We start from the raw sequence: 42,023 nt of genomic DNA on the forward strand, positions 1-42,023 counted from the left end.
CCCACCCTCCCACTCCCCTACTCTCCATGAGCGCATCTCCTCCTCCCGCTAAAAACCAGATGAAAACGGTCTTCTGGTTTGGCATTGCTGCCCTCTTCCTTAGCAACCGCAAAGCCTTACTCCATGCTGCTCCCATGACTTCGATCGGAGCCATCATGATCGGCATTGCCTGTATGTTTCCCATGTATCTTTGGTGTGCAGGTCGGGTGAAGGGGATGCCCATTTTTCCGTTTTTCACCCTGACGTATTTATGGACGTTCTGTCTACCGCTATTGAGTGAAAACCCTAACGTATTAAAATATCCTCCCACAGCCCATCTCTACGCCAGTTTCACAACAGTTACTTTTCTGTTGTCTGGAACGCTAATTTGGTGGCAATTTGTTAGATCTCCCAAACCCGTCCAAAGTGCATTTCTAGCATTGAAAACTAAGCCTGCTGAGAATTTCTTTTTTTGGACATTGGGGGCTGCATTATTATTTAACATGTACTTTCTCGCTCGATGGTTTTCAGTGCCAGAAAGTCTTTTTACGCTGGTGCGGGGAATCGTTATCGGGTTAAGTACCCTGGGGATTTTTGTATTAGCCTACCGATGTGGAGGGGGATATCTTTCTAAATTTAAATCACGGCTACTTTTCTTTTTACTGGCTGGCATCATTCTAACCAGTGCTGCAACACTTATTTTAAAAACGGCATTAACTCTATTTTTGATGTCGGTTATTGCCTATGTGATTGGAGGCCGGAAATTACCTGTTCTGCCCTTGGTGATTGGGTTGATTTGTTTATTGCCATTGCACTATGGAAAACACCCCATGCGCCATAAATACTGGGAAGGGCCACCCAAATTAGTGCAACCGTGGGAATATCCTGCTTGGTTCCAGGAATGGGCCAGTTACTCTCAACAAACTTTATCCGAAAAGCCCCAGCGCTGGGATCCTCCTAAGGAGAAAAAGGAATCCTTCGTGGAACGATCGAGCGTCATTCACATGCTAATGATGGCGCAGGATAAAATTCCGCGACTTTATCCAACTATGAATGGTGCAACCTATGGCATTATTCCGCAGCTAATGCTACCGCGATTCCTGAATCCCAATAAAATCAGAAGTCACGAGGGTACGCACATGCTAAACGTCCATGTTAAGCGGCAAACCTATCAACAAACGTTTAAAACTGTGATTGCCTGGGGATTGTTACCAGAAGCCTATGCGAACTTTGGCTTTATTGGGGCGTTTATTGTGGGTGGAAGCTTAGGAGCCTTCTATGGGTTCGTCACCATGCAAGGGGTGGAAGCTCCGACATTCTCGTTCCGGACACTGTTTTGCATCTTGGTGATTAGTTTTGCGTTGGCGTCTACGGAGTGGACGGCGGGGGTGTATGCCGCGACGCTCCAGCAGTCTTCGATGCCATTGATTGGGATGCGGTTAGTGTTTATGCGCCGCTTCCGAAAGATGCGTCAGAAAAAAGTTGTGCCTGCTCCAGTGGGCTTAAGTCAGCAGGATATGGCTTGGTTACGATCCGATCCAGAATTGCTGCAACAACTGATCGATGAATTGGAACAGCGATCGACTCCCCCAATCCCCCAACAACTGAAACCGCAGACTTAATTGATTGACGATCTCGACAGATTTGATTCCCTAAATCCCCCTACCCTGCGGGAAGCAGAGCTACAAAAGGGGGACTTTGAAAGAATTTGTCTAAATTCCCCCCTTATTAAGGGGGGCTAGGGGGGATCAAGTCTATCGCATCGAAGAACAAATTCACTATCAAGGATTTCAGCAATCCTTTTACAACAAAATTACAGACCACTCAGCGTTACTCCTATGAAAAAACTAGCGATCGTGCTTTCCCATCCCATTCAGTACTATGCCCCTTGGTTTCGCCATCTCCACGCCGATCCGGAAATCCAACTGAAAGTATTTTATCTGTGGAATTTTGGTGTTTCGGAAGTCATCGATCGAGGCTTTGGGCAAAAGATTCAATGGGATATTCCGCTATTGGAAGGCTATGATCACGAATTTGTTGCCAATACCAGTTCCAATCCCGGCACCCACCACATTTGGGGTTTACAAAATCCGACCCTAATTCCCCAAATTCGCGCCTATGAACCCGATACGGTGCTGTTGATGAATTATAACTATGCCAGTTTGTATCACTTCCTGTGGCATTGGCAAGATTGCCCTATTTTATTCCGAGGCGATTCCCACCGGATCATGCCAGAACGGGGAATTAAAGCTTGGTTGCGGCAACAGTGGATCACCCAGGTCTACCAACACTTCGATCGAGTTCTCTACGTTGGAAAAGCCAACTATCACTATTTCCGAACCCATGGCGTTGCGGCAGAAAAACTTTGCTTCTCTCCCCACACTATCGAAAACGATCGCTTCATGGCCCAATCCGATCGCGCCCACGACCAAGCCAAACAGTGGAAGCAGGAACTTGGCATTCCGGCACACCATAAAGTGATTCTCTTTGCGGGTAAATTTATTCCGAAAAAACGTCCGATCGATTTAGTCAATGCCTTTGTGCAAGCGAATCTACCGGATACTTCGTTATTACTAGTCGGAGCGGGTGCGTTGGAATCGGATTTACGCAGCCTTGCCGTCCAGCATTCACAAATTTATTTCGCTCCGTTCCAAAATCAAAGCTTCATGCCCCGCACCTACGCGATCGCTGATGTCTTTGTCCTCCCCAGCTACGGTAGTTCCGAAACCTGGGGCCTAGCGGTGAATGAGGCGATGTGTTTAGGAAAGCCGATTCTTGTCAGTGATCACGTCGGCTGTGCAGAGGATTTGGTGCGCCCTGGCCACAACGGCTTAATTTTTCCCGCTGGAAATGTCGATGCACTCGCGAGTTGTCTTCAGCAAATGTTAGCCAGTCCCGCCACCCTAGCCATTTACGGAGAAGCCAGCCGCCAACTGATTCAAAACTACAGCTATGTCCAAGCCACCCAAGGGCTGAAACAAGCCATGGGGATTGTGGGGTAAATTCCCCAGAAAGCTACCCACCGTCGCCATAATCGAGTATCATCGGCACTGATTTAAAATCGCCAGTGGGTACCGTGGCACAGGTCATTCTCGACAACATCTATAAAACTTATCCCAAGGGTCGGGGCGCAGGGGAACCCGGTAGTCAGCCCGTCTCCGTTCTACGATCGATTAACCTCACCATTCGCGATGGGGAATTTATGGTGTTGGTGGGGCCATCGGGCTGCGGTAAGAGTACCTTGCTGCGCTTGATTGCAGGGTTAGAAGAGATCACCGGGGGCAACATTTACGTGGGCGATCGCCTCGTGAATCAACTGCCCCCTAAGGAACGGGACATTGCCATGGTGTTCCAGAGCTACGCGCTCTATCCCCACATGACCGTTTACGACAACTTGGCCTTTGGGCTGCGGCGATCGACGGCCCCTGCGGACACCCCCACCGCCTCTCGGTTGCCCCAATGGTTGGAAACCCTAGCCGTGGAAACCAGCCGCAAACTGCCGAAGGGCCTGCGTTACGTTCCCGATCGGGAACAACAGATCGATCGGCGGGTGCGGGACGTGGCAGCGTCGCTACAAATCGAAGGCTTGCTGAATCGGCTACCCAAGCAGCTTTCTGGTGGCCAAAAGCAGCGGGTTGCCCTGGGGCGGGCCATGGCTCGCGATCCCCAGGTGTTTCTGATGGATGAACCCCTGTCGAACTTGGATGCCAAACTGCGGGCCGAAACCCGATCGCAAATTGTCAAGCTGCAACGGCAACTGGGCACCACGACGATCTACGTCACCCACGACCAAACCGAAGCCATGACCATGGGCGATCGCATCGCAGTCTTAAACGCAGGGCAGATCCAGCAAATCGCCACTCCGCTGGAACTCTACAATCGCCCCGTCAATCGCTTTGTCGCGGAATTCATTGGATCACCGCCGATGAATTTCATTCCCGTCCAGGTCAAAGCGCCGCTGTTAATCATCCACCCCGACTTTCGCATTACGCTACCAGAATCCTGGGCTAACGTCCTCAGTCGCTACGACGGCCAAACCCTAACCTTAGGGATTCGTCCGGAGCACCTGAGCTACAGCGTGCCTGCGCCTAAAAATTTACCTGTCACCGTGGAACTGGTGGAAGCCCTGGGCAGCGAGACCTATATCACCGCTAACCTAGCGGGGCAACCCTTGGGATCGGGGGCTAGCCACAGTCGCGGAGAGGTTGGTAAGACCGCGATCGCTGCTCGCATTGAGGCGGATAAACCCGTGGGGATCGGCGAGAAAATCTGGCTGGCGATTAATCCCGACAAAATTCATTTATTCAATCCAGAAACCGGATTGGCGATCGATCCCTAACTTCCCGGCTAGGAAATTGCCATTGGTGTTTCCATGGGCTCAATGCAGCTCCATGGGCTCAATGTATCCCCAAAATGGGCGAGTTCTCCCCACGCCCAGAGGCGGGAAGTTTATCTCTGCTTTAACAAACATGAAAATTTTCTAAGGGGGATGGGAAATTCCACAGTCAGTCGCTAATTTAGAGAGATGAGGTCATCTCCACCGCCCCCCCTGCAATCTTCCCCCCGCAGCGTTGTGATCAAAACCCGGACGCTGCGTCCGTTTATCTGGCTAGGGTTGCTTCTCCTCGCTGGACTGTCTCGGCCTGTATTACTATCCCAAGCCGTGCCGATGGTGCAGCTTTCATCCCAGACCACCCAGCCCCAAGCCCTCGCCCGTGCCCGATCGCAACAACGCCAACAGCAGGAACGCCAAGTCCGTCCTGATAATTACGACCTAGCCCGTTACCCAGTGGACGATCGCAACGCCAAACACTGGAAAAACCTGCTGTGGACGACGGCGATCGTTGAACCGAAGCAGCCCTTTGTGGCCCAGGCGATGGACAGGATTCTAGCCATGACTCGTCAGGCTAAACTCTCCACGGCTCAAATGCGAACGATCGACATGGCCTTGCAGGTGGGTACGCAGTTGTATGCGACCGATCCCCTCGCCTACAGCAGTCTCGCGAACCAATTTCGGCTAACGATCGAACAAAGCAAAGATCCCCAATGGGTTGCCATGGCGATCGCTGCTCTGGTCAATGGTGATCGAACGGTCAAAACCAATCTATCCATCCAAGAAATTCAACAACTCAGCCAACGGATTCAGCAACGCTTTCCCAATTGGCAAACTCAACCTTACCTCTACACAACTCTGCAAGACATTACAACACGATTGAATCCACCCGCAGCCCCACCCCTCAAAGATTTGCTCCAGTGGCAAGCGCAACCGGGGGAAATGCAAGCCTACGTGTTGTGCAATAGCGATCGCCATGCCCTTTGTCGCATGATTCTCAAAAACGATCGGGGCCAGTGGGTGCAGGAAAAAGGCCAACTGTGGTCGGTGCCCTTGCTGCTGCGATCGGTACATGGCTTAAATTGGAATTTTGTACGAGGCAACACCCCCCAGGGTTTGTACCGTATCGATGGCACCACGCCCCAACCCGATGATTTGTTTTTCCGGGCCTACGGTCAGTTTTCCCTTGTCAATATCTTTGTGCCGTTTGAAGCTGGAACCACGGCCATGGCCGGATTCAGCGGTTCTCCCACAGACTACCGAGGACTGCTGCCCACGAGTTGGCGCGACCACTGGGGCTTGCAGCAGAGCTATTGGGCCGGAAAGTTAGGTCGATCGCTATTTCGTATCCACGGCACAGGCGACTCTCCTGATTTCTTCAGTGGCAAGCAGCGGAACCCGGCCAGCGGTGACTGGAACCCCACAATCGGCTGTCTGTCCGCCTTGGAACTCTACAGCGAAACAGGAAAACTGCTGCAAGCTGACATGCCCAAAATTCTAGAAAAGTTCCAAGCGGCCTCCAGTGACACGCTGCAAGGCTATTTGGTCGTGGTGGAGGTTCCCAAAACAACGGGCCAAGCGATCGCCCTTGAAGACATCATGGCAGGAATCAATTAAACACCAACCCTCCTCCCACCCTGACACCCTCCAACCCTCTAAACCCTACACAGAGCTATTTTCCTCAATGGTTTCCTCCATCTCCTCGTCAGCTTGAATGCGATGGACGCGGACATAATCCAAACGTGGCCCCTCCGTAGACATCACCGTCAGTTCACAGTTGCCGTACTGAAGTGTTTCACCCTCCATGGGAATGCGCTGCCATTGATAGAGCAGAAATCCGCCGAGTGTGCGATATTCATCCGCTACGGGCAAATTGAGACTTAACACATCGTTGACTTCGTCCAAATCCAGTTGGGCTTGCACAATAAAGGTATGACTGTCGATGCGCTGGATGGAAAGCACCGTGTCCATCTCAATTTCCGGGGTTTCACCGATCAGTTGCGCTACCACGTTCTGAATCGTCACCAAACCCGCCGTACTGCCAAATTCATCGACCACAATCACCAAGTGATGGCGCGATCGCTGCATCAGGGACAATAGCTCATCCAACGGTGTGTATTCTGGCACATATCGAGCGGGTCTGATCCAGGGCTGAATGGAACTGTCGAGGGTGAGGGTTCCCTGGACTAACGGTTCCGCCAATTCCTTGAGGTGAATCACGCCGCAAACATCATCCACCGAGTCCCCAATCACGGGATAGCGGGAATGGTGCGATCGGGCCACTTCATCCAACAAATCCCGTACCGTTGCTTCGACGGGAATGCTAATCAGACTGGTGCGCCGGATCATAATTTCCCCCGCGCTCACTTCCCCAAATTCAAAGGCATTGGCCAGCAACTCCCGTTCATCGGCTTCCAAGCCCATGGATTCACTGGGTGTTGCAATCATGAGCTGCAATTCTTCGGAGGTGATTTGGTTATAGCCTTCCTGGCCGGTATAGCGAATGCCGATTAAGCGTAATAGGAGCTTGGTGGATTGGTTCAATACCCAAATGAAGGGATTAAACACCTGGGCGATCGCTAAACTGAGGGGAGCCAGAAACCGCGAAATTTCCTCGGAGTACAGCAGTGCCAGGGATTTTGGACACAGTTCTCCTAAGACAATTTGCAGGTAGGCAATCAGGAGAAAAGCGAGGGGAATCGAGAACGATCGGGTGGCGACATCCAGCCAAGCGTCGGGCAAGGGTAATTGGGCTAAGCCCTGCCGTACTAAGCCCGCCATTGTACTTTCGCCGATCCAGCCGAGGGCCAAACTGGATAGAGTAATGCCCATCTGGGTGGTGGACAGGAGGCGATCGATGCTGCGCTGGAGTTCCTGAACGGTTCTAGCTTGGACATCACCGGCATCGACGAGTTGACTAATGCGCGATCGACGTACAGAGACAATGGAAAACTCCGCTGTCACAAAAAACGCATTGATGATGATTAAAAGCGCGATCGATAAAAGTTTCCAGGGGACGGTGACGGGATCCAATACAACGTCAGAGACGAGGATCTCCGATTGCGCATCAACCATGACCCATTGGGAGGTTGCAGGTTGGGCGATCGCGAACAATGCCAGGGTGACCATAGATTGATTCAGGGAAATGAATACCCCTTGCCCCCTATTTGACAGGAATACCTGCAACTTCTAACTGTACCTGCTGGGCAGGGTAGTCAGAGAGTTGCAGAGAAACCGTTTCCGCATTGTCCAACAGGCTGCTAGAAATTTTAAGGGTTCCAGTATACCGCTCACTTTTAGGAGCCAGTTCCGCAGGGAGTCCTGCTGTTTCTCCATTTAAAATGCGGCCTTGGTTATCCGTGATGGTTAAAAAACTGTAGAGAAATTTGACCGGTTGATTAGCATTGTTTTGAATGGCAACATCGAGTACGACGGTATCTTCCTGCCGCCGCATTCCTGTGACTTCCATTTTGACACCCTTGCTTTGACCTCCGTAAGGAAACTTTGCGGTATTACTCGGCTTCTCTGGCTCTTCTTGCTGCGGATTGGCCTGGTTATTTCCCGTGGCTGCGCTGCCTTTTCCGTTGTCCGTCCGTTCCTTGACTTCTTTGATAATGTCTTCCTCCTGAAGCAAAGACATCCCCTCTAAGGCTCCATTGGGGGCAGGACGGCTGTTGTTTTTGCTATTGGGTCGGCTATCAGGCTGGGTGATGCCCTTGAGTGCTTCATACCCCAACGAAAAGCCCCAGTTGGCACTAGCAAAGCCTGCGCCAATCATCAGAAACAACAGGACGAAGGTAAAGGTTGCGGTGGAGTTCAGTTTCATAGGGGTTCGCTCGCGGGTCAATCACGACTAGATTGTCATAACTGTATTGTCACGACTAGATTGTCACGACTAGATCGTCACGACTGCATTGTAGGAGCAGATAGTCAGTTATAGCTGATTTTTCAAGCTAAAATAGAACCGAATTTAGCCAAATTTTTGAGTCAATTATTTGAGTCAATTATTTGTCTGCTATTTTGGGAAGTCTGCGTTAGGATAGTTTCCACTATGTTACGTTTCCACAACGTGACGGCCTGTGGTTGGAGTGAACCTTGGTTCTTCCAAGTATTCTTCCCGAATAGGTTCATTTCCAGGGTTGGCCGAGCGGTATAGGCAGCGAACTCATAATTCGCCTTAGGCGGGTTCAACTCCTGCACCCTGGACTACTGACTGCTCAATCAAGATGCCTCGATCGCCGAGTTTCTAAGGTCTGCTTGCCGACTCTTGAGGATGAATTCCGCGATCGCGAGATCAACGGGCGTGGTTACCTTCAAGTTGGTTTCTTCTCCCACCACAATTTTGACTGGCAGATTGCACCGTTCAAACAAAGCGGCATCATCGGTGACTTCCCACCCCTGGGCAACGCCTTCATCGTGACACTTACGCAACAACGGCACGGAGAAGCCTTGGGGGGTTTGGGCAGCCCACAGGTTGGCGCGATCGGGTGTGTCCTGGATCAGCAATTCACTATCGACAACTTTGATTGTGTCTTTGACGGAAATGGCCGCAATCAGACCATCACAGGTTTGTAACGCGACAGCACAGCGATCGAACAACTCCGGTGTGGCTAAGCAGCGGGCACCGTCATGGATGAGGACGGCGGCGGCAGCGGCGGGTAGCGCTTGGAGGCCGTTGAAGACGGATTCCTGACGGGTCGATCCCCCTTGGATCAGATGGACGGGTTTGGTGAGGTTGAGATCGGTGAGGATCCTGGTGAAATCGTCGAAGTCGATCGGTTGGCCGATGATGCCGATCCATTCGATCGTCTGGGCGGCGGCGGCGGCTTGTAATGTCCAGGCTAGGATCGGTTGGCCGAGTAATGGGAGAAGTAGCTTGTTGCGATCGCTACCCATCCGTTTACCTGATCCAGCGGCTGGAATTAATAAATGCACGGTCACTCCTCACCTATGGGCCCAATGAATATTTTTGTCTCCCAATCCTAGCGAAGAACGGTACCGATATCTCCAGCGTTTTTTCTATCCCCTCTTTTCGTCGAACAAAGAGCAGTCGTATCGCTGTAGCCCAGTCAATTAGGACCAATCTTATTGTGACTTTATTGCTGACCAACCATAGCTTAGGGATTTGCAAAGAAATAATATCCCTTCTTCATTCCCCTACCCTCCTACCCTTTTACTCTCCTACCCCTACCCAATTGGGATTTTATTGATGCGCTGTTCCCTTACATTGGCCTGACTAGGGTTACGCTTATGAGCCTGATTACTGGGAGGACGAATATTCGCAACAACGGGTATCGTCAAGCCAAATCGATCCAAATCGATATCATCAAGCTCAATAGAGATTGTTTCACCGAATCAAAGACCGTTAAATGTGATCAGAATTTCCAAAAATTACCAGGCATCATTGAATACCTGCATCAGCATTCGGGAAAATCATGAATATTCAGTAGAGTGACTTCATCCCACTCTGCAAGAAATGTGTCAAGAAACATAGAAAGGGCTAGAGGCCATCAACTCCTTGCAAGCTAGTCAGTATCCTGCCTCTAGTCTTCAAATCCACTATCGTGTATACAATCCCAAACACGATCGAATTAGCTGCGTAACTCAACTTGAAATTTCTCTACCAATTCATCGCGCACTTTTTGTTGAACCGGATCAACATCCGCATCCGTTAAGGTGCGATCAGCAGTGCGATATACCATCCGAAACGCTAAACTCCGTTTTCCTGCCGGTACTCGATCGCCCTTATATTCGTCAAACAATTCCACCGACTCCAGCAGATTACCCCCCGCTTTCCGGATCGCCCGCTCTAGATCAGAGACAGATACCTTATTGGCCACGTAAAACGCGAGATCCCGATCGCTGGCAGGATAGGTCGAAAAGGGTTGGAACACCGGAACCATCGCTTCTTCAGATTCCAGATTCTTATAAATCAGATCCAAATCCCACTCAAACACATATAACCCATCCGCCAACCCCCGCTCCTGACACAATTGCGGATGCAGTTGCCCAAAGGTACCCAACCGTTCTCCCCGAATCCATAACGAGGCCGTCCGCCCTGGGTGGAGCCGCTCATCGCGACTATCGGGCTGGTACTCTACTGACAGCTTCAGTTGGTCAAACACCGCATCCAACAGTCCCTTCGCCTCAAACCAAGTCATCGGAGCTTCCTTGCCTCCTCGCATCCAACGGCCCCGCGAAGTATCACCGCCGAGAATTCCCCCTAAAACTTCCGCTTCGCCCAGTCCGTCTTCATCTTGGAAGAAAATATGTCCAATATCAAAACCATTCAAGGCACCGTTGCCCCGCTCTAGGTTGTACTGGCAGGCTTCAATCAAGCCATCCATCAAATTCGTCCGCAGAGCAGAATATTCCACAAATAGCGGATTACTGAGCACCACTTGCCGATCGCTCCCCGGTTTGCCTAAGGAATAATGCATCAACTCCGTTAAGCCAATTCCCCGCAGCGCCGATCTCAATTTCCGCAGCACCACTTGCTCTAGCGAGAGAAAACCCACTTCTCCCTTATCTGGCAATGTATCGGCAAAATTGTTGAAGCCATACATCCGGGCAATTTCTTCAATCAGATCAATTTCCCGTTCCAGATCCCGATAACGGTAGGGCGGCACCGTCACTGTCCAAACACCGTCCCCTGTGGCTGTCAGTTGGCAGTTCAACGCCACCAATGCTTTTTCTACTTCCGCTGCTTCCAACTCACTCAGGTCGTCACCCCGAACCACGAGGCCCAACACTTGCTTGACCCGATCGAGGCGCAGCTCAATCGATCGAGTCAAAGTGGCCGGACGGTGATCCGCCGTGGCTTGGGCCGTCACAGTGCCCCCCGCCAACTCGGTAATTAACTGCACCGCCCGCCGTTGGGCCAGTTCCAACTCTGCTAAGTTGACCCCCCGTTCATACCGGGCCGATGCCTCCGATCTCAACCCTTGACTACGGGCCGATCGTCGCGTCACCGCTGAATCAAACAGAGCTGCTTCCAGTAACAAATTCGTCGTACCGTCAAAGACTTCCGTTGCTTCACCGCCCATGACTCCAGCTAAGGCAACAGGGCGATCGTTCACCGTAATAAACTGAGTTTGTTCCGTGGCGGTGCGTTCCTGGCTATCCAACGTCACCAAGGTTTCCCCCGCTGTACCAAACCGAACTCCAAGCTTGAGAGCGTCGCTCCCGGCCACCTGCTTCAGCCGATCGAGATCAAAGGCATGCAAGGGCTGCCCCCACTCCAGCATGATGTAGTTCGTCACATCGACCACATTACTAATGGGTCGAACCCCGGCTGCCTGTAAGCGTCGCTGCAACCATAGGGGAGATGGGCCAATCTTAACGCCTTCAATCACTGTGCCAATATAAGCAGGACAAGCTTGCGGATCAGCAATTTCGATCGTTAAGTCTGGCCCTGCCGTCGCCGTCACATCTCCAGCTTGCGGCATGGTCAGTCGATTTACTGTCAGCGCAGCCACTTCCCGCGCAATTCCGATCATACTCAAGGCATCAGCTCGATTCGCTGTGGAGGTCAGATCCAAAACCACCTCATCTAATCCCAAGAGAGGCCGAACATCCATCCCTGGCTGGATGTCTCCCACGATCGATTCATCGAAAATATGGATCCCCTCTGAATCTTTCGTCAGGCCCAATTCTGTCAGGGAACAAATCATGCCATTCGACGGTTCACCCCGAAGCTTGGCGGGTTTAATTTTTATACCAGCATCTCCCACCTGGGGCAAAAATGTGCCAACCGTTGCAACCGGGACAAAAATATTTGCACGGACGTTAGCCGCCCCACAGACGATCTGATTGATTTCTCCTGTACCAATATCCACTTGGCAAACGCTCAGTTTGTCGGCATTCGGGTGTTGCTGGCGATCGACCACACGACCGACCACCACCCCATCCGCCCAAGTGCGACGATCCTCGATATCCTCTACTTCAAAGCCTGCCATGGTCAGCAGGTCTGCTAACTCTTCTGCAGATTGAGAAAAATCAACCAGGTCTCGCAACCAGTTCAGGGAAATACGCATCAGAAATTGACTTTGATCATTAGGCCGTGCCCATTGTACCGTTCCCATGGCTCAGGTGGGTGCCCCCCCAGTCCTAGAATTCATGGCAAGGGTATTATCTAATTTCAGATGATGAGACCGCCCGCGATGAATATCTAACTTTTAGACCCAAGATCTTCCAAAGATCTTCCAATCACATCGCTTTAGTTATTCTGTGCTAATGATCAATGCGCTAGCCATGAAGACTGAAATCTTTCGCAATGTTCCAGAGTCCGTCCAGAAAACAGTCATCTCTGATATCAGTTATCTCAGTAATCAGGGTGTTTTCTAAATAACTCCGATAGTTTCCCATGTTACTTCTGGCGAACTCGGTGAATAATAGAGTTTGAAGAGAGCGAACTATACGGAGAATTCTTTAAGTACCTAGTATTTAGTGAGAAGATACCGATGCTCGCAATGGTTGAAAATCGTTTACACCTGTTAGAAGTTCCTGCCAAGTAATTCCCATCTAGTGGGAAATTAGCGCTAAAGCAAACTGAGGTTTATACGGACTTGATGATTGAAGGACGTAACTTTAGCAACTCTTTACCAGGGATTTCTAGTGATCGCGCCTCTTTTTTCAACGATTCACGTTGATAATTGAGATACCTCTTTCCTTAACTTCTCGATCGTTTGTTTAGCGATACGCGGGTGACGCTGCATGAGCTACTGCTTGAATCCAGGCTGTCCTAATCCCGATAACTTAATCGATGCAGAATTTTGCCAAGCTTGCGGATCCAAGCTTCTACTGCGCGATCGCTATCGTGTTCTCAATGCCCTTGGGCAGGGAGGATTTGGAGCAACCTACTTGGCCCGAGATGAAGTGCTGCCTGGGCAACCTAACTGTGTCATTAAGCAGCTTCGTCCCAATGCCAGTGCTCCCCATATTATGCAAATGGCTCGCGAGCTCTTTGAGCGGGAAGCCCAGACCCTGGGTCGTATTGGTAACCATCCTCAAGTTCCTCGCCTCTTGGATTACTTTGAAGCGAATCAGGAATTTTACTTAGTTCAGGAATATGTTAGCGGATCCACGTTGCAACAGGAAGTAAAACGGAATGGGCCGTTTACTGAAGCAGGGGTCAAGCAATTTCTCAGTGAAATTCTCCCGGTTTTAGAGTATATCCACAGTCATCAGGTCATTCACCGTGACATCAAACCCGCCAATTTGATTCGTCGTTCCCATGATCTTAAGCTGGTACTAATTGACTTTGGAGCGGTAAAGAACCATGAGCAGACCATGGTTAATAATGCTTCAGAAAATACAGCCTTCACATCCTACGCGATCGGAACTCCTGGCTTTGCGCCTCCAGAACAGATGGCAATGCGACCAGTATTTGCCAGTGATATCTATGCCTTAGGCGTCACCTGTGTCTACCTATTAACTGGTAGATCGCCTAAGGATTTATCCTACGATCCGGCTACCGGAGAGTTACTTTGGCGGCAACAGGTTCAGATCTCTGAGCACTTTGCCAAGGTTCTCCAGAAAATGCTGGAAATTTCGGTGCGCCATCGCTACCAAAATGCCAATGAAATTTTCCGCGCCTTAGATCTGGAACCCTATTTGGATAGTTTGGCCCACAGTATGAATCAGGTGCCAGCAAAGGGTAATAAACCTGGCACGCCTGCTAGATCGGGGGATTTAACCGGCTCAGGCAATGACAAAAGTGCACCCATGTCCCCTGCGGCACGGGCTGCCCTAGCGATTCGCGCTCGTCAGCAGCAGCTTAATCGGTCTGACTCAACCAGCTTACAATCCGGTGCAACCCGCCAGCGGGTCATGGCGGCTCGGGCCACATCAGCATCGCTTAAAACCTCGGATTCCAAAGGGCAAACAACGAACTTTACTGGGAGTCGTGGAAAGAAACCACCCAAGTTAGCTGCTGAAGATCTGCAAAGTTACTACGGTAAAGGACGTCGCGACTTTGCATCCCATGATTTATCTCTGTTGCAATTGCCTCGGGTAGATCTTTCTGGGGCAACCTTCAATCAAGCGACTTTGAAACAGGTGAATCTTCAAGGGGCAACATTGGTCAATACGGATTTTGGTCGAGCTAACCTACACCGTGCCATTCTGAAGGATGCTAATTTGACCAAAGCCTACTTGAGTAATGCAGATTTAGAGGAAGCGGATTTGCGGGGAGCGGATTTACGAGGCGCATATTTGCTGAATGCCAATCTGCGAGGGGCCAACCTGTGTGGGGCCAATTTGACAGGGGCCAAAATGTCTCCAGAGCAATTTGCTATGGCAAAAACGAATTGGATGACGGTGAAGCCCAATGGGAGACGCGGAGGAGGTTGGTAGGCAGAGGAGGTTGGTATACAGAGGAGGTTGGTAGAGCAGGGTCGGGACACTCACTCGCTCCCAAACGATCGCTCCCAAAGAATGTCCCAGCCACTAGGGTAGCCATTCCAGATTGACGCCAATGCGATGTTCACGCATCGATCTGCCTCGCCAGCGTTCAAACTCTGCGGCCAAACGCAGTTGGGGGGTGACCGCATAGCCAACCGTCACCTGCCCGATACTGACTTCGTCCACTGTCCCTGGATTGACCCAGATTTGTTGCAAAATGACATCCGATCCGCCCCCACGGGATGGAATCAGTAAAAGGCGACCACCGATCGCCCAGCCATCCGTGCGATCGACGGTCGTGCGCAGAGTTCGATATCCTACAACGGGAGCCAAGTTGAGGTAACTCCCCAAGGGACGTAGGTAAAAGTGGAGGTCACCGCCAGCAAGTTCAGATTTTCCATTGCCGCTGGCACTATATTGGCCGCTGACTGTTATGGGACTGCGGCCAATCCGCCAATCTTCAATTCCGATCGTCCAGCCTGCTCCAGCCTTAGTAAAGTTGGTATACCCCACCCGTAGCCGAGTGCGAAAACTGGGTTCCTCCCGGATGCTTTGTAAAACGTTGGGACGATCGTTTAACCATTTCCGCAAAGTGGGGCTCTGCTGGAGTAACTTCGGATCCAAATCTAATGTTGTTGCCGAAGGGGCTGGCTGGCTTACCTCGATCGTTAAGTTAGGCTGGGTGGTTAAGTTAGGCTGGGTGGTTGGGGTAGGCTGGCTTACCACTCCTGGAATCATCATCAGCCATCCCATGCTGGTCAATCCAACCGTTCCAGCAGGTCGAACTAAAGGCCCCATTAAACAGTGCCTACCCATTCTTTGCCCAGTTTTGCCCATATCTTTCGTGACGTTGACCCGACTTTACTGTTTACTTGCTTCATCTGTGGCATCTTTTTGTCCGTTGGATCTTTTGATCATGAGCGTAAAAAAACACTCAAAAGTCCATAAAAAAGGCTCTGGTTAACAGAGCCTTTTTTGTTCTACAGAAATCAATGCAAGTTAACTAGCAATCTTAGCGAACGACGCCTTGGGCTGCTTGCATATCGATCGGCTTAATCAAGTAGAGCGCTACCAAGTTCGTGACATTGCTCACATAATGGGGCAACTTCTTCAAGAACTTAATCGGTGCAGGGGCGTTGGAAGCATTAATTTCTGCCAGCTTCTCATTGTTCTGGATGCAGGTTTCCAACCGGGGATAGAAGGAAGGATGATCCACGTCCAGAATGACAGGGAAGACCTTACCGGCTGACTGATTTGTTTTAGTGATGACTTCCCGTTCGAATTCCCGAGTATTGAAGCCCAATGCCTCATAGAAGCCCGTGCGCTGGATGTCATTCAAGTACATCGTTGCGAACACGGACAGCAGGAAGAATCGGCACCATAGCCGCGCCCGCAGACCATTTAAGGTGTAGGGCAACGCTCGCATCACAGCGTCAAAGAAGTCACCGTGACGATTTTCGTCTTGGCACCAGTTTTCAAAGAAGTTGAAGATGGGGTAGAGCTGGTTCTCAGGGTGCTTCTCGAGGTGGCGATAAATCGTGATGTAGCGCCAGTAACCAATCTTCTCTGAAAGGTAGGTGGCGTAAAAGATAAATTTGGGCTTGAAGTAGGTGTACTTGCGGCTCTTGGTCAAGAAGCCCAAATCCAACGACAGGTTGAAGTCAGACATGGCTTTGTTTAAGAAACCAGCGTGACGCGCCTCATCCCGAGACATCAACGCAAACCCTTCTGCCAACAGTGGATTGCGGTTTTTAAGTTTACGGGAGAGCTCCTTGTAAAGCAAAAAGCCTGAAAATTCTGCGGTGCAGGAGCGCTCCAAAAACTCAATAAATAAATTGCGGGTTTCGCCACTAATGTGATCCCAAGACTTATCGAATACGTCACTCCGCACGAAGTGGTGGCGATTGTAGTCGGCGCGAAATTCTTCCATCAATGCCCGCAACTCTTCTTCGTTGACGGACATGTCCATCTGCGCCATCTCTTCAAAGTCTGTTGTATAGAAGCGAGGCGTTAGGATGGTTTCCTTCGCAGGTACTTTAATACCGGGACGAATTTCTTCAAATTCGGGTTTCTTAAGGGAATCTACCATGGGTGCGATCGCTCGTCGTGTGGTTCGTTCTAAAACGCTTCGGCTGTCTAGAAGATGGCAGGATGCGCTGGCACCCAGCAAATAGGCCGATGCTGGATAGCGCCAATTTCGCTACGGACTCTAGTGTATCAAGGCACCTGGTCTAGTCCAGCGGGAAAGCCGGGAAGTTGATGTTTTGTTACAATCTAGCCATCTTTCTACATCAACTTCGACTTAATTCAATGCCAGCCACTTTTGGCCGTTGAGTCGTTGCAGCGTGCCTAATACCAGCAGATCCAAAGTCACTTTTTTCTCGTCAATCCGGAAGGATTCCAGAGTGCTGGCATCGCGTCCGGTGGCGGTGGCGGAGAAGCCCCGTTGACCTTGAATATCTTCGTCGTAGAAATAAATGTTGAACTGGCGCAATTGTTGATTGGCTTGCCATTGGCCGACGACTTGCCAGCACTCCGGAAAGTCTGTATATCCTACCACCGGAATTTTTTGCTTAACAAACTGCAGGGCGACCCCTGCAATTTTGAGCTTTTCAAAGCCCTTTTGCAATGCGGGTAGATAGTCCTGCTGAATAAAGTCGGCAAAGGGTTTAGATTCTAGCGCCGGCGGTTTTTCTTTTTTGGGCTTGGCAGCAGCGGAGTCGGCAGCGGCGGCCTTGGGGGTTGCTTCAGGTTGCTTGTTGGCGTCCGTCATGGGTAGAAATTCTCATGCGATTTCCTCTGAAAAAACATCATAGACGATGGTCAAGGGATCACGTCGTCCGCTAAGGTCGATCGAAGCTTAAGATTACCCAGGATTTTTCAATGGCTGAGTTCGCAAGTCATCAATCCTTTCCGCTGCATGTCACTCGATCGGGCCAAGGCTGGCCGATACTTTGTCTCCATGGGCACCCAGGAACGGGGCGCAGTATGGGCGTTTTTACCCAGCACTTGAGTCAACGTTTTTGTACGATCGCCCCGGACTTGCGGGGCTATGGTCGTAGTCGAACCCGCCGCCGCTTCCAGATGGAAGATCACTTGGCCGACTTAATCGGTGTGTTGGATCAATACCAGTGCGATCGAACGGTGATCCTGGGCTGGTCCCTGGGCGGCATTTTGGCCATGGAATTAGCGCTGCGATATCCAGAACGGGTGAGTGGATTAATTTTGGTGGCAACAGCAGCACGGCCTTGGAGCGATCATCCCAAAGTGGGGCTGCTAGACAATGTGTTGACGGGGGTTGCAGGGCTGATTAATTGGGCGAAGCCGGGATGGGATTGGAATATTACCACCTTTGGCCAGCGATCACTATTCCGCTATTTAGTCCAGCGCCACCAGTCCACGACCTACCAGTATCTCGCCCGCGAAGCGGTCTACGCTTACTTAACAACTTCTCAGCCTGCTACCCACGCTTTGTATCAAGCCATGGGGCGTGGTTATAACCGGGTACCGGAACTCTCGAAAATTCAATGTCCTGTGCTGATGCTCATGGGAGAACAGGATCGCCATATCGCTGCTGCATCTAGCCGAGAAACTGCTAAAGCTCTGCCGAATTGTGAATGGGAATGCTATGACCAAGCAGCGCACCTATTACCGTGGGAGACTCCGGAAGTTCTACTCAATCGAATCGATCGTTGGCTAGCAGATTATCCGGAAGTAACGCGCCTCACGTAGCTTGCGGGGGCAATAAGGGGGGAGATCAGAATCTGTGCCATTCAAACTCGTGAAATCAACGGAGACGTGGCGCTAACACGCCTCCCAAAATCCATGAAACCAGGGACTAACTGGCCGTGTAAGCACTAGACCAATTTCCCACAGTCGGACTGGGTTCATCAGAGATTGTTAAATTTGTAGGTTTACACCGCTTAATTTCAACTCCGACGACTTGAGCCCCCTCTTTCTCTAGGTCCTCAATGTATCCAGGTTGGTCTGCTTTCGCTTCCGACTCAGTCAGAAAAGGACCAAAGTAATAGGTGCAACGAGGGCTGTCAGTGGTAATTTCTACCCACCAAGCCATTCCTAAAAAATCCATTGAGCTAACTAACAACTCTTTCATATTGCTCTGCCAGAAATGATGTCCGAATTTAAATGTGAAACATGGCGCGAGGAAGTCATTAAATCCATTTATAACTTCCTCACATTGAATCTTTCAACGTAATTTCGACACAATTTTGCAGCAATTTGATCGAAAAGAATGGGGATCAGTCGGGGATCACAAATTTATTAATCAACGGAGTGAGGAAACCTTGCGAGTCGTCAGATTAATGGTACTGCTCCAACGCTGTCGATAAATTTCATACAACGCCATTCCCGTTGCCACTGAGGCGTTTAAGCTAGGTGTTGTTCCTGCTAAAGGAATAGAAACTAGGACATCACAACCCTTTTGTGTTGTTAAGCTTAGACCATCTCCTTCCGCCCCAACAATTAGTACCGTTGATTTTGCAAAATCAACAGTGTGAATCGGTTGGCTGGCCTCGCTGGAGGTGCCGTAAATCCAGAACCCCGCTTCCTTCAACTGTTCCAAGGCTCGCACTAAATTCACCACCCGCGCGATCGGGAGTTTTTCCAGAGCGCCTGCTGCCACTTTTCGCACGGTGGACGTCACTCCAACAGCACGTCGTTGGGGAATCACAAGTCCTTGTGCCCCAATGGCTTCAGCCGTTCGAATAATTGCACCTAAGTTATGCGGATCTGTAATACCATCTGCGACAATAATCACAGGCTGAGTCGATTTTTCTTTAGCTTGATCAATGAGATCTCCCAACTCTAGATATTCGTGGGGAGAGACTTGAGCCGCAATCCCTTGGTGGGTAGCTCCCTGGGTGATTTGGCTTAAGCGCTTGGGTTCGACTTCATCAATAACAGCACCACGGGATTTGGCCTCGTTCAACAAACTGTGAAAACGGGGGTCATAACGCAATCGGGAGATCACCCAAATGCGATTGAGGGTGTGTTCATTCTCTAGCGCCGCAGTGACTGCATGTCGCCCATAGATCAGATCAGAATTTTCTGATTCAGAAGACGCCATGATCTCCGCTGTATTCACAGAATCATCGGTAAATCGACTAGGGGTGAAATCCCGATCGCCGTGCGGTGATCGGTCTGCAAATCTATGGTCATTTCGGTGATTCCGGCCTATGGAGGGCCGCTCTCGCCGTTCATCGCGGCCATTGCGATCGATGAACTTGCGATCTCCCCGATCCTCGCGCCGATCTTGATGCGAAAACTTTCGATCACTCTGGCCATTGCGATCGATGAACTTGCGATCTCCCCGATCCTCACGATTATCCCGATCACCGCGCTTAGGGAACTCAACCCGACCATTGCGGTCAACAAACTTCCGCTCAGGACGATCGCTGCGTTGGGCATCGCGATTTGAAAACTTGCGGTCATCACGGCCATTACGGTCATCACGGCCATTGCGGTCAACAAACTTCCGCTCAGGACGATCGCTGCGTTGGGCATCGCGATTTGGAAACTTGCGATCCGCAGAATTAGATGTGCCGCTTGCCTTATCGCGGTACTTACCCCCACTGCCACCACTGCTGCGTCGATCGCCATACTTCGGAGTCCCTTTGCTCTCCGATCTTCCTTCGCCCGATGGGTTAGAGCGATGTCCAGAATGATTCCGTTTGAATGCCATAATCCAAAATCCTGCCAATAAAGCTAAGAGAAAACAAGAAAAAATACAGTCGATCTCGGAGCATCCCCCAACCCGACGAGATCACTGAATACCGCAGGCTGAGAAATCCCCAAGCCTGTTCCAGTCCTTGCGAAAACGCTAGACTGAGACAAATTGTCATGGTTGAATTTCACCGTCAGCCCCATCAGAAAATTGTCTGATCCCATTTGGCTAGTGATTAGGGGCGGACGCAGTGGTTAGTCAACCCGCTCTGTGGGGAGCGGAAAGACTTTCTTCACTGGAATGATTGAGGTGAGACAGTAAGACTTCTAGGCGCTCGGGTTGCACGAGGTATAAGTAGCCAATCAATGCTTCAAATCCAGTTGCCTGCTGATAGATTTGAGCATCCACTCGTTTGTGGCGGGACGAAGCGGCGTTACGGCCTCGGCGAACCCAATCCCACTCGACATCGGTTAAGTGGGGCGCTAACTGCTGAAGATAGTTCGCTTGCGCTTCAGCACGGACTTGAGCAACAACACGGTGGTGATAGGTTTCAATGCGCTGGGGAGGGAGCAGCAGCGCTTGACGGATGTAGAGTTCGTAGACCGCATCTCCAAGGTAGGCCAAGGCAGAGGGCGATAGGGATTGAACTTTGCGCAGGGGCAAAGGACGGGGTTGCAACAAAAATGAACTGCTCAATGAACTGCTCAATGAAGGAGCGGCCTCAGTAGAACTCACCACAGGAACGTAAAAATCACAGAAACATTGCCGAAATCAAATTGGAATAAAAGGGCTATCCAGAGATCTTCTGGATAGCATTATCCTATATCCCTCCAGGGCTCAGGCAGACTTGACATTCGCGATCGCTTCATCCACAGAAGCTTGCAAGGCTAAAAACTTTTCTAGCCGAACCAGCTTAACGGTCTGAGTCACGCGAGGGTTGGTCACAATCTGTAGGGTTCCGGCATCCGATTGCGCTTTTTTAGCAATCTGAACCAGTGCCCCTAAACCAGAGCTATCAATCATGTCGATCTTAGATAAATCCAAGACAACATTTTTGGGGCCTTCATCAAGACACTTATTGAGCACTTTACGGAAAGTGGCCTCAGAAAAAGCATCCAGAAGACCTGTGAGGCGAAACAATTGGTAGTTATCCTTGACTTCGCGAGTGCCTCTCAAGCTAACGGTCAAGGTCAGTTGCTCAGGTATAGCGGGCCTCCTCGCTCCATAGTCCAACAATCCGACGAACCAGTATACACTCTTTCTGACTGAGTCCGCTATTCATTTATTGATGAACAGCATGTTTACTAAAGCTAAGCACGCTGATGGGCTTGCATGGCTTGGACAAATTGCTCAAACAGGTAATCAGCATCGTGGGGGCCTGGGCTAGCTTCGGGATGGTACTGTACGGAGAACATGGGCAGGGTCTTGTGCTTCAGGCCGGCAACGGTACGATCGTTCAAGTTTAAATGTGTCACTTCCACAGTAGCACCGGGTAGGCTCTCAGGATCGATCGCAAAACCGTGGTTTTGGCTAGTGATTTCCACCCGTTGGCTCAATCCTGCCGGATGGTTTAAGCCACGATGGCCAAACTTAAGTTTAAACGTCTCTGCCCCCATGGACAGCCCCAAAATTTGGTGACCCATGCAAATACCGAAGATGGGTTTATTGGCTGTTAAGAGTGCCTGGGTCGTGGCAATGCCTTCGGTAACGGCAGCGGGATCTCCAGGGCCGTTGGACAGGAAAATACCATCGGGATTGTGGCTAAGAATTTCCTCTGCTGGAGTATTAGCGGGTACAACGATGACCCGACAACCATAGCTTGCCAACCGCTTGAGAATATTGCGCTTAATGCCAAAGTCGATCGCGACAACGGTGAATGCTTTGTCTGAAGAGGCCGTGGGGCTAAATTCCCAATCTGCCTCAGTGGCTTCTGTCCATTCGTAGGGGCGATCGGTCGTTACTTCTTTCACGAGGTTCAATCCCGCCATGCTGGGGGCCGCTTGAACTTGCTGGAGTAAAACTGCGGGATCCAAAATTTCCGTCGAGATACCGCCATTCATCGCTCCCGCCGATCGCAGACGACGGGTCAGGGAGCGGGTATCAATGCCGTAAATGCCAATCAAATGGTGTTGGGCAAGATAATCTTGCAATGACTGGGTCGATCGCCAGTTGCTAGGCCGTTCACAAATATTGCGGGCAATCACACCGCGAACGTGGGGCTGCTGGGATTCTTCATCTTGGGGATTGACGCCCGTGTTGCCCAACTCAGGGTAGGTAAAGGTGACAATTTGGCCGCGATAACTGGGATCGGTGAGTACTTCTTGATAGCCCGTCATGCCCGTGTTAAACACCACTTCTCCGATCGTGGTTCCCGTTGCGCCGAAGGAGAAGCCGTGGTAGCTCGTACCATCCGCCAAGACCAGCAAGGCGGGTTGAACTGAAGAGAGGGTCATAGACTCAGCCTGTGCAAATGCCTGTGAAAATAAATCCAGCGTATTATCTCACCTTTATCGAAACCACAACGGGTCAGAATGATGGATTCCTGAAAAATTTCGTTTTCTGGAGGGGCCAAGGTCCTAGGTGGGAAATATCCTGGATACAGACCTTATTTGCGATCCCGTTACCATGGCTAATTTGCGGAGGACTATCCTGAGGACTCTTACAAGGACTCTCCCATTGCATTCTGATGCTAGGAGAGTTGATCCTACAACCAGCCTAATGCGATGGGGATTTGCAGCCACGATCGGTCTGCTCTGCGCCTCTTGCCAAGCACCGACGTTCACGCCGCAGGCCAGTCGCCCTAGTCCGACAGCAAGCGTCACCCCAACGGTCCCCGCCAAGCCAAGCCCTCAGCCGCCTACGGCCTACGGTAGTAAAGCGCTCAGACAGTCCTCAGCGAAGCCGACCGTTAAATTAGTGAGCAGTCCAGTGTTCCAAATGGCGCTGGATAAGGCAGAAAGTGCTGACAGCATTTCCCAATCAGCCCAATCACCCGAGGATTGGAATTTAGTGATCGATCGCTGGAAGTCGGCCATTCAACTGCTGAAACAAACGCCCAAGGGCGATCCAAACTACAAAGAAGTCGATCGGCGTTTAGCGATTTTTCAGGCGGGGTTATCTCGGGCAGAACAAAAACTAGCGCGATCGCAGGGACGAAATACCAGTGAACGCTATGTTGCGGTGGATCCTAGAATTTCTGACGATGGAGAGCCAGTCAGTCTTGCGCCAGCGGGCAATCGTGTTTATCGGGTAGCCATTAAGTATTACCAAGGCGGCATCCCGGTTGTGGATGTGTTGTTCAACGGCAAATATCGTTTTGAAATGATGGTAGATACCGGAGCCAGCGGCACGATGATTACCCAGGATATGGCCCAGTCCCTCGGCGTAGAATCCATCGGCTCCGTACCTGCGATGACCCCTGCCGGAACAACCCAATTCAGCGTGGGCTATCTCAAATCCATGGCCGTGGGGGGGGGCACGATTTATGATTTCCCCGTGGCGATCGGCCCGGTGGCGCTCCTCGGTCACGACTTCTTTGGTGATTGCGACATCAGCATTAAACGCAATCAAAACTTGGTGGAATTTTCTCGCTGCTCCAATTAGGAGAGGTGGGTAGACGGGTGGGAGGGTAGGAGGGTAGACGGGTGGGATGTCCTGGGTTGAATCTTGTGGGCATTCACTGATGTGATTACGGCTTGAGTTACCAAATCGATCTCAGATTGACCCCTAGGCCCGGAAGCTCAGGATCGCCACTGATCGTTTCAGGATGATCTAAAACTTCTACTGCTTGATTTAAACGATAGATATAGACCTGTTGGGCTTGCCGATCGATCAGCCAGCCCAACTGCGCTCCATTATCGAGGTATTCCTGCATCTTGGCTTGCAGCGTCTCTAAACGATCGCTGGTCGATTTCAGCTCAATCACAAAATCGGGACAGAGCGGCGCAAAGGATTGTTGTTCCTCCGGTCTCAAAGCCTCCCAGCGATCGCGGCGAATCCAAGATACGTCGGGCGATCGGGTCGCACCATTGGGTAAGGTAAAGCCTGCACTAGAGTCGAATCCTAGCCCGGTTCCGTCCTGTTCCGCCCAAATTCCCACCTGAACCGCCAAGTTAAAATTCCGGTTGCCTGTATCGGAAAACGTAGGCGACATGATTAGGACTTCTCCTTGGGCAGTGCGTTCGACTCGTAGGTCAGGGTTGCTACGGCAAAACTCATAGAATTGCTGCTGCGTCATCTCCATCAAGGGAGAAAGCTGCACCACGATCGGGCTGCCATGGGGGTGAATCAGCAACTGGGTCATGTTAGCCTCGCTGGATGGCTGATTTCTCCAGTGTAGACTTCTCCGTTGAGGTGGAGCAATTGGTCTGCCTTAAGCCTTCAGAAATGCTACCAATTGCTCTAACTTGTCCCAAGCTGTGCCACTGTCAATCACCGACTGGGCAAGGGTCACACCTTCCGTGATCGAAGATACTTTTTCGCCGACTTGCAGGGCTAATGCCGCATTTAAGGCCACCGCATCCCGTTGAGCCTGGGTTCCCTTACCCTGGAGGATATTGCGCAGAATTTCCGCATTCTCCGGCACATCACCGCCCTTCAATTGCGCGATCGGTGCAGGGGTAACCCCCACTGCCACAGGATCCAAGGTTTGTGTCTGAATCTCACCATTAGCCAGCACTGCCATGTCACTCAGATCGCCTAACCCCGCTTCGTCTAATTTTTCGCGGCCATAAACGACGATCGCCCGCTGTTTGCCCAATTGCTGAAGGGCCTGGGCGATCGGTTGCACCAATTCCGGCTTATACACCCCAATCACCTGCCCTGTCGGATTGAGCGGATTGACCAACGGCCCCAACAGATTAAACACCGTGCGAATTTTTAATTGTTTGCGCAATTCCGATACCGCTTTCATCGCCGGATGCCAACCGGGCGCGAACAAAAACGTCACACCCACTTCTGGCACTGCTGCATGAATTTTTTCCGGTGGCGCGGCCAAGTTGATTCCCAACGCTTCCAACACATCCGCCGACCCGACCCGACTGGAGGCCGATCGATTGCCATGTTTCGCCACGGCAACCCCCGCTGCGGCAGCCACAAACGCGACTGCAGTGGAAATATTGAAGGTGGATGCCCCATCACCTCCCGTACCGCAGGTGTCAATTAGCGGCGTCGGCATGGTTGCGCCCGTACTTACGATCGCCTGACTTTGCAAAATCCCGGCCATTCCCGCCAGTTCATCCCCAGAAACACCCTTGGCTTGCAACGCTGCTAGGATCGCACCCGATAAGCCCTCAGGAATTCCACCACTTAACCAACCTTGCATCAAATCGGCGGATTGGTTGGGGCTTAAGGATTGTCCTTCAAGTAACTGTTGTAACAAGTCTGGCCACTGGGAACTGGATGGGGTCGCCAGAGGGGAAATCGGCTGGGTCATAGAACAGGCTCAATTTACGACTGTGAAAGCTTAAAAAAATCTGTAAAAGAGATCGTCGATTGTACGAGGATATCCGTTGCAAATCTTACCCCAATCTTTCAGGATAGACAGTTTTGGTTCTGGGTCATGCCCACCAGAGGAATCTAAAAGGTTTGTGCTAGTCTGATCTCCAGCTAGACATTGTTATCCAAGTTACACTTAATGATCCTGTCTACGGTTTGAGTTGGCCATGAATCTGGTTTGTCATCCCTCCTGGGGATTTACTTCCTTTTCCATCATCGAAATTAGCAATTTATTCCCAGAAACTGCTCACTCCATCCTTCAAACCAGCGCTTGACAGAAATTATGGATGATTCACATCAGTGGATCATTCACAAACTGAGCGGGACTGAGTTTGGGGGAGCAAATAGTTTAAGGGTGCAAAGTTCAATCCGATTCCAGATCCCTTAACTCCACGATCGTTGTTAAACTGCCAGCAGCTTAGAAAGGTTCAACCCATTGGATACTGGCTAGACTTGCAGTCCAACGGTTCAGTTCAACGTTTCAGTCCGAACGCAGCCAGTCTTCTTTCCAGTGCCAATGTTTCCAGTGCCAATGTTCCCTGTTCTGTTATTCATTTCAGTTGTCTGCATATGCAATGCCCCTCATCGACTTTGAGACCAGGGTTGAGTCACTCACGCCTGAAACTTGTTATTCAACCAAGTGATCCTTCGGTTGAGCAATGCATTACTCTCCTCGGATTTCGGCCCATTCCTTCAGTGCCCATGTTGTGGCAACGGGAGATTGCATCTGGGCAGATGGCGACTTCTCTACAGCAACTTAGTCACTTGGTTTCGGAGGCTGGACAACAAGCATCACGAGGCGTTATTACTGCAATATCACCGGAGTCTCCCCAGTTTTTTTCAGAATTTTTAAAGGCCCAATCCTTAAGTGATTTAACCCGATTAGTGCGCCATAGCTGGTTTGTTTCATTGCTTTCGCAGCAGCGATTATTTTTTCACTACCAACCAATTTTTCGGCTTCGTTCAGGGCAGATTGTTGCCTATGAATGCCTAGCGAGGGGAACGACGGATGATGGCCAGGAACTCAGTGGGCAACAACTCATTGATGCAGCGAAAGCGACTCAACTCACCCATGAATTTGATCACTTGGCGCGGGAAGTATGTTTGCAATCGCTGGCGTTGTTGCTTCAGGCATCTGCCCATTTGCAACAGCAACAGTTTTTTATCAATGTGGTACCCAATGCGATCGCGGAAAACCCAGCCATCCTAGAACAGCATCTCCAGCAGGTAATGGATTTAGGGATTCAGCCACAGCAAATTGTGTTTGAGCTGACGGAAATTGAGGCAGTACGAGCCAAAAGCCATGTTGCCCAAGCAATTCAGCGGATTCGAGACTGGGGCTGTCAGTTGGCGATCGATGATCTGGGGAGTGACGTGGCGTTGAACCACTACTGTTTAGAATTTCGTCCCGATATTCTCAAGCTCGATCGGGCAATGGTGGACGGTTGCAGTCGTCATCCAGTGAAGCAAGTGCTGCTCAAAAGCATGGTACAAGCCGCCCATGATATGGGGATTCAAATTTTAGCGGAGGGCATTGAACATCGAGAGGATTTGCATTTTTGCCAGGAAATTGATGTGGACTTGGCGCAGGGCTTTGCCCTAGCTCGGCCTAAAATTCTCTTGCCCCAAGAGCCATCTCGGGCGGCGGAAACCCGTTTGGCAGACTGGGCTGGTCATTGTCCCTTAGACCCCTTAGAACCGCTTAGATTCCGTGCGATAGACATAGAACTGACCGAGTGCCCCGATCGTTTCTAAGTCGTAGCCGGTTGGAATAGGCAATGCTGAGAGCACCGGAGACATGGAAGCTGGAACGACCGATCGCAACGATAGTTGGGTTTTGTAATAGCTAAATAGCCAGTAATTCTGGCGCTGGGTGTTGCCCCGGATAAAGGCTTTGACCTGTTCTTGATTTTCTTCCACCAAGCGGGGACATTGCTTGGCCAAACCCAGGGGCACTTGGGGGCATAGCTCCGATTTCATTTGATCGATCGCAAAGGCTTCAAAGGCATTCGGTTCAGGATTGGTCGCTGCCATTAAGCCACCAATTCCCAGTCCCAGTAGCACAGTGATGCCTATAATCCATTGCCCAGATTTCATGCCAAGGATGTGGTGAATACTACTATTAACAACGCTCTCTAGGTTAGCCGTTAATGGCTGTCTCGACCGAATCTAACGGGTCAGATCTCGAATTGGTTGGCCAGCCGGATTCTCTAGAAAAATAATTGACTGAAAAAATCCACAGAAAATTTCGTCAACCTATTCCAATTTTCGAAAAAAGTCGCTATATTTGTATACGCGCATGGCGAGCGTAGCCAAGTGGTTAAGGCAGCGGATTGTGGTTCCGCCACTCGGGGGTTCGAGTCCCCTCGTTCGCCCTTTAAGGTGATAACAGTTAAATCAACCAGACACCGGGTTAATCAGTGACCGGTTTAGACTGATTGTCTCACCCATTGTCTGGTTACAGATTTATATCGTAAATCGGCGAAATTCTTCAGATTTAAAAATTTTCTCGACACTTGCAAAATAGCTTGGCCACAATGGAGCTAGTTTTTCGCAAGCCGGGAATTCATGTTGTTGATCACCCGTTCTTTAACTAAGCAATTCGATCGCAAACTTGCGCTCGACCAAGTCAACTTAGAATTGCGGCAAGGGGATGTCTATGGCCTCATTGGCCCCAATGGTGCAGGCAAAACAACTCTATTGCGGTTGTTAGCGCTAGTGGATGAGCCGACCACGGGGGAAATCTTTCTCGATGGGGTGCCGCTTCGCTATGGTGAGCATCTGCCGGAACTGAAGCGTCGCTTGGGATTTCTGCCCGATGACTTTCCACTATACGAAGATTTAACCGTTTGGTTTTACCTAGATTACGTGGGCCGTTTGCAATACCTCACGGAACCCGATCGGGCCCAAAGGATCCAAGAAGTTCTCACCCTAGTGGAATTAGAAAGCAAGCAGCAGAGTGTGATTGGCACCCTTTCACGAGGGATGCGGCAGCGGCTGAGTCTAGCGCAGGCTATTTTGCATAAACCGTCCCTCTTATTGCTGGACGAGCCGGTTTCAGGATTGGATCCCCTAGCGCGATCGCAGTTCCGCCGCATTATCAAACAACTGCAAGCCTCGGGGATGACGATTTTAATTTCCTCCCACATCCTGAGCGATTTGGAGGACTTCTGTACCACGATCGGCATTATGGAACAGGGCCGACTGGTGGAAAGTTCAGTCCTGTCCGATCTATACGACCGACTGAGCAGCCAGCACTTACTGATTTCCGTGGTGGACGACTTGGAGAAGTTGCAACGGTTTCTCGTCGATCGCCCTGAAGTCACTGGAGTTGTAATGGCTAACGATCGCACACTGAAATTGACCTTTGCAGGTAATGAACGCGATCGGGCAGCGCTGTTACGGGCCATTTTGAACGCGGATATTTCGGTAACAGAGTTCTACACCACCCAGGAAAATTTAGAGTCAATTTTTCTCAAGATGGATTATCAACGGACTTCCTAGATTGCCGTTCATTCGATGGATATGGGGTATCGCCTGATTTCAGTGTCTCCATTTCCATCACACAAGGCTTATTCAAAAATTCTGAGTTTTCAAAAAACTTAAATTGCAGATTGACATGATTTATCCTGCTTGGCTCAATCAAATTGGCGATCGCAATCCCCAGTTACTCCGGGAATGGCGGGGGCGTCTTCAGGTACGCAGTTTCCTGGTCACCCTGGGGCTCGTGGTGTTGGCCGAAGTTCTTTTTGCAGCCTCTTACATTAACCGTCTACCTGGCCCCGATCGTGCCTACAGTTCGTTTTGTTTGAACGGTGACTATAGCCCTAATTGTTTGATTGATTGGAGCAAATGGTGGTTGAGTATGTTTCGCGATCTCAACTGGCTCATGCCCTTTGCCATTTTTCTACCGGGGATCTATGGCCTGATTACGGACATTAACCAAGAACAACAACGGGGCACCTTGAACTTTCTGCGCCTCAGTCCGCGATCGAGTCAGAATATTCTCCTCGGCAAACTGCTGGGCGTGCCATCGTTACTCTACATTGCCCTCCTCGTTGCCTTTCCCCTTCATGCCTACGTTGCCCTGCATGTGCCCAACGGCTTGGGCTTTTTAATTAGCTACTATGCGGTGTTTGGGTTGACGGGAGCCGTGTTATTTACCGCCGCCCTCTTCATCGGCTTTAGCGGACGGGGCGGACAAAATACACCAATGGCTTGGGTGTCGGGCAATGCCTTGGCAGGGTTGGCCCTAGCTGGAGCCTTTGTCATTCCCAGCCTTTGGACTTGGAACAGTGTTACAGTCTGGAACTTTTTTCCGCAGTTCCTCACCACTTGGAACGATGGGCCAGCCAGTCGCATCGATTGGTTTACGATTCCAATTAACCGTAATCCCTTCCTAGCCACCCTGTTTACCCTCAGCAATTTAGCCATTGTGACTTTTCTGATCTGGCGAATTTTGCAACGGAGTTTTCGCAATCCCAAAACGACGTTGATTAGTAAACGTCAAAGTTATGGCATCGTCGGCTATGCCGCAGTGTTGATGGTGGGATTTGCCATGCAATCGGACTATGTGACGGGCAAGCTCTCCCAGGATTATTGGCTAGGAATCATGGGACTGTTGATTAGTACAATGACCTTTGGCTTTTTGCCATTACTGCTGAGTCTTTCAATCCCACGTCAGATGGCATTGGACTGGCTGCAAGTTCGCAAGGCGATCTCCCTACAGCACCGCGAGCAAACTGGACGATGGCCATCTCCCTGGCGAAAAGCAGCCATTTCAGATTTAATCTGGGGCGATAAAAGCCCTGGGATCACCGCGATCGCGATTAACCTGCTCTTGGTTAGCATTGCCTTCTTTTTGCCGCTGTCCTTTGTGGAGACGTTCGATCGCTTTCGGGCGTTTGTCGGGCTGGGGCTCGGTGTCGCGCTGGTATTGATCTACGGCTTGATTGTGCAGTGGATGCTATTACTACAAACGCCAAAGCGAACTATTTGGGCAGTGGGGAGTCTTTCGTTTGCTGTGCTCTTTCCTCCACTCGCGGCCTTGATTTTGGCGATCGGGGATGGTGAAAGCCTAGTAGCCAAGTTTCTGATGTTATTCTCGCCAGGATTTTGGGCGATCTTGTCAACCGATCGCAGCCTATCTTCAGGATTGGGAATGATTGCTGTAATTGTTCAATGGATCCTCATTATTGGCCTGGGAAATGCCCTATGGTTGCGCTATCGGCAATTGAGCCGTGCCTTACAGCATAGTGATTCTGTATAGCGATGCTGCGCCCTAGAAGATTTCCCTGACAGCATTAAATTGACCAATGTTAACTTCCTACGTCTTACCTCCTTGAGCCGTAGGAATTTTTTATCTAATTTGGTAGATTCTCTCTTTAGACCGTCCCAGAATGTAACGGCTTGTAACGTATAATCAGACAAATATCGTCAGACATCAGATTGTCTTTAGATCTGTCTTGAGATATTCAGTTATTGGTTAATCTCAATGCTGAGCTGTTGGGATTAACAATGGGAATTTCCCCTTTAACGGTTGACTGTTTGGCTGACGTTTGTTCGTTGACATTTTTTGCTAACGTTTGTTGTTTAGGTTCGCGGAAGGGTCTTCATGCGTGTTGCGATCGCCGGAGCCGGCCTAGCAGGGCTTGCTTGTGCCAAATATCTGGTTGATGCGGGCCATCAGCCGATCGTCTATGAAAGCCGGGATGTGCTGGGTGGTCTGGTGGCTGCCTGGAAGGACGAAGATGGCGATTGGTATGAAACCGGGCTGCACGCATTTTTTGGAGCCTATCCCAACATGCTGCAACTGTTGCAGGAACTGGGAATCTCCGATCGGCTGCAATGGAAAGAGCACGCACTCATTTTTAACCAACCGGAGAAACCGGGTACCTACTCCTACTTCAAGGTGCCGGATATTCCAGCCCCCTTCAACGTCATCATGTCGATCGTGAACAACAACGATATGTTGACCTGGGAGCAAAAATTCCGCTTTGCCGTTGGGCTGTGGCCGGGGGTTGCCTTTGGCCAGAAGTATGTGGAAGACATGGATAAGTACAGTTTGCTGGAATGGCTACGCAAGCAAGGCGTGGACGATCGGGTGAATTCCGATGTGTTCATCGCAGCGTCCAAGGCACTGACGTTCATCAATCCCGAAGATGTCTCCGCAACGATTCCCCTAACGGCGATTAACCGATTCCTGCGGGAACGCTACGGCTCTAAAATTGCCTTCCTCGATGGATCCCCCACCGAGCGGCTCTGTCAACCGATCGTGGACTACTTTACCGAGCGTGGCGGCGAAGTCCACCTGGAAAAACCGCTGAAGGAAATTGTGCTGAACGACGATGGTTCCGTGAAGCATTGGGTTATGCGGGGGTTAAATGGCCAACCCGATGAGATTGTCGAGGCCGATATCTACGTCTCTGCCCTATCCGTAGATGTGATGAAGGTGTTAATGCCTGCCCCTTGGAAGCAGATGCCCTTCTTCCAGAAATTAGAGGGCTTAGAGGGTGTTCCGGTGATTAACCTGCACCTCTGGTTCGATCAGAAGTTGACGGATATTGATCACCTGTTGTTCTCGCGATCGGACTTACTGAGTGTGTACGCCGATATGAGCATCACCTGTAAAGAATACGAGGATCCAGACAAGTCCATGCTGGAATTGGTGCTGGCTCCTGCAAAGGACTGGATTGATAAATCCGAGGAAGAAATTCTTGCTGCGACCATGCAGGAACTGGAAAAGCTATTCCCCCAACACTTGAAGGGCGATAATCCTGCTAAGCTTCGTAAGTATAAAGTGGTGAAAACCCCTCGATCGGTTTACACGGCCTCTCCGGGTCGCCAAGCCTATCGACCGGATCAGGTGACACCAATTCACAATTTTTATCTCGCAGGTAGTTACACAATGCAGCGTTATCTTGGCAGTATGGAAGGTGCTGTGCTTTCTGGTAAGCTATCAGCGCAGGCGATCGCCAAAGCGCACCCCGCTAATTCCACGGCTGGAGCACCCCGTGCCCTGGCGACTGCTGGTTAAGAACATCCTTTGCCAACCTTCGCATCTGCACTAGAATGCTGCAACTGCCTGAGTCTCCGCGTGTGAAAAAGTCCCTGGCTTCGGTCGAAACTGCCTACGAGTCCTGTCGTCAGGTGACAGCGGACTTTGCGAAAAGTTTCTACCTCTCAACGTTGCTGATGCCTACCCAAAAGCGTCGCGCAATTTGGGCAATTTACGTCTGGTGTCGGCGGACAGACGAATTGGTGGATGGGGCGGATGCTAAAAATACGACCCACGAAACCTTAGATGCTTGGGAAGAGCGCCTAGAAGATCTCTTTGCGGGCTATCCCCAAGATGATTTTGATGTGGCGTTGGTCGATACGTTAGAACATTACGACCTGGACATTCAGCCCTTCCGAGACATGATTGAAGGGCAGCGGATGGATCTCTATCGCAACCGCTACGAGACCTTTGAGGAGTTAGAACTGTATTGCTACCGGGTGGCGGGCACCGTGGGACTGATGTCCACTACCATCATGGGTGTGGATGAGTCAGCCCAAACTGCTCCGTGGAATATTAATAATCCTCCCTATTTGCCCATCAAAGAAGCGGTGGCTTTGGGGATTGCGAACCAGTTAACCAATATTCTGCGAGATGTGGGAGAGGATGCCCGACGGGGACGAATTTACCTGCCGCTCGAAGATCTACATCGCTTTAACTACACCGAAAAAGATTTGTTGAATGGGGTGTTGGACGATCGTTGGCAGGCGCTGATGAAGTTCCAGATTCAGCGGGCCAAACAGTTTTTTGACGAGGCCGATCGGGGGATCACGTTCCTCAGTGTGGATGCACGCTGGCCGGTATGGGCCGCTTCCATGACCTATAGCTGGATCCTGGGTGAAATTGAACGCAACCAGTACGATGTCTTCAGCAAGCGAGCCTATGTATCGACGGGGCGTAAGCTGTTGGCCTTACCTGTTGCTTTCATGCGGGCTAAGGTGTTGTAAAGCAGCTGATGGAACTGGCTGGCGGAAATCGTAAAAACTGGATGAACGAAAGGTACGATCGGGAAGGCCGTCTTGTCTTCCCGATTGTCGTGTTTTAATCCCTGTCTAATTGGAGTTGGACTGGCTAATTAGATTGGTTCAGTTTCAGAAGTTTAATCAAAATCTGGAGACCGCATGGAGGGATCAAAAATTTGATCTTCCAACTCCATGCGTTGCTCCATCTGACGGAGAAAATATCCAGTCAGCATTGCCGATGCAAGCAGTCCCGCCAGATTTTCTCGATCGGTCGTTACTTTCACCTGAAAGCCTTCCGAGGGCAATACCCCCAATAGACCCTGGACGTTGTGGGAAATAATTTGTTTGACCTGGGGACTGACAGAGCGGGCAACCCGTTCTAAAACTTCCGGTGGCTGATGTTGCAAATACCGCAGCAGGGCATTGGCATCCATCATTTCACTGTCTATTCTCAAATAATTTGCACTGTCTGGATCAAAAGACATGTAGTTCAACAAACACGATAAATCATATTGTTGCATTTCTTGAGAAAATGTGCCCGTTTTCCCAAGAAGTCCATCAACTTGTGCTTTCGGTCATTGGCTTTCAGTTATTTGGCTGATTTTTTCAGTAATGGCCTACGTGCGGACGCTTGCTAAATGTCACATCGAGAGACATTATTCAAGCGACAGTATTCAAGCGACAGTACGAGGCTGTCGAACGGCGGCTAAATCAGGCCGAGATGCTGTTGCAGGGCTTTGCGCATGGTGTCCACAGGAACGGTGTCTTGCTGTGTCCAAATTTTGAGGGCGGCTGCTCCCTGCTGAACCAGCATTTCTAGTCCGTCGATCGCCAAGGCTCCGCGATCGTGGGCTTGCTTCAGGAATTGGGTTGGGTTCGGGATATAAATCAGGTCATAGGCAATGGCGTTGCTGGAGATTAAGGCAACTTCGGCGATCGTGAGCGGCGATTGGTCAACCTGAGGGTGCATTCCGATCGGGGTTGTGTTGACGATTAAGCCTGCGTTGGGTAAGAGATCGGGGAGCATTTCCCAGGGATGGACGGAGAGTGCTTCAGCGAAGGTGGAACTCTGCCAACTGTCTTGAAAATGTTGCAATTTATCAGGATTGCGTCCAACCACTTGGATCGTTTTGCAACCGAGTTGGTTACAGCCCGCTACCACCGCACGAGCCGCGCCCCCATTGCCTAAACATAGGACATTGACCGTACTCCAATCCCGATCGAGGGCTTGCAAGGGGGCGAGAAATCCAGCGACGTCGGTATTGGTACCACACCAGCCTGATTCATTGCGCCAGACGGTATTGACGGCACCCACCGCGCGGGCTAGGGAGGAAACTTCAGCGAGATGAAAAATGATGGCTTGTTTATGGGGAATAGTGACGTTAAACCCCTGTAAACCGACTGCTGCAAAACCCGCGATCGCATCGGTTAGGTTTTTCCCTTGCACAGGAAACGGCAGGTACACGCAATCGAGGCCCATTTCTGCCAATGCTGCGTTTTGCATGACGGGGGACAGCGAATGCTCGATCGGATCGCCAATAATGCCCAGTAGTTTTGTTTTTCCCGTAATAGTCAGCATTACGTTTTTAACTCCCAACAAATTACCTTTCTGAGAGTTGATCATACAGGGATTGAAAACTTTTCTGGATAGGTATCAGCTAGCATAGATAAATCAACCTAGTCGAACACAATCTCTACATAAGCATTTTGTAATCGCTCTAGTTTTAGAATTTTGTGATTTTTTTGTAATCGATCGGTCAATAATTTATGATGCTAACCAAGTTCAAGAATTTATATCCTTAACATATTTATTCAGGTTAGTGATACTGAATCTGAGTGAATCAACCACTGATGGCCAAAACTGTTATGTTTGATATTTATTTTTAAGAGAGGCTATTTCTTTCCCAGAATCCTTTATTCCCACTACGTAAACAAAGGATAATTTTGAGTATGCGTATCATAGCTCGTAGTACTCTCTGTGATTACTAGGGAAGCCATTCAGATGTTGAAGATGCATTGAAAACTGGGTATTACGAAGCGTCTCCGGCTAGTTGGCAAAGTCCAGCTGACATTAAAGACTTTCATCGTAATGGAAGTATCATTGTAAACGATCGTGTTGCCTTCAATATCAAATCGATATTTTCAGCACATTAGTGGAAGCCTACGAAAAAACAACCATCCCGATCTACTTTCCTGACCCGATCGAAGCAATTCAGTATGGTATGGAAGTACACGGATGGTCTCGGCGAGACCTAGAGTCTTGCATGGGTAGCCGATCGCGAGTCTCAGAAATCCTATCCCGTAAGCGTTCTTTGACCTTAGAGATGATCCGCAAGCTGCATCAACAATTAGGAATTCCCGCCGAAGTATTCATCCAACCTTACAGGTCGTTACAAGCACCCGCTTAATGAGTGTTCCCTATTGAGCATAGGGTCTTGTTTGCTGTAGTCAATAACAGATTAATCACTAATCAGCAGTCGGACTGTGTTCCTCTGGTTGATCCAGTGAAAAATCCCAGAACGTTGCCTCAATTTTATGGCCATCTAAATCCCGCACAAAACAACCATAGTAGGGATCGCCATAATCAGGTCGGGGGCCTGGAGCGCCGTCATCTCGTCCACCCGCTTGCAATGCCGCGTCGTAAAAGGCATGAACCGCATCCTTCGTCGGTGCAATGAACCCGACATGCGTTCCGTTGCCGACATTGGCCGGTTGTCCATCGATCGGAATTCCTATCCAGAACTCCGGGTAAACCTTCCCATAGGCGACGGCACCAGGATAATCCATCAGTCGTCTGTAGCCTAATGTTACCAATACGGCATCATAAAAGGCGACAGCCTGTTCAAACTGATTGGTTCCCAGCGAAATATGGGACAGGATACTGGGGTTTTCTTCGATACCAGTGGAACTTTGAGCAGGTGAAGTGTGAGTTTCAGAACACATATTTTCCTCCGGACAATCTATGTCCAGCAAATAATGCAATAGACAGTGCGTCGAATTTTGGTTCTGTCATGCTCAGGGTGAAGTCCAACGATCCTACTTACCAGCATCGTTTCCAATGACTTTGAGACTGGCCGCAGTGTGTCTGCCTCCCAAGAAACTCGGCAGAACATTACCGTCAAACACAGTCAACAACCAAACAGTGCAGTTAAAAATGGAGCTAAGCGGATTCGAACCGCTGACCCCTTCAATGCCATTGAAGTGCTCTACCAACTGAGCTATAACCCCTTACGGTAAACTAAGTTACCGCAAAATTTCCCCTTCGTCAAGTCTCACCCAGGAATTTCTAGTCCTCGCGCCACAACTGCGGTTGCCGAAAATGATGCACATCCTCAATCACCTGCGCCCAACCATCGGCCAGGGACTCCAAAATCCGATCGCCTTTTTCCTTTGTGGCGGCAGTTGCATCCCCAATCACCCCGCTGCGGCTGATATCCCGTGTTGTCCAAGGAATCGGCAAATTGCGCTCCAACGTTAGTAAGCTATCCTCCGGCAACCCGTGGGGATATTCTGTTACTGCACGATACATTTTTACTTGATCCGGCAAAATGGACAGCAGCAAACTGGTCTCCGCATCGCCAGCATGAATCCCGAGCCAACCTTCCTTTTCGGTTAGCAATTGTTTGGTAATGTGGGGGACGCGCCAAGTGAAAAAGGGAAACACCTCGAAGTCCTCATGGGCCACATGTAAATCCCGTGCCACGATGTCCATAATTTGTGGTTGGCCGCCATGGGAGTTCATCAGAATTAACTTGCGAAATCCCGCGCGATATAGACTTTCTCCCGTCTCCATCAATACATTCGTTAACGTTTGTGCAGATAAAGTGATTGTGCCGGGAAAGTGCCAATGCTCATTGGATTTGCCATAGTACAGCGAAGGCATAGCGTATGCAGGGACAGCGGTATCCAACTGATCGAGGGCTTTGCCTAACACCGCCATCCCGATGGCAGAATCTACAACTAACGGTAAATGTGGGCCATGTTGTTCGATCGCGCCGACAGGTTGAATTATTACAATGCGATCTTTGTCGGGTAGATCGCGAATATCTGTCCAAGTCAAGTATGGATAAAATCGCTCCGGTGGAATGAATCCATGCATCATGGCAACGCTAAACTCCAATGAATAACAAAAAAGAACAACAAAAAAGCGAGAGCAGTATCACAATTTACAACCAAGTGATTAACGGTAGTAATCCAACAATCGCTAATCCAACTAACAATAAACAACTTTGTCGCCTGACCGATCGATCGGAAAAACTAAATGCATAAATACTTTTAGCCATATTGTTACTCGCCGCCGCGATTAAAATCGCTGCACTGGCCACCGGTAGTGCGGTCATTTTCCCTGCCGATTGTGTTAATCCTAAAATAAATGGATCAACATCCGTCACGCCCAAAATTGCGGCTAACCCATACAAACCCCGATCGCCTAGATAGGTCGATGTGTAGTGGGTCACTACTGCAATCACCACAAACAGCAGCGCAAATAAGAATGCAGACTTCAGTTCTAAAGGATTTTGGGTTACTTCGTGACTGGCTGTTGAGTGCGTTGTTACAGTAGTAGAATCCTGACGAGTCAGCCAGAACCAACCAACACTGACTCCGATCGCGGCTAGAACGAGTAACGGAATCAACAACGATCGGGCCAATGGTGGATTAAATAAATACAGCAAAAACGCAAACCGTAAATACATCACTCCTGATGCCATCAAAATTGCGCCGGGGTACCGCTGGGGATAGGGATCCTGCGCCGACTTTTTTGCCAAGGCCACCGTCGTGACCGTAGAAGAATAGGCTCCCCCTAACAACGCTAAAATTGCCAGCCCTCCTCGCCCTTGAGTGACCCGCTGCAACAAAAAACTGGCATAGGAAACCGTACTCACCGCCACCACCACCAGCCAAGTTTTAAAGGGATTAATTTCAAAGGGACTAAACGACTGATTGGGGAGAATCGGTAAAACGACGATCGTTAAAAATAAAAACTTGCCCAACGTCAAAATATCGTCTGGCGAAAAGCGATGCACCAGCCCTTCCAGCACCGACTTGAGTTCTAGCAAGATCAAACTGGTAATCACAAAGGTGCAGGCGACCCAATAGTGCTCATAGTAGACCAACGGCCCCACCAAGTAGGTGCCCAAGGCGGTCATTTCCGTCGTGAGTCCTGCCTCCTGGGTCGATCGACGGATCTTGTTCCAGTAGGACAGCATCATAAAGCCGCCCACCACAAACAAACCTACTGCAACCGGCAACCGATCCTGATTCGCCAGAAACGCTAGCCCATAGCCCAGCAGTCCAATCAGCGGGTAAGTTCGCACGCCCCCAAACACATACCGCCCTGGCTCTGACTTCTGTTCTTCCCGTTCTAGACCAATGAGAAAGGACAAAAACACAACGAGACAGAGCTTGAACACATCAGGGGGAATCACCGTCGCGATCGCAGAAACCATCCATTAACGCCGGGTAGTAGACAGGGAAGAGGATGAAGCACTTGTAGAGACGGTAACCCGCTCCAATTCCGCTGGGGGTTCCGTAAGCAATACCTCTCGGATGAAGCGTGCTAAGGCCCGCTGCGCTAACCCTGTAGCAATCTGCTGTCCCATCTGTTGCGCCTCCGATCGCAGTACCAAGCGCGGCAGAAGATTTAAAATCCGATTGGGATCAAAGCCTTGGGTTTCCTGAAGAATCGCCCAAATTTGTTTGATATGGCCGAGGGTCGCTTCCTGCTCGATCGACATCTGCGGCGACTCCACCGCAAAGCCCAACCGTGCGCCCACTGTAGAGGTCAGCCGTTGCCAAGCCGTTTGTCCCAAGGTGTCAACACTGTTGATGATTTCATTCACCAAACGTTGACGGATATATTCGCCCCGTTCTGAGAAGAGGAAATCTAAAGCTTGATCCAGCGAGCCGCTAATGTCATATTCCATGCTGCCTTTGGCATTGCGTAGCAGGTTCTCTAACCGATTCCACCGGAAGCTATCATCCTTGAAGAGTAGGTCTTTTAGGGAGGTGCGCAATTCCGGGGCGGGATCCGTCAGCAATCGCTTGGCAATGTAAGGATAGGCTTCACTGAGCACCTTAAATTCTGGATCGACGTTGATCGCAATTCCTTCTAAGGTAACCAGCGATCGAATAATTAACGCAAAGTAAGCGGGTACGCGGAAGGGATATTCATACATCAGCGCCGAGAGTTTATCGGTAATCGCTGCAATATTAATATCTGAAACACTTGCACCCAATGCATCTTGGAAGACAACGGCAAAGGCGGGAATGATAGGTGTTAGATCTGTATCGGGTGACAGGAATTCTAGCTTAACGTAATCGTTGGCGAGTCCTTCAAAGTCACGGTTGACCAAATGCACGATCGCTTCAATCAGCCCATAGCGTTGGTAAGGCTGCATCTGGCTCATCATGCCGAAGTCCAGGTAGGCTAGCTTGCCGTCGGGGGTGGCCAGGAGGTTGCCGGGGTGGGGGTCAGCGTGGAAAAAGCCGTGCTCCAGCAATTGCCGCAGGGAGCATTGCACGCCGATATTGACGAGATAGGTGGCATCAATCCCCTGTTCCGCCACTTCTTTCAAGTTCGTCAACTTCGTCCCTTCGATCCATTCCATCGTCAGGACACGACGCTCGGTGTAATCCCAGTAAATCTTGGGGACGTAAATATCTGGCAGATAGCCATAGAGGTCGTTGAAGCGCTCGGCGTTGCGGCCTTCCTGGGTGTAGTCCATCTCCTCGAAGATACGCCCCGCGAATTCATCCATGATGCCGACTAGGTCGCTACGAACCCGACTGAAGGTGCGCATGGCCCAAGCCGACAGGCCCCGCAGGATGTAGACATCTAGGGCAATACTGCGTGCTAGGCCCGGTCGCTGCACTTTAACGGCTACTTTTTCGCCGGTTTTCAACGTGGCTTTGTAAACTTGACCGAGGGAGGCAGCAGCAACGGGGGCCGGGGAAATTTCGTCAAACAGGTCGATCGGATCTTTCCCGAGTTCCTCCCGAATAAACTGGAAGGCAATTTCGTTGGGGAAGGGCGGAATTTGATCCTGTAGCTTGGACAGTTCTTCCAGAAAGACGGGGGGCACTAAGTCGGGGCGAGTGGAAATGGCTTGGCCAATTTTAATAAAAGCGGGGCCGAGTTTGGTGAGCAACTCCCGCAGTTGAATGGCGCGATTGCGTTGCTCGGTAATTTTTTTGCCTTGCCGGTTGTCCGACCAGATTCCCAGGGTATAGGTTAACAACGGTAGAAAAATCCCTACCGTTCGACTCCACACCTGCCAATAGCGCGATCGGTAATAGTCCGCGATCGCCTCCGGTTGGTACCGCAGGGGCAAGCCGTTATGGTCGGTGCCAAATTCCTCAGGGCGACGATCGACTCCGCGACGATCGGCAATCTGGCGATCCCTCCCCCCAAAGGCCCCATTCCCGTTGGATGGCACTTCTGGAATGGTCGTGGCCTGGGTATCCACGGTGATGGTTGTGGATCCTGGCTGGGGCATGGCATCGGCAGGTCGATAATTCATAGGAGACGATCGCGTTTACTCGCTTTGTTAAGCATTGTAACAAGACTGAATCAGCCCTTACGTCTAGTAAATCACGTTCATCTAAGGATGACAGTCGGGTTTCGCCTACTCTTGTTGGGGGGGAACCTTCCAGATTGCTGCGAATTGGTTAAGTAATGATGACTGATCGTCGGGATCCAGGGTGCGGAAAATTTGTACCGTCGGGTACCAGGGAGTGGCCGATGGGGTGGTAGATTGCCCGTAACCCCACACCCAATGGCTAGGACTAGGCAGCATTAACCACACGGGTTTCCCCAGAGCCGCTGCGAGATGGGCGGCTTCGCAATCAATGGTGAGTAGACCGTCCAACGCCGCGATCGCCTGAATTAACTCAGCGCGATCGGTACAGGTTTTCTGCGGAATCCCAGCCTGTTCTAGTTGGGTCTGTTCCTCGGCAGTGAGGTGAGATTGCAGACTGATCCAGGGGTGGGAGGGTGGGAGGGTGGTTAGGAGTTGCTCCAGGGGGCACGCGCTAGGAACTTCGAGGTTGTCTGCGGTGCGGTTTGACCAGATGAGGCCGAGGGGTTGGGGGTGGGAGAGTGGGAGAGTG

The 42,023-nt window shown here is 50.5% G+C and carries 37 protein-coding genes and 3 tRNA genes; 16 read left to right on the plus strand and 24 right to left on the minus strand.

From position 1 onward, the window contains the following. From ACN4EG_RS16260 to ACN4EG_RS16275, 4 genes are all read left to right on the plus strand, one after another. Positions 1 to 1,601, plus strand: a 1,601-nt coding sequence (locus ACN4EG_RS16260) for a hypothetical protein (protein WP_431630962.1), incomplete at its 5' end; no start/stop codon positions are given. A 216-nt stretch (positions 1,602 to 1,817) separates the two neighbouring features. Then, positions 1,818 to 2,981, plus strand: a complete 1,164-nt coding sequence (locus ACN4EG_RS16265; RefSeq protein WP_431630964.1) for a glycosyltransferase family 4 protein — start codon at positions 1,818 to 1,820, stop codon at positions 2,979 to 2,981. A gap of 74 nt (positions 2,982 to 3,055) precedes the next feature. After that, a complete protein-coding gene (locus tag ACN4EG_RS16270; RefSeq protein ID WP_431630966.1) occupies positions 3,056 to 4,318 on the plus strand; it encodes an ABC transporter ATP-binding protein in 1,263 nt (420 codons plus the stop codon). Positions 4,319 to 4,504: 186 nt separating this feature from the next. Beyond that, the gene (locus ACN4EG_RS16275) at positions 4,505 to 5,929 is read left to right on the plus strand and encodes a hypothetical protein (RefSeq protein WP_431630967.1); all 1,425 of its coding nucleotides are present in this window, start codon (positions 4,505 to 4,507) and stop codon (positions 5,927 to 5,929) included. A gap of 45 nt (positions 5,930 to 5,974) precedes the next feature. Here ACN4EG_RS16275 and ACN4EG_RS16280 read toward each other — a convergent pair whose 3' ends face one another. Both ACN4EG_RS16280 and ACN4EG_RS16285 read right to left on the minus strand, forming a co-directional pair. Then, the gene (locus ACN4EG_RS16280) at positions 5,975 to 7,441 is read right to left on the minus strand and encodes a hemolysin family protein (RefSeq protein WP_431630968.1); all 1,467 of its coding nucleotides are present in this window, start codon (positions 7,439 to 7,441) and stop codon (positions 5,975 to 5,977) included. Positions 7,442 to 7,475: 34 nt separating this feature from the next. Further along, the gene (locus ACN4EG_RS16285; RefSeq protein WP_431630970.1) at positions 7,476 to 8,138 is read right to left on the minus strand and encodes a hypothetical protein; all 663 of its coding nucleotides are present in this window, start codon (positions 8,136 to 8,138) and stop codon (positions 7,476 to 7,478) included. A 307-nt stretch (positions 8,139 to 8,445) separates the two neighbouring features. On the opposite strand from ACN4EG_RS16285, the gene ACN4EG_RS16290 reads away from it, so the two are divergent. Further along, a tRNA-Ile gene (locus ACN4EG_RS16290) sits at positions 8,446 to 8,518 on the plus strand. A 15-nt stretch (positions 8,519 to 8,533) separates the two neighbouring features. Here the strand turns inward: ACN4EG_RS16290 and ispD are convergent. Both ispD and pheT read right to left on the minus strand, forming a co-directional pair. Continuing rightward, complete coding sequence (ispD, locus tag ACN4EG_RS16295) at positions 8,534 to 9,247, minus strand: 2-C-methyl-D-erythritol 4-phosphate cytidylyltransferase (RefSeq protein ID WP_431630971.1); 714 nt, start codon at positions 9,245 to 9,247, stop codon at positions 8,534 to 8,536. A gap of 656 nt (positions 9,248 to 9,903) precedes the next feature. Next, entirely contained in the window at positions 9,904 to 12,396 is a 2,493-nt protein-coding gene (gene pheT / locus ACN4EG_RS16300; protein WP_431630972.1) for a phenylalanine--tRNA ligase subunit beta, read from the minus strand. A 631-nt stretch (positions 12,397 to 13,027) separates the two neighbouring features. On the opposite strand from pheT, the gene ACN4EG_RS16305 reads away from it, so the two are divergent. Beyond that, complete coding sequence (locus ACN4EG_RS16305) at positions 13,028 to 14,668, plus strand: serine/threonine-protein kinase (RefSeq protein ID WP_431630975.1); 1,641 nt, start codon at positions 13,028 to 13,030, stop codon at positions 14,666 to 14,668. A gap of 93 nt (positions 14,669 to 14,761) precedes the next feature. On the opposite strand, the gene ACN4EG_RS16310 is transcribed toward ACN4EG_RS16305, so the two are convergent. The 3 genes from ACN4EG_RS16310 to ACN4EG_RS16320 all read right to left on the minus strand — a co-directional run bounded on the left by ACN4EG_RS16310 (position 14,762) and on the right by ACN4EG_RS16320 (position 17,489). Beyond that, positions 14,762 to 15,514, minus strand: a complete 753-nt coding sequence (locus ACN4EG_RS16310) for a hypothetical protein (protein ID WP_431630977.1) — start codon at positions 15,512 to 15,514, stop codon at positions 14,762 to 14,764. 214 nt (positions 15,515 to 15,728) lie between these two features. After that, positions 15,729 to 16,805 carry a magnesium-protoporphyrin IX monomethyl ester (oxidative) cyclase gene (gene acsF, locus ACN4EG_RS16315; protein WP_431630978.1) on the minus strand — a complete coding sequence of 359 codons (1,077 nt, stop codon included), beginning with the start codon at positions 16,803 to 16,805 and terminating at the stop codon, positions 15,729 to 15,731. Positions 16,806 to 17,018: 213 nt separating this feature from the next. Continuing rightward, positions 17,019 to 17,489, minus strand: a complete 471-nt coding sequence (locus tag ACN4EG_RS16320) for a DUF2996 domain-containing protein (RefSeq protein ID WP_431630981.1) — start codon at positions 17,487 to 17,489, stop codon at positions 17,019 to 17,021. A 110-nt stretch (positions 17,490 to 17,599) separates the two neighbouring features. On the opposite strand from ACN4EG_RS16320, the gene ACN4EG_RS16325 reads away from it, so the two are divergent. Further along, entirely contained in the window at positions 17,600 to 18,448 is an 849-nt protein-coding gene (locus ACN4EG_RS16325; protein WP_431630983.1) for an alpha/beta fold hydrolase, read from the plus strand. Between the two features lie 106 nt (positions 18,449 to 18,554). Here the strand turns inward: ACN4EG_RS16325 and ACN4EG_RS16330 are convergent, their stop codons facing one another. From ACN4EG_RS16330 to carA, 6 genes are all read right to left on the minus strand, one after another. After that, entirely contained in the window at positions 18,555 to 18,830 is a 276-nt protein-coding gene (locus tag ACN4EG_RS16330) for a DUF1816 domain-containing protein (RefSeq protein ID WP_431630986.1), read from the minus strand. 171 nt (positions 18,831 to 19,001) lie between these two features. Further along, positions 19,002 to 20,417 carry a 23S rRNA (guanosine(2251)-2'-O)-methyltransferase RlmB gene (rlmB, locus tag ACN4EG_RS16335; RefSeq protein ID WP_431630988.1) on the minus strand — a complete coding sequence of 472 codons (1,416 nt, stop codon included), beginning with the start codon at positions 20,415 to 20,417 and terminating at the stop codon, positions 19,002 to 19,004. Next, positions 20,380 to 20,577, minus strand: coding sequence for a hypothetical protein (locus ACN4EG_RS16340; protein WP_431630990.1), 198 nt, complete (start codon positions 20,575 to 20,577; stop codon positions 20,380 to 20,382). Before ACN4EG_RS16340 ends, rlmB begins: the two co-directional genes overlap by 38 nt. An 80-nt stretch (positions 20,578 to 20,657) precedes the next feature. Beyond that, on the minus strand, positions 20,658 to 21,137 hold the full coding sequence (locus ACN4EG_RS16345) for a Mini-ribonuclease 3 (protein WP_431630992.1): 480 nt from the start codon (positions 21,135 to 21,137) through the stop codon (positions 20,658 to 20,660). 99 nt (positions 21,138 to 21,236) lie between these two features. Next, positions 21,237 to 21,587 carry an STAS domain-containing protein gene (locus tag ACN4EG_RS16350; RefSeq protein ID WP_206755622.1) on the minus strand — a complete coding sequence of 117 codons (351 nt, stop codon included), beginning with the start codon at positions 21,585 to 21,587 and terminating at the stop codon, positions 21,237 to 21,239. 122 nt (positions 21,588 to 21,709) lie between these two features. Beyond that, positions 21,710 to 22,852 (minus strand): glutamine-hydrolyzing carbamoyl-phosphate synthase small subunit, encoded by a 1,143-nt coding sequence (gene carA / locus ACN4EG_RS16355; RefSeq protein ID WP_431630994.1) that lies wholly within the window; start codon positions 22,850 to 22,852, stop codon positions 21,710 to 21,712. Positions 22,853 to 23,117: 265 nt separating this feature from the next. On the opposite strand from carA, the gene ACN4EG_RS16360 reads away from it, so the two are divergent. Next, entirely contained in the window at positions 23,118 to 24,002 is an 885-nt protein-coding gene (locus ACN4EG_RS16360) for a retropepsin-like aspartic protease family protein (protein WP_431630995.1), read from the plus strand. Positions 24,003 to 24,099: 97 nt separating this feature from the next. Here ACN4EG_RS16360 and ACN4EG_RS16365 read toward each other — a convergent pair whose 3' ends face one another. Beyond that, a complete protein-coding gene (locus ACN4EG_RS16365) occupies positions 24,100 to 24,702 on the minus strand; it encodes a Uma2 family endonuclease (protein ID WP_431630997.1) in 603 nt (200 codons plus the stop codon). 69 nt (positions 24,703 to 24,771) lie between these two features. Then, entirely contained in the window at positions 24,772 to 25,833 is a 1,062-nt protein-coding gene (gene trpD, locus ACN4EG_RS16370) for an anthranilate phosphoribosyltransferase (RefSeq protein WP_431630998.1), read from the minus strand. A 797-nt stretch (positions 25,834 to 26,630) separates the two neighbouring features. Here trpD and ACN4EG_RS16375 point away from each other — a divergent pair. After that, on the plus strand, positions 26,631 to 27,650 hold the full coding sequence (locus ACN4EG_RS16375) for an EAL domain-containing protein (protein ID WP_431631000.1): 1,020 nt from the start codon (positions 26,631 to 26,633) through the stop codon (positions 27,648 to 27,650). Here the strand turns inward: ACN4EG_RS16375 and ACN4EG_RS16380 are convergent. After that, positions 27,588 to 27,992 carry a DUF4359 domain-containing protein gene (locus ACN4EG_RS16380; RefSeq protein ID WP_431631001.1) on the minus strand — a complete coding sequence of 135 codons (405 nt, stop codon included), beginning with the start codon at positions 27,990 to 27,992 and terminating at the stop codon, positions 27,588 to 27,590. The genes ACN4EG_RS16375 and ACN4EG_RS16380 overlap by 63 nt on opposite strands. A 205-nt stretch (positions 27,993 to 28,197) precedes the next feature. Between ACN4EG_RS16380 and ACN4EG_RS16385 the strand changes: the two genes are divergently transcribed. From ACN4EG_RS16385 to crtB, 5 genes are all read left to right on the plus strand, one after another. Continuing rightward, positions 28,198 to 28,270, plus strand: a tRNA-His gene (locus ACN4EG_RS16385). 193 nt (positions 28,271 to 28,463) lie between these two features. Then, on the plus strand, positions 28,464 to 29,399 hold the full coding sequence (locus ACN4EG_RS16390) for an ABC transporter ATP-binding protein (protein WP_431631002.1): 936 nt from the start codon (positions 28,464 to 28,466) through the stop codon (positions 29,397 to 29,399). Positions 29,400 to 29,514: 115 nt separating this feature from the next. Further along, positions 29,515 to 31,164, plus strand: a complete 1,650-nt coding sequence (locus ACN4EG_RS16395) for a hypothetical protein (RefSeq protein WP_431631004.1) — start codon at positions 29,515 to 29,517, stop codon at positions 31,162 to 31,164. A gap of 345 nt (positions 31,165 to 31,509) precedes the next feature. Then, positions 31,510 to 32,931, plus strand: a complete 1,422-nt coding sequence (pds, locus tag ACN4EG_RS16400; protein ID WP_431631005.1) for a 15-cis-phytoene desaturase — start codon at positions 31,510 to 31,512, stop codon at positions 32,929 to 32,931. A gap of 35 nt (positions 32,932 to 32,966) precedes the next feature. Further along, positions 32,967 to 33,899 carry a 15-cis-phytoene synthase CrtB gene (crtB, locus tag ACN4EG_RS16405; RefSeq protein ID WP_431631007.1) on the plus strand — a complete coding sequence of 311 codons (933 nt, stop codon included), beginning with the start codon at positions 32,967 to 32,969 and terminating at the stop codon, positions 33,897 to 33,899. Between the two features lie 152 nt (positions 33,900 to 34,051). Here the strand turns inward: crtB and ACN4EG_RS16410 are convergent, their stop codons facing one another. Together ACN4EG_RS16410 and ACN4EG_RS16415 are read right to left on the minus strand one after the other, a co-directional pair. Further along, on the minus strand, positions 34,052 to 34,399 hold the full coding sequence (locus ACN4EG_RS16410) for a DUF760 domain-containing protein (RefSeq protein WP_431631009.1): 348 nt from the start codon (positions 34,397 to 34,399) through the stop codon (positions 34,052 to 34,054). Between the two features lie 221 nt (positions 34,400 to 34,620). Then, positions 34,621 to 35,493, minus strand: coding sequence for a shikimate dehydrogenase (locus ACN4EG_RS16415; RefSeq protein ID WP_431631011.1), 873 nt, complete (start codon positions 35,491 to 35,493; stop codon positions 34,621 to 34,623). 437 nt (positions 35,494 to 35,930) lie between these two features. Here ACN4EG_RS16415 and ACN4EG_RS16420 point away from each other — a divergent pair, with 437 nt between their 5' ends. Together ACN4EG_RS16420 and ACN4EG_RS16425 are read left to right on the plus strand one after the other, a co-directional pair. Beyond that, positions 35,931 to 36,068, plus strand: a complete 138-nt coding sequence (locus ACN4EG_RS16420; RefSeq protein ID WP_431631013.1) for a hypothetical protein — start codon at positions 35,931 to 35,933, stop codon at positions 36,066 to 36,068. Beyond that, on the plus strand, positions 36,068 to 36,322 hold the full coding sequence (locus ACN4EG_RS16425) for a helix-turn-helix domain-containing protein (protein ID WP_431631016.1): 255 nt from the start codon (positions 36,068 to 36,070) through the stop codon (positions 36,320 to 36,322). Before ACN4EG_RS16420 ends, ACN4EG_RS16425 begins: the two co-directional genes overlap by 1 nt. A gap of 58 nt (positions 36,323 to 36,380) precedes the next feature. Here the strand turns inward: ACN4EG_RS16425 and ACN4EG_RS16430 are convergent, their stop codons facing one another. From ACN4EG_RS16430 to ACN4EG_RS16455, 6 genes are all read right to left on the minus strand, one after another. Next, positions 36,381 to 36,857: a VOC family protein gene (locus ACN4EG_RS16430; protein WP_431631018.1), complete on the minus strand. Its 477-nt coding sequence runs from the start codon at positions 36,855 to 36,857 to the stop codon at positions 36,381 to 36,383. 212 nt (positions 36,858 to 37,069) lie between these two features. After that, a tRNA-Ala gene (locus tag ACN4EG_RS16435) sits at positions 37,070 to 37,142 on the minus strand. A gap of 58 nt (positions 37,143 to 37,200) precedes the next feature. Further along, entirely contained in the window at positions 37,201 to 38,016 is an 816-nt protein-coding gene (locus tag ACN4EG_RS16440; RefSeq protein ID WP_431631019.1) for a creatininase family protein, read from the minus strand. A 64-nt stretch (positions 38,017 to 38,080) separates the two neighbouring features. Continuing rightward, positions 38,081 to 39,361: an MgtC/SapB family protein gene (locus ACN4EG_RS16445; RefSeq protein WP_431631021.1), complete on the minus strand. Its 1,281-nt coding sequence runs from the start codon at positions 39,359 to 39,361 to the stop codon at positions 38,081 to 38,083. Positions 39,362 to 39,364: 3 nt separating this feature from the next. Continuing rightward, positions 39,365 to 41,434 (minus strand): ABC1 kinase family protein, encoded by a 2,070-nt coding sequence (locus ACN4EG_RS16450; protein ID WP_431631023.1) that lies wholly within the window; start codon positions 41,432 to 41,434, stop codon positions 39,365 to 39,367. 105 nt (positions 41,435 to 41,539) lie between these two features. Continuing rightward, on the minus strand, positions 41,540 to 42,023 hold a 484-nt coding region (locus ACN4EG_RS16455), incomplete at its 5' end, for a hypothetical protein (protein WP_431631025.1).

The sequence above is a fragment of the Alkalinema pantanalense CENA528 genome, from assembly GCF_050753345.1.
Lineage (GTDB): Bacteria > Cyanobacteriota > Cyanobacteriia > Leptolyngbyales > Leptolyngbyaceae > Alkalinema > Alkalinema pantanalense.

Excerpts from the sequence above, each read along its gene's own strand:
- ACN4EG_RS16310 (WP_431630977.1), bottom strand. The coding sequence starts at position 15,514 with ATGGGGCCTTTAGTTCGACCTGCTGGAACGGTTGGATTGACCAGCATG.
- ACN4EG_RS16280 (WP_431630968.1), bottom strand. The coding sequence starts at position 7,441 with ATGGTCACCCTGGCATTGTTCGCGATCGCCCAACCTGCAACCTCCCAA.
- ACN4EG_RS16365 (WP_431630997.1), bottom strand. The coding sequence starts at position 24,702 with ATGACCCAGTTGCTGATTCACCCCCATGGCAGCCCGATCGTGGTGCAG.
- pheT (WP_431630972.1), bottom strand. The coding sequence starts at position 12,396 with ATGGGAACGGTACAATGGGCACGGCCTAATGATCAAAGTCAATTTCTG.
- ACN4EG_RS16445 (WP_431631021.1), bottom strand. The coding sequence starts at position 39,361 with ATGGTTTCTGCGATCGCGACGGTGATTCCCCCTGATGTGTTCAAGCTC.
- pds (WP_431631005.1), top strand. The coding sequence starts at position 31,510 with ATGCGTGTTGCGATCGCCGGAGCCGGCCTAGCAGGGCTTGCTTGTGCC.
- ACN4EG_RS16390 (WP_431631002.1), top strand. The coding sequence starts at position 28,464 with ATGTTGTTGATCACCCGTTCTTTAACTAAGCAATTCGATCGCAAACTT.
- rlmB (WP_431630988.1), bottom strand. The coding sequence starts at position 20,417 with ATGGCATTCAAACGGAATCATTCTGGACATCGCTCTAACCCATCGGGC.
- ACN4EG_RS16380 (WP_431631001.1), bottom strand. The coding sequence starts at position 27,992 with ATGAAATCTGGGCAATGGATTATAGGCATCACTGTGCTACTGGGACTG.
- ACN4EG_RS16330 (WP_431630986.1), bottom strand. The coding sequence starts at position 18,830 with ATGAAAGAGTTGTTAGTTAGCTCAATGGATTTTTTAGGAATGGCTTGG.
- ACN4EG_RS16375 (WP_431631000.1), top strand. The coding sequence starts at position 26,631 with ATGGCGACTTCTCTACAGCAACTTAGTCACTTGGTTTCGGAGGCTGGA.
- ACN4EG_RS16265 (WP_431630964.1), top strand. The coding sequence starts at position 1,818 with ATGAAAAAACTAGCGATCGTGCTTTCCCATCCCATTCAGTACTATGCC.
- ACN4EG_RS16430 (WP_431631018.1), bottom strand. The coding sequence starts at position 36,857 with ATGTGTTCTGAAACTCACACTTCACCTGCTCAAAGTTCCACTGGTATC.
- ACN4EG_RS16275 (WP_431630967.1), top strand. The coding sequence starts at position 4,505 with ATGAGGTCATCTCCACCGCCCCCCCTGCAATCTTCCCCCCGCAGCGTT.
- carA (WP_431630994.1), bottom strand. The coding sequence starts at position 22,852 with ATGACCCTCTCTTCAGTTCAACCCGCCTTGCTGGTCTTGGCGGATGGT.
- ACN4EG_RS16440 (WP_431631019.1), bottom strand. The coding sequence starts at position 38,016 with ATGATGCATGGATTCATTCCACCGGAGCGATTTTATCCATACTTGACT.
- ACN4EG_RS16410 (WP_431631009.1), bottom strand. The coding sequence starts at position 34,399 with ATGTCTTTTGATCCAGACAGTGCAAATTATTTGAGAATAGACAGTGAA.
- ACN4EG_RS16285 (WP_431630970.1), bottom strand. The coding sequence starts at position 8,138 with ATGAAACTGAACTCCACCGCAACCTTTACCTTCGTCCTGTTGTTTCTG.
- ACN4EG_RS16305 (WP_431630975.1), top strand. The coding sequence starts at position 13,028 with ATGAGCTACTGCTTGAATCCAGGCTGTCCTAATCCCGATAACTTAATC.
- ACN4EG_RS16415 (WP_431631011.1), bottom strand. The coding sequence starts at position 35,493 with ATGCTGACTATTACGGGAAAAACAAAACTACTGGGCATTATTGGCGAT.
- ACN4EG_RS16340 (WP_431630990.1), bottom strand. The coding sequence starts at position 20,577 with ATGACAATTTGTCTCAGTCTAGCGTTTTCGCAAGGACTGGAACAGGCT.
- ACN4EG_RS16360 (WP_431630995.1), top strand. The coding sequence starts at position 23,118 with ATGCGATGGGGATTTGCAGCCACGATCGGTCTGCTCTGCGCCTCTTGC.
- trpD (WP_431630998.1), bottom strand. The coding sequence starts at position 25,833 with ATGACCCAGCCGATTTCCCCTCTGGCGACCCCATCCAGTTCCCAGTGG.
- ACN4EG_RS16450 (WP_431631023.1), bottom strand. The coding sequence starts at position 41,434 with ATGAATTATCGACCTGCCGATGCCATGCCCCAGCCAGGATCCACAACC.
- ACN4EG_RS16320 (WP_431630981.1), bottom strand. The coding sequence starts at position 17,489 with ATGACGGACGCCAACAAGCAACCTGAAGCAACCCCCAAGGCCGCCGCT.
- crtB (WP_431631007.1), top strand. The coding sequence starts at position 32,967 with ATGCTGCAACTGCCTGAGTCTCCGCGTGTGAAAAAGTCCCTGGCTTCG.
- acsF (WP_431630978.1), bottom strand. The coding sequence starts at position 16,805 with ATGGTAGATTCCCTTAAGAAACCCGAATTTGAAGAAATTCGTCCCGGT.
- ACN4EG_RS16325 (WP_431630983.1), top strand. The coding sequence starts at position 17,600 with ATGGCTGAGTTCGCAAGTCATCAATCCTTTCCGCTGCATGTCACTCGA.
- ACN4EG_RS16395 (WP_431631004.1), top strand. The coding sequence starts at position 29,515 with ATGATTTATCCTGCTTGGCTCAATCAAATTGGCGATCGCAATCCCCAG.